48 protein-coding genes (1 of these 48 only partly in view) are annotated in these 53,429 nt (G+C 41.1%); 36 read left to right on the top strand and 12 right to left on the bottom strand.

Annotation, left to right across the window (positions count from 1 at the left end):
- Positions 1-51 precede the first annotated feature (51 nt).
- From L1077_RS15005 to L1077_RS14965, 9 genes are all read left to right on the top strand, one after another.
- Positions 52-558, top strand: a complete 507-nt coding sequence (locus L1077_RS15005) for a hypothetical protein (RefSeq protein ID WP_237137605.1) — start codon at positions 52-54, stop codon at positions 556-558.
- A gap of 199 nt (positions 559-757) precedes the next feature.
- Positions 758-955, top strand: a complete 198-nt coding sequence (locus L1077_RS15000; protein ID WP_237137604.1) for a hypothetical protein — start codon at positions 758-760, stop codon at positions 953-955.
- 474 nt (positions 956-1,429) lie between these two features.
- A complete protein-coding gene (locus tag L1077_RS14995) occupies positions 1,430-2,251 on the top strand; it encodes a hypothetical protein (RefSeq protein ID WP_237137602.1) in 822 nt (273 codons plus the stop codon).
- 269 nt (positions 2,252-2,520) lie between these two features.
- Complete coding sequence (locus L1077_RS14990) at positions 2,521-3,204, top strand: hypothetical protein (protein ID WP_237137600.1); 684 nt, start codon at positions 2,521-2,523, stop codon at positions 3,202-3,204.
- A 56-nt stretch (positions 3,205-3,260) separates the two neighbouring features.
- Complete coding sequence (locus tag L1077_RS14985) at positions 3,261-3,617, top strand: hypothetical protein (protein ID WP_237137598.1); 357 nt, start codon at positions 3,261-3,263, stop codon at positions 3,615-3,617.
- A gap of 197 nt (positions 3,618-3,814) precedes the next feature.
- Positions 3,815-4,345, top strand: a complete 531-nt coding sequence (locus L1077_RS14980) for a CC0125/CC1285 family lipoprotein (protein ID WP_237137595.1) — start codon at positions 3,815-3,817, stop codon at positions 4,343-4,345.
- Positions 4,346-4,475: 130 nt separating this feature from the next.
- A complete protein-coding gene (locus L1077_RS14975; RefSeq protein WP_237137593.1) occupies positions 4,476-5,141 on the top strand; it encodes a hypothetical protein in 666 nt (221 codons plus the stop codon).
- A 483-nt stretch (positions 5,142-5,624) separates the two neighbouring features.
- Positions 5,625-6,212 carry a hypothetical protein gene (locus L1077_RS14970; protein ID WP_237137591.1) on the top strand — a complete coding sequence of 196 codons (588 nt, stop codon included), beginning with the start codon at positions 5,625-5,627 and terminating at the stop codon, positions 6,210-6,212.
- Positions 6,213-6,585: 373 nt separating this feature from the next.
- Entirely contained in the window at positions 6,586-7,896 is a 1,311-nt protein-coding gene (locus L1077_RS14965) for a hypothetical protein (protein ID WP_237137589.1), read from the top strand.
- Positions 7,897-7,959: 63 nt separating this feature from the next.
- Here the strand turns inward: L1077_RS14965 and L1077_RS14960 are convergent, their stop codons facing one another.
- Entirely contained in the window at positions 7,960-8,748 is a 789-nt protein-coding gene (locus tag L1077_RS14960; RefSeq protein ID WP_237137588.1) for a hypothetical protein, read from the bottom strand.
- A gap of 391 nt (positions 8,749-9,139) precedes the next feature.
- The gene (locus tag L1077_RS14955; protein WP_237137586.1) at positions 9,140-9,742 is read right to left on the bottom strand and encodes a FecR family protein; all 603 of its coding nucleotides are present in this window, start codon (positions 9,740-9,742) and stop codon (positions 9,140-9,142) included.
- Positions 9,743-9,888: 146 nt separating this feature from the next.
- On the opposite strand from L1077_RS14955, the gene L1077_RS14950 reads away from it, so the two are divergent.
- On the top strand, positions 9,889-10,695 hold the full coding sequence (locus L1077_RS14950) for an enoyl-CoA hydratase-related protein (RefSeq protein WP_237137584.1): 807 nt from the start codon (positions 9,889-9,891) through the stop codon (positions 10,693-10,695).
- Between the two features lie 80 nt (positions 10,696-10,775).
- Here L1077_RS14950 and L1077_RS14945 read toward each other — a convergent pair whose 3' ends face one another.
- On the bottom strand, positions 10,776-11,609 hold the full coding sequence (locus L1077_RS14945) for an SGNH/GDSL hydrolase family protein (RefSeq protein WP_237137583.1): 834 nt from the start codon (positions 11,607-11,609) through the stop codon (positions 10,776-10,778).
- Between the two features lie 260 nt (positions 11,610-11,869).
- On the opposite strand from L1077_RS14945, the gene L1077_RS14940 reads away from it, so the two are divergent.
- The 19 genes from L1077_RS14940 to L1077_RS14850 all read left to right on the top strand — a co-directional run bounded on the left by L1077_RS14940 (position 11,870) and on the right by L1077_RS14850 (position 39,769).
- Positions 11,870-12,280: a hypothetical protein gene (locus L1077_RS14940; RefSeq protein WP_063363962.1), complete on the top strand. Its 411-nt coding sequence runs from the start codon at positions 11,870-11,872 to the stop codon at positions 12,278-12,280.
- 77 nt (positions 12,281-12,357) lie between these two features.
- Entirely contained in the window at positions 12,358-13,311 is a 954-nt protein-coding gene (locus tag L1077_RS14935) for a hypothetical protein (protein ID WP_237137581.1), read from the top strand.
- Positions 13,304-14,269, top strand: coding sequence for a hypothetical protein (locus L1077_RS14930; protein ID WP_237137579.1), 966 nt, complete (start codon positions 13,304-13,306; stop codon positions 14,267-14,269). The genes L1077_RS14935 and L1077_RS14930 overlap by 8 nt, the downstream gene beginning before the upstream one ends.
- A gap of 18 nt (positions 14,270-14,287) precedes the next feature.
- Complete coding sequence (locus L1077_RS14925) at positions 14,288-15,124, top strand: hypothetical protein (RefSeq protein WP_237137577.1); 837 nt, start codon at positions 14,288-14,290, stop codon at positions 15,122-15,124.
- A 4-nt stretch (positions 15,125-15,128) separates the two neighbouring features.
- Positions 15,129-16,757, top strand: a complete 1,629-nt coding sequence (locus tag L1077_RS14920; RefSeq protein ID WP_237137575.1) for a S1 family peptidase — start codon at positions 15,129-15,131, stop codon at positions 16,755-16,757.
- Between the two features lie 390 nt (positions 16,758-17,147).
- Positions 17,148-18,893, top strand: a complete 1,746-nt coding sequence (locus L1077_RS14915) for a phage tail sheath family protein (RefSeq protein WP_237137574.1) — start codon at positions 17,148-17,150, stop codon at positions 18,891-18,893.
- A gap of 123 nt (positions 18,894-19,016) precedes the next feature.
- Positions 19,017-19,463, top strand: coding sequence for a phage tail protein (locus L1077_RS14910; RefSeq protein WP_039609825.1), 447 nt, complete (start codon positions 19,017-19,019; stop codon positions 19,461-19,463).
- A 48-nt stretch (positions 19,464-19,511) separates the two neighbouring features.
- Entirely contained in the window at positions 19,512-19,973 is a 462-nt protein-coding gene (locus L1077_RS14905; protein WP_039609826.1) for a phage tail protein, read from the top strand.
- Positions 19,974-19,985: 12 nt separating this feature from the next.
- Positions 19,986-20,231, top strand: coding sequence for a hypothetical protein (locus L1077_RS14900; protein WP_237137573.1), 246 nt, complete (start codon positions 19,986-19,988; stop codon positions 20,229-20,231).
- Between the two features lie 2 nt (positions 20,232-20,233).
- Positions 20,234-20,971, top strand: coding sequence for a CIS tube protein (locus tag L1077_RS14895; protein ID WP_063363959.1), 738 nt, complete (start codon positions 20,234-20,236; stop codon positions 20,969-20,971).
- Between the two features lies 1 nt (position 20,972).
- Entirely contained in the window at positions 20,973-22,559 is a 1,587-nt protein-coding gene (locus L1077_RS14890) for a phage baseplate assembly protein V (protein WP_237137571.1), read from the top strand.
- Between the two features lie 13 nt (positions 22,560-22,572).
- Entirely contained in the window at positions 22,573-22,974 is a 402-nt protein-coding gene (locus tag L1077_RS14885) for a GPW/gp25 family protein (protein WP_063363957.1), read from the top strand.
- A 164-nt stretch (positions 22,975-23,138) separates the two neighbouring features.
- On the top strand, positions 23,139-26,351 hold the full coding sequence (locus L1077_RS14880; protein WP_237137569.1) for a hypothetical protein: 3,213 nt from the start codon (positions 23,139-23,141) through the stop codon (positions 26,349-26,351).
- 101 nt (positions 26,352-26,452) lie between these two features.
- Positions 26,453-29,125 carry a hypothetical protein gene (locus tag L1077_RS14875; RefSeq protein WP_237137567.1) on the top strand — a complete coding sequence of 891 codons (2,673 nt, stop codon included), beginning with the start codon at positions 26,453-26,455 and terminating at the stop codon, positions 29,123-29,125.
- Positions 29,122-34,137: a hypothetical protein gene (locus tag L1077_RS14870; RefSeq protein WP_237137565.1), complete on the top strand. Its 5,016-nt coding sequence runs from the start codon at positions 29,122-29,124 to the stop codon at positions 34,135-34,137. The genes L1077_RS14875 and L1077_RS14870 overlap by 4 nt, the downstream gene beginning before the upstream one ends.
- The gene (locus L1077_RS14865) at positions 34,137-37,835 is read left to right on the top strand and encodes a contractile injection system tape measure protein (RefSeq protein ID WP_237137563.1); all 3,699 of its coding nucleotides are present in this window, start codon (positions 34,137-34,139) and stop codon (positions 37,833-37,835) included. The genes L1077_RS14870 and L1077_RS14865 overlap by 1 nt, the downstream gene beginning before the upstream one ends.
- A gap of 146 nt (positions 37,836-37,981) precedes the next feature.
- The gene (locus L1077_RS14860) at positions 37,982-38,560 is read left to right on the top strand and encodes a hypothetical protein (protein WP_237137562.1); all 579 of its coding nucleotides are present in this window, start codon (positions 37,982-37,984) and stop codon (positions 38,558-38,560) included.
- Between the two features lie 80 nt (positions 38,561-38,640).
- Positions 38,641-39,066: a hypothetical protein gene (locus L1077_RS14855; protein WP_237137560.1), complete on the top strand. Its 426-nt coding sequence runs from the start codon at positions 38,641-38,643 to the stop codon at positions 39,064-39,066.
- Between the two features lie 97 nt (positions 39,067-39,163).
- Positions 39,164-39,769 (top strand): hypothetical protein, encoded by a 606-nt coding sequence (locus tag L1077_RS14850; protein ID WP_237137558.1) that lies wholly within the window; start codon positions 39,164-39,166, stop codon positions 39,767-39,769.
- Between the two features lie 28 nt (positions 39,770-39,797).
- Here the strand turns inward: L1077_RS14850 and L1077_RS14845 are convergent, their stop codons facing one another.
- From L1077_RS14845 to L1077_RS14830, 4 genes are all read right to left on the bottom strand, one after another.
- Positions 39,798-40,136 carry a hypothetical protein gene (locus L1077_RS14845; RefSeq protein ID WP_237137556.1) on the bottom strand — a complete coding sequence of 113 codons (339 nt, stop codon included), beginning with the start codon at positions 40,134-40,136 and terminating at the stop codon, positions 39,798-39,800.
- 156 nt (positions 40,137-40,292) lie between these two features.
- On the bottom strand, positions 40,293-41,150 hold the full coding sequence (locus tag L1077_RS14840) for a hypothetical protein (RefSeq protein WP_237137555.1): 858 nt from the start codon (positions 41,148-41,150) through the stop codon (positions 40,293-40,295).
- Between the two features lie 238 nt (positions 41,151-41,388).
- A complete protein-coding gene (locus tag L1077_RS14835; protein WP_237137552.1) occupies positions 41,389-41,658 on the bottom strand; it encodes a hypothetical protein in 270 nt (89 codons plus the stop codon).
- Positions 41,659-41,938: 280 nt separating this feature from the next.
- The gene (locus L1077_RS14830; protein WP_237137550.1) at positions 41,939-42,232 is read right to left on the bottom strand and encodes a hypothetical protein; all 294 of its coding nucleotides are present in this window, start codon (positions 42,230-42,232) and stop codon (positions 41,939-41,941) included.
- A 377-nt stretch (positions 42,233-42,609) separates the two neighbouring features.
- Here L1077_RS14830 and glnS point away from each other — a divergent pair, with 377 nt between their 5' ends.
- The 3 genes from glnS (at position 42,610) to L1077_RS14815 (ending at position 46,603) form a co-directional block, all read left to right on the top strand.
- On the top strand, positions 42,610-44,271 hold the full coding sequence (gene glnS / locus L1077_RS14825; RefSeq protein WP_237137549.1) for a glutamine--tRNA ligase: 1,662 nt from the start codon (positions 42,610-42,612) through the stop codon (positions 44,269-44,271).
- A gap of 96 nt (positions 44,272-44,367) precedes the next feature.
- Positions 44,368-46,179: a protein kinase domain-containing protein gene (locus L1077_RS14820; RefSeq protein ID WP_237137547.1), complete on the top strand. Its 1,812-nt coding sequence runs from the start codon at positions 44,368-44,370 to the stop codon at positions 46,177-46,179.
- Positions 46,180-46,303: 124 nt separating this feature from the next.
- Positions 46,304-46,603 carry a hypothetical protein gene (locus tag L1077_RS14815; RefSeq protein WP_063363943.1) on the top strand — a complete coding sequence of 100 codons (300 nt, stop codon included), beginning with the start codon at positions 46,304-46,306 and terminating at the stop codon, positions 46,601-46,603.
- Between the two features lie 80 nt (positions 46,604-46,683).
- Here the strand turns inward: L1077_RS14815 and fur are convergent, their stop codons facing one another.
- The 5 genes from fur to L1077_RS14790 all read right to left on the bottom strand — a co-directional run bounded on the left by fur (position 46,684) and on the right by L1077_RS14790 (position 49,150).
- Positions 46,684-47,130 carry a ferric iron uptake transcriptional regulator gene (gene fur, locus L1077_RS14810; protein ID WP_063363942.1) on the bottom strand — a complete coding sequence of 149 codons (447 nt, stop codon included), beginning with the start codon at positions 47,128-47,130 and terminating at the stop codon, positions 46,684-46,686.
- Between the two features lie 117 nt (positions 47,131-47,247).
- Positions 47,248-47,775, bottom strand: a complete 528-nt coding sequence (fldA, locus tag L1077_RS14805; protein WP_237137545.1) for a flavodoxin FldA — start codon at positions 47,773-47,775, stop codon at positions 47,248-47,250.
- Between the two features lie 13 nt (positions 47,776-47,788).
- Positions 47,789-48,067, bottom strand: coding sequence for a LexA regulated protein (ybfE, locus tag L1077_RS14800; RefSeq protein WP_023399385.1), 279 nt, complete (start codon positions 48,065-48,067; stop codon positions 47,789-47,791).
- Positions 48,067-48,288: a DUF2788 domain-containing protein gene (locus tag L1077_RS14795; RefSeq protein ID WP_023399386.1), complete on the bottom strand. Its 222-nt coding sequence runs from the start codon at positions 48,286-48,288 to the stop codon at positions 48,067-48,069. Before L1077_RS14795 ends, ybfE begins: the two co-directional genes overlap by 1 nt.
- 88 nt (positions 48,289-48,376) lie before the next feature.
- Complete coding sequence (locus L1077_RS14790) at positions 48,377-49,150, bottom strand: alpha/beta fold hydrolase (RefSeq protein WP_237137543.1); 774 nt, start codon at positions 49,148-49,150, stop codon at positions 48,377-48,379.
- Positions 49,151-49,276: 126 nt separating this feature from the next.
- Between L1077_RS14790 and seqA the strand changes: the two genes are divergently transcribed.
- The 4 genes from seqA to L1077_RS14770 form a co-directional block, all read left to right on the top strand.
- A complete protein-coding gene (seqA, locus tag L1077_RS14785) occupies positions 49,277-49,825 on the top strand; it encodes a replication initiation negative regulator SeqA (RefSeq protein ID WP_237137541.1) in 549 nt (182 codons plus the stop codon).
- 9 nt (positions 49,826-49,834) lie between these two features.
- Complete coding sequence (gene pgm, locus L1077_RS14780; RefSeq protein ID WP_237137539.1) at positions 49,835-51,472, top strand: phosphoglucomutase (alpha-D-glucose-1,6-bisphosphate-dependent); 1,638 nt, start codon at positions 49,835-49,837, stop codon at positions 51,470-51,472.
- A gap of 68 nt (positions 51,473-51,540) precedes the next feature.
- Positions 51,541-52,572 (top strand): succinylglutamate desuccinylase, encoded by a 1,032-nt coding sequence (gene astE / locus L1077_RS14775; protein WP_237137537.1) that lies wholly within the window; start codon positions 51,541-51,543, stop codon positions 52,570-52,572.
- 246 nt (positions 52,573-52,818) lie between these two features.
- Positions 52,819-53,429: the 5' portion of a thiamine pyrophosphate-dependent dehydrogenase E1 component subunit alpha gene (locus L1077_RS14770; protein WP_237137535.1), read on the top strand. It continues 607 nt past the right edge of the window; only the first 611 of its 1,218 coding nucleotides appear in the window; it begins with the start codon at positions 52,819-52,821; its stop codon lies off the right edge, out of view.

Below are 53,429 nucleotides of genomic sequence, written 5' to 3'. Positions count from 1 at the left end.
CTGTGTTTTCAAGTAACAAAGGTGTAAGCAGTGTACTGAGAGGTCAAATATATGCTTAATCCTAAACAGTTGGAAATCTTTTATTGGGTTACCTTAGCATTTAGAGATTACTACATACCTGATGACTGTGAATCTACGCCGATAGGTATGATGCAGTCGGCAATTGATGATTATTTTGAGGGGTTTGATATTCAAGGAGGACGGTTTCGAGTAGCGGATCTAAAGGAGGTATTGCTCTATGCTTTTGAAGCTGATATCGAACTTTGGTGGCGTTTAAATTGTTATGACTTTAATGCAAAGCCGCCATTACATGAAGTTCAAGCTCAGGATCACCTAGGTGTTCAATTTGCATGTGCCATTTTCTGGGTTGAATATTTTGGCTTAGGCAATGAATTTGCAGATGTCTTCGTAGCTGAAGAGTACATTGAAAAGTATCACCCTGAAATGCTGAGGCTGTTGATAAAGTGCTGTGTTTGGGATGTGTTATTTCCGGGAGAAGCATTGCCAGGTTACACAATGCCCACTTCAGCAGATATATCGTCATTTGATTCCCAGTAGTTCAATCGTTGAACAACACTTTAAAAAGCCTGCATATTCGAAGGCTTTTTTCCAATTATTTTTGAAAAATATTTAACATGGAACTTATGGGGCAGGCACAATTATTTTGTTCCTGGAGGGGGACGGTAAACTATCTTAGATGTAACTTAAGTTCCCTTAAGATTGCTCCAGCTTAAGTCATTGTTTGGAGTATTAGCTTATGAATCCAGATTATGAAGAAATAAGAGGAGTTTGCTGCATGCTTGTCCGAGAAAGAGGCAAGTTCTTTGTCAATTATGACAGCGGTGCACATGGTTCAGGCGTAACCGTTAAGGAAATTACGGAACAGGACTTCAATGCAGTAAAAAGCGGCAAGTTAAAAATTGAAAATATAGTAGATAAATATCGATTTCAATAATTCGGTAAGATAATTGGACGACAAGGCAGCTAAAAATTTATTGCTTAAATCAAGTTTTTCTGCTGTTTAAATATTCAGTTTCAGCTGATTTTTAATTTGATTCGTGAAAGCAATGGATACTTAATAGACTCTCCTTTGATGACTTATTATCAATTTAATAAAAATGTGCCTGTCCCTTTGTTTCCTTTCCCTATTTATTACCTTTTTAAATATCATAGTTGTTTATTTTAAAGAGTACTGCTGTGATATTATTCGATATTTAAAGTGTGTCTGTCCCTTTGTTTCCTTTGTTTGGGTTAGGCAAGCAAGCTTTGTATGATGTTGATTGGCTCGAAGTCACGGAACTGGATAATGTTATCTACATTAATGTTTTTTTAAGGACAGGCAAAAATTGATTACTATAAAGCTAATACTTTAAGAATCGTGGATGAGCGCACACGGTATCAAAGTCATTATTAAGGAGTTTTCAGGGGCATGAGTTTAAAGTTGAATATCAATTTTTTACCGGATCAATTTCCCAGAGCTTTATCACTCTGGGAGATGGTAGATATGAGCCGAGCACTTACAGAGATCGAAGGGTTAACTAAACTGGTTAACATTGATACTTGCCGTACGATTAAGGTTGAAAATTATGTAAAAAGTAAAGACAAAGCGCGCACTCGGCCGGGTATATTTTCAATAGGGCACCCGAGCAGGGAGTATGAGGGCACGCACGGTGTGGTATTTATGCCTATGGATGAATTGTGCTTTGATCAACTGCTTATATATGGCTTTGATAAATTAATAGAGCAACGTGAGCAGTGGTGGCAATCAGTATTACAGCATTCAGGTTTTGTCATGGCTAGGTTAATGGATGATGAGTATAATACAAGACAAAGCATGCGACATATTGGATATTATGAGAGTCATGGTTGGCCTCATCATCATTTACCTAAAATAAGCAATGGTAAGCCCCCACCGATAGATCAAATAGATATAGACACCCGTGTAAACCCTGGGCACTGGCGATTTAAACCCGGTTATATTGAAGGCGTGTCAGCCGAAATGTGGCTAGGTAAGCACTTTTTTAAGCATGTAGGGTTAGACAAGCAAGCTTTGTATGATGTTGATTGGCTCGAAGTCACGGAACTGGATAATGTTATTCACATTAAAGCCTATGATAAGCCGTTTGACAGTGATGTGGGCGTTCAAAGAACGCTTCAAATAAAGCTTAGAAAGCTCTTATTTGGTCAGTCACCTCATACAGAAGACCCTGAGTTTAAAATGTTAAGTGAATTTCAGCCGTTAGAACAATAAGCCCATCGGGGCAGTATTACTGTCCCGTTTTCTTTATCCTCCCCTATTTTATTTAATATTACAGCATTGGCACTTAACTTTTTATATAAAAATATTTTTAAAAAGGTGCATGGTATTAGTGGTTAAAAAATTATACTTGTTAGTTTGTTGTAATATATTTATTATGTTGTTTTAAATTATATATTAAGTTTAAGAAGAGTTAATAGCATGTTTTTTAGTCACTATGGTGAAGTGTGCCTATTATTGTGCTTATTACTTAAGGAGGTTATTTGTCAAATAACGCTTATTTAGTTAATTGTGAAAAGAAAACAGCATGTTCTGAAAATGTGTATTCTAGTGACATAAAATATAAACTACTTGCAACGGGTGCAAATAAGGTTCCAGTGCCTTGGTTTTTCTGTTTTCAAGAGCAAGATTTAGTCGATGTAACCAGTGAGTTGGAGAGCAGTTCAGGTGAAAAAGAGGTCTTTACCTATAAAGCGCCAGTACTCGAGGTTGAAAAAGCGATAGAAAACCTTAAAAACAGTAAAGAGCTAATGATAGCTTTTTGTCAAGATGAAGTATTGGGAACTCAATATTGGGAGCGAGCTGTTGCTGACTTCAAATCTTTAACATATCCATATATTTTTCTTGACCCTCTAGAGGTCTTTTATTTAAACGATCCCGAGGAAGAAGCTAAAGAATTTTTAAAATGCTTTTCACGAGATGAAAACGCGTTTAAATCAATCAAGATTTTGACCTTTTATAATGAAAATGTATTGCCTTATGAGGTTGCTGAGCTTTATGGAAATAGTGAGCTTGATGACTTTGCCAGAACCTGTAATTCAGCTTCAATGGATATGGGTTTAGATTTAGATAGTGGTGATGCGTCGTCAAAGGTTGAACAGGAGTCTGAGCAAGTTAAACCTGAAGAAAAAGCACAGAACAAAAAATCGTGGTGGAAGTTTTGGTGATAACCCCTTCCTTATTCAATTAGGCCTAATAGCCAAGCATTAAATGGATGATAAAAATGGCATTTGCATTACATATAACAAAAGAAAACGGGGATATTAGCTTCCCTGATTGGGTTGAGGCGGTATTAAAAACGCAAGGGGCCAACCTTGAAGGGCAGCCAACGGTCGGCAGAAACCCAAAAACAGGCGAAATAATCACAGTGGGTGGTAAGCCACACAATGTATCAGTTCAATTCCCTGAAAATGAAGAATGGCAAACATGTATATTTTTTAATGACGGCGTTGCTTCATTTAATGGAACCAGTTCAATGATCGATGATGAAAAAAACCCTGTTAGATTAGTGGCTAAGAGCATAGCTAATTTTGTTGATGCGAAGATCGTGGGTGATGAAGGTGAGGTTTACGATTGGTAAAACCTAGTGCAGAGTAGGCAATCATTTTTTGGGAGCCAGCGTTAAACACATAGTCAGCGCACGGATCAACTATAACGAGACAATATTTACTGTTAGCTGCTAAGTGAATTTCAGTCGCTAGAAAAATAAACCTCCCGGGACAGTATTACTGCCCCGTTTTTATCACTTAACTAAAATCGGTTCTAACATGGGAAGGAATGATGAAGTCATTAAAAATAATAAGTGTGTCGAGCATTATACTCGCAACAGTTGGGTGTAGTGCAGTTTCTTATCAGCCAATGGGATTTAGAGGTGGGTATTCAGATACTCAATTAAATGACTCTACTTTTAGAGTGCATTATGCTGGTAACGGTGATGTTACTTTAGAAAAAGCAACGGATTTTGCTTTGCTTCGTAGTGCGGTAATAGCACAGCAACACGGCTCACAACTTTTTTCTAGTCAAGAATACTCCTCGAGGGTGTCTAAAGTGTATGCAGGCACGCCTGGTGTTTACGTTTATAAACCCAGTGTTTATGTCAATATTGAGTTGAATAATGAAATAAATGAGTCTGATAAAGTAGCAGAATGTAGCACATTCTACTCAATGTTTTCGACTTTGGTTGCGCTTAAAGGTTCTGCCCCATATACGTTTAATACTCATGCATGTATTCAACAATTACAGCAAAAGTATCAATTAACGAACGAACAGGTTTATGACATTAAATCGAGCAAGGTTGAACGAAGTTAGTTGAGGAATAGGCCGTATTGATTGCGCTCTAATAAAGATAAGCACAACTCTATGGCACATCTCTATGGGACAGGCACAAATTTACTCTGCATAAATTCATTGTTCCAGAGATGGATAGGAGAAAAGGTTAATGTTACTTGATTATCAAAGCATTGATTCAGAAATCATCATAAGTGATCTGAAGAAGATTTATAATGTTTATACACAAGAGCAGTTTATGTCAGGGCTTTTCTTAGGCTCAACTTTACCAGATAATTTAGAAGGATTCAGGTTATATAAAGACCCGATCAATCTGGATTTTCGTATTCAGACGCCTGATTATTGCGATGATGAGCCGGAAAAGTGGAATTTTAAGAATCTTCCACATATTTTGGATGATGAGGGAATAAGAGTTGAAACTGAAGGGGTATATTCTGACTTTAATGATAGATTAGCTGCACGGAAAAAATATAAAAAAATACTTTGGGGCTTTACTGATGATTTCGGCGCTTTTTCCCATGACAGAATGTCTGTTCTTCGAACTAAAGAGCACGACATAGCAATGCAGAAAGCTTTTTCGTTAACTAGTACTAATGTCGAATATATATTTTACCACTTAATTCCTGATGTTATTCATGCCCACTTTGTAATGCTTATGGATGCTGCTATTTATGGAGGCTTAGATAACTCACCCATTTTCAAAAGGGTACTAGATTGCTATCGGCTGGGCGGTATGCCGGGTGGCTGGGTCGGCCCTTTACCTGAAGATGGCGGGACGCCAGAGCAGTGCATGGAGCTTTACCACCTAGGCTCTTAATATAAAACAACAATAAAAACCTAATGAGCACTCAGCAACTGTAACGAGACAGCATCGCTCTTTTCTTTTTTGGGACAGACACAAACTTATCGACACAAACTGACTCTAACGAGGCTGTATATATTGCCTCGCTCTCTTTCTTTCAACGCCTTTTTCCTTTTTTGTTAAGCAAAGCAAAAAGCAGTGAGATTGGTTCTTATTTTACCGGGGAGGAGCGGGTGACACTGTATCAAAACCACTATCAGTAGAAAATGACTAATCAACATTCTCACTTTTCTGTGGTATAAAAAATAGGTGTCGTGTTGATTATCTCGTTCACTAGAGATGTGTTTCTTGGGAGCGGGGAATATAAAAATAAGGAGTATTGGTAAATTGCTTTTTTTTTATTATAAAAAGGATCTGGTGAAGGGGAGTAATACTGTCTGCCCTGCCTGCAAGAGCTCACGTTGTACATATGCGTCAAGTGTGAATTATGTATCGTTTATGATGTTACCTGTTTTTCCAACAGGTTTGTCTCGCTGTTATAGCTGTTCAAATTGCTTAAAAGTGATAGAAACAAGTTCAGTTTCGCAAAAACATTTTCCGAGCGTCAGTAAATTTAGAGTTTTGAACAAGTTTTTGGCTTTACCACTTGCATTGTTGATATTAGTAATGGCTTTGACTTATAGCCAAAATATGGAACATATGCAGCATCAATTTCGCCTACATCCCCAAAAAAATGATATCTTATTTGTTGATAACTTCAAACTGTCTGCCGATCCAACACAAGTACTATACCCTTATCGAATAGCTAAGATAACTAATGTAGATACAAACAACCAAACTCTATCGCTTATTCTGAGTAACTTAAAGTATGGAAATATATCTAGAGCAAATAGAGATTTCGTGGTCCAACGTTATTTGTTTAGTAGTTTTTTTCATAGTAAAGAAGTGCAGGTGCCTATCAATACAATGTTTGATGAGGAAAAAATAATTACAATAAAAAGACCTTTTGATCCGCTAGATGTAGAAGATTTACATAACGATGTTGAATTTGATAAAAATTTCGAAGCGGTGCCTCGTATAAGGTAAAAGAATAGCGAATAACAGAGGTAATGATCCCGTTTTAATCGTACTTACTTAGACGAATTCGTATTAAAGAAAATAGAAAATAACTTTTACTACAAATAATAGTATGTTTGATTAAACTTTACACAGGACCTGCTTTTTAGCAGGTCTTTTTATTTAAATTGGCTTAATATGCAATGAGTATGAATTATTTTTAAAAGCTATTCACAATTAATTGATGTTGCATTAGTGGGGGGGAGCTTTCTAGGGTTAAAAATTGTTCAAAATCGAGTTGTAAAATACATTGTTTAGAATATTCATAGATAAAGCTTTATCTTAATTATCACCACCTTTATTTTTTCGTGTACAATTCGCAAAAAAATTAGTAAAGAATACAATGAAAATAAATCAGTTTTCCCTCACACCAATATTGGCTTCATTTATTATACTGGGCGGATGTGGAGGCTCTTCAGGTGACTCAAAAGAAAATGAGATCACAACACCGACCGTAAACTCGCAACCTACACTGACGGTAAATGTAAAAAAACGCACCAAATGCGGTGTAGTTGATTACTCAGATGCTGCGATATTATTACATGATGAAAATGGTCAAGTGATATCAACACACTCAAGCGACAGCGCTGGTTATTTTAGTCAGCAGATCCCAGAAGGTGCTAAACATGCATCTATTATTGGTATAGAAAGCTTCGACGGACTGGAAAAAACTCAAAAAATTTATACTAAGTTAGATATTTCTGACGGGGCTGATTTTGCTGACATTGAATTTCAAGACCAATCCGCTTATTGCACATGCAAAGATGTAAATGTGGATCTTAGCGCGCTTAAAGTAACCCACAGTGATTATCGTATTATCAGAGAAGGTGATACAGGTGGCGTAACCATCAATGAATACCAAGACTCTGTTAGGGTTTGTGGGAATGACGAAAAGTTATATTACTCTATCAATCAGCCCGGTTATGAGCTTTATACCTTGGCAAAAGTTGACGTACCTGAAGAAGTTAACTCTATCTCCGTAAATGGCGGCGACTTTGTTCATCAGAGCGAAGATATCGAGATTTCTCAACTTGAGCAACAATCTCGTGTCCATGTGAACGGCATTGATGAAAGTGGCAAAACTGTTTTTCGAAACTTTGATTTTTTCAATGGCGCAGCAAAGTTGAAAATGTACCCTACAGGGTTTGATCATCATGAACTTTATTACTACAAAAGCATGTTGTTCGGTTATGAGGGGTTGAGCTTAATCATTTCGAATGGGCTAGCTTTAAAATTTGAGCAAACGGACCAAGTAAGTGATTTGATACTTCCTAATGCGCCTACAGAGTTAGCACAGCAATTATCAGCTGGCATTTCCTCTGTACATCAAGGCGATATCATAAGTTATGATTTTAGTGGGCTAGACACTCGTATTCAAACCGCTGAATGGGAGTTTAGCTTTGATACTAACAAGCTGCCAATAAAGTGGCATGTATCCGGCGCTTTGGTATCAGAATTTCCAATTTTCAGTTTTGGCGATGAGGTAGCGTTGTCTAAAGAGAGTGAACCAGTGCATTCACGCGTATTGCTGTCTGGCTATGATGGAGCGCCAGCGCAACTTTCAGAATATCGACGTTATGTGTATCAGCATCATGATAAACAAGCACTCAATCACAACGTATATATCTATTTATCGACAACGACTGATTATTAGATTTGATATAAATAAAATAGCAGCTCTAGTGAGCTGCTACTATTTGACCGTTTTAATCATTCATTATTTAATGATTAGTTGGTCTTCGTATGTGTAGATGCCGTTTGGATCTGTTAAGTTGAATACTTTAACAGCCATCGTTTTACCAGCCGCGTTTTCACACTGAACGATTTGGTAAAGAACCGGTTGTGCAGTATCGTTTGTATATACTTTATCTTGTGTGAATACATCTGAGTGGAATGTATTTGATGTATCACTACCGTGGAATAAACCTAGAGATAGGCCACGGTTAGCGACTGTATAACAGTATGACTGGCTCTTGTTTTGGTTATTTACGTTTAGCGTGCTCTTAACACGGAACGCTGAGTGGTACCCGAATGAATATGGTTGATTAACAAAGTCACCTGCTGGCTCTACAGTGATGTCCCAATCTACAATTGGTGCGCCAGGTACGTTTACAAGAACGTTATACCATGTGTTGTCTGCATCATAGCAGCTTAAGTGAAGTGTTTTATTGTGAGTAAGCTTGTCTTCTGCAATCGCATTAGTCACACCAATTGTTGCAGCATTCGCGTTAGCAGCATCTGCCTGAATACCAACGTTTACTACGTGGCTGTTATCAACATTTGAATATAGGTTACCGTTATCGCAGCGAGCGCCGTCACGAAGTTCAACATCAGCTGAAAAGTTATGTGCAAATTCACTTGTGATAACCACGCGGCTAACCGGGCCGTATGAGTAAACAGTGTGACGATCATAACCATTTGTATCAGCAATATTAATAGGCGCAGCAACTGCACTTACAGTAGTTAACATAGCAGCAGCGAGAGTACCTACTTTAAACATTTTCATCTTTTTTCCTTTGGTCGTTCTTAGTTCAGTTATTTTTCACTTGTTAGTTTTAGTCAGTTACCACTTGGGCCCAAAGTGTTAACGAGATGAAAAGTAACAAACAAAAAAGGGACGAGCAAATAAGTCGTACTATGAGAGAAGTTTGAAAAATGAATTATTTTATATGCTTAATAATCAGTACCTTAAGTGTGTTTCTGTGTTTTTAATGAGTGTTGTGAAGTGTATTTCTATGCAATTCATAATCATTAATCACCATTAAAAACTTATCCATTGTTTTAAACTAATTAATTATTTGAAATTTATGTAAATTCTCAGGGGGTAATTTGCAATTTATGAATGGTAAAGCCTTTTTTTAGATGAAAGTAGAAAAGTAAATTCGGTAACTTCTTTATTACTGAATTGTTTTTACTGCGTCTGCTAGTTTTTTCTCAGACCATTTTTCAGGTTGTGAAGGGGGCTTGCCTATTTGAAGTGTTGTGCCTGTCCCAGGAGTTGAGATCACAACTCGGCCATATTCATTTTCAATCACGATTGGATGTTCACTGTCCAGTAGAATGACATCGATGGTGTGCGCATGATATAAATTGCCCCCCCAAAAGTCGGTGCCTCTAATGCCAATAGAACCCATAGGTGTTTTAATTTTGAAGTTTGGGTTTGTGACTTTTGTGATTTCTCCTGTGACGACTCGAAATGCTCCTTTGATAAACTCAAAGTGCGCTTCAGATGTTTTTTGATGTTCAAATCGGTTGACGGCAAATTGCGTGCTTTCACCAAGAGTAAGTATGGTTCCCTCAGTAAACCTGAATTGCGCCCTTGCATGTTTACCTGTTTTTAGCGTGTCGGCCTTATAAATTTTAGCTTTGCGCTTTAACTGGCGCTCTTTAATAGATGAAGTTGCTGTAACTTGTTCTTTTGCGATTATGACTGTGGCCACCGGCGTGTTTGCAAAACATGCCCCGGCCACAACTAATAAGCTCAGCAGTACTAATTTCATTATTTTATTCCATGAGTCTTTTTTTAAAAGTAGAGCGATAAGCGCAAAGTGTCGAGTCTAACAACACCGCAAAATGTGGAGAAATATTCACATTACTTGTCGTTCAACGTCGGATTGTTGATTTAACTTTAAAAGGTCAAAAATTCGTGCGAGTGAGAGCAACTTCCTTATATGACAGTGAGCCGTTGGCGATCATGCGAACGGGATCATTGCACTGGGCTACTATGCAGTTAAATAAGGCCCCTTATTTTACAAAGTCGCTGTTGCGTCAGCTAAGTTATTTTTTTTCACCTGAATTTCAAGCTAAAAAAAATACGATAAAAGTGATCAGTAGCGCCAAAACGGGTGTGTTCAGTTTAGGTGGAGACTTAGGCAGTTTAGCGAATGTGGTAACACACAGAGATGAAGTCTGGCTTAAAGATTATGCTTTCACGTATATGACTTTATTACACCGCATTTTAAGTGGTGCGAAATATAACATGACCAGTATCGCTTTGGTGCAAGGTCGAGCTTACGGGATGGGTATGGAGTTGGCACTATGCACTGATTGTGTTGTCGCTGAAAAAGAGTCGGTATTTTTGTATCCACCAGCGGTATTTAACCATGGTCTGGAGCACTTTTTGGTTCGTAAACTTCAACATAAGTCATCGCGTTGTGCGCTAATGGATGTGATGTATTCTAATCGGCGCTTTAGTGCCAAAGAGTTATACGATTTGGGTCTTGTTGATGTTTTGGTTGATGCAGGTGAAGGTGACCAAGCTGTTAGAGACCTAGTTAGCCGTGCGCAAGCTTGCGACCTTGGCCATGCGGAATTACAAAAGTATAGATATCAAAAAAGCATGCATTCACTCAGTCAATTAAATGGTGTTGCTGATACCTGGGTAAAGCGTGCGATTAGAGGGGATGCAAATCAGCAAAAATACTTACGGCGATTGGCACGCATGCAACATTAAATTTAACAATCATGGCGAAGAGGGCCGATTTGTGCGCAAGGAAGGGATAAAGCGGCCTTTATTTTAAATAAAGTGACAAGTTATTTCATGCTTTGTTTGCGATGCGTTTTAATTGCTTTGGCAATCCGCTTTGCAGCGCGTTGCATGGTTTTCCTATTGGGATGCAGTCCGTCGCTCATTGGCTCAAACCCTTTCCAAATATCCAAAAATATGGCGTCGGGCACTTCAGCGTGTAGGCGGTTTAGCCTAAGCTCGGAAAATGTTTCGTAATTTTCTTTACTGATTATCCAGGGCCAGTTGAATCGACTTCGTAATGTTTCCCAATCTATGGCGTCATACTCCGGCGCTTTTGAAAATATGGGGGTGATCCCAGCATCTAATGCACGATTAGCGACACTGACAAATGTATCAATGTACGAGTTCATTTGCTCAATGGTACATTCAGAAGTTTCTGCCATTGGAATACCAAACGCGTCAGGATGATTACAATCGTTACCACGAATAATAACGATATACTCTGCAGATACTTCACCAGAAAATGAAGTAACCCTGCTTAGGGCTTTGGTAAATAATTTTTCATATCCCTCCCAACCAGGTCCCACACACTCAGGCCCAGGAAAACAAGTCAGTCTATCAAAAGTTGTCGCACCAGCTTGGCCTTCATTAATGAGGTGTCCAGATAAGCGAGGTTCTCTGATCAAGGCATTACCAAGAGATAAGTATTTCCCTGAATTAATGGCTATGCCGTTCAGTGGCGTCTCAAGATTATCGAAATAAGGCATTTTTGCATTCGCAAATGAGGCACCAATTAAAAGCAGTGGTGCTTCATCCGATTTTGTTGCAGCGCTTGCATGTGCACAGAGTGATAACCCAAGACCAAATATCAAGGTTTTTAAGGTATTTACAGTAAACATACTATTCCTTTTGTTTGAAAAGTGTTCACTTTTAAACATAGGGTATGTTGCTAAAACAGTAATTAGCACTTTGGTCGGTCATCGTCATGTTTGGCATAAATACACGGTAATTAAATTTCACATAGTTTGCTTATCTACGTTTTTTATTAGGCCACAGTCACATGCTCAGCACTTGAGTATTCGGTACGACGGCTGTCATCGTGGGGGCGTATTAAGTTATTCGGTACGCCAAAGTACATCATACATTGCTGAGTAATATCATGATAAAAATTCTTAACCATAGTACGGTTTTTAATTTGTTACTGGATAAAGGTGTCCTTGTGGTGCCAACAACCGGACCTTTGGAAGTGGCTTCAAAAGGGTTAATTTGCCAAGGAGAAATTGCGGTTCAAGATGACATAGAGCAGTTTTTGGCTAAAAAAGTAAACATGTCGCCATATATCAATGGAGCATATGCGGCGGGTGGGACAGTCACTTTTAGTGCTATCAACGATATTGTGTTATCCGAAGTCACATTTAAAGGCGGGGCGCCAATTGTACTTAAAGGGGACATTGTTTGCGCATTAAGTGTGATCCCAGCACTTAACCCGCAAGGGGTGCCAGATCCTGGGCCTCCAACTGAGCTCACTGTGAAATATGAGCCAACCCAGCCAATTGTTGTCTCGAAATAAAAAGTCATTTAGTCGCACTTTTTTTCATTTTATACACATACTTAAATACCCGGCATAAAGGGATGAAAGGAAATCTCATGAATCATGTTAAGTTGTCTCGTTTTCTCAGCATTATTTTGCTGATGTTTGCACTGCTAGGGTGCTATAAGGAAGGGTTGATCAGAGGCAGTAATGAGCTCTTGATAAATGGTAGCTTGCTAAAAGGCACTATGGCTCATGCATCTATTATTATTTCAGATGCAAAACATGTCACTGTTTGGCAAGGTCAAAGTGATGAATTTGGGGTATTTGACAGCCAGTTTAGTGTGAACGAAAACAGCTTTTTTCATATTGAGGTGAATGTAACAGACAGGACAACCATGAATTGTGATGCTGTTGAATGCTTCGATAGCAATGGAGACTTAATTGCCAACTATCAGGAAGTTATAACAGCACCAGAACTTACTAATTTGCAGTTAACCTATATTGCTTCGTCCAACAATGTACTCAGCTCTGTGCAAATAAATGCCTTAACAAGTCTGGTATATGGTCAAATCAACAATAAATTGAGCGATGGTATCGGTCTAGATGAATTTGATGCCATTGCCGAGCAAGCCAGTCAAGTGGTTTTGACGGCACTGAACCTATCTGAACAACGGCAAAATTTACTGTCAATTGAGTTAACACCTATGGATCAGGTCAGTACCTCACAAGAGCAAACACGGTTGTTATTGAGTTTAGTTAATGCGGCAGTCGCCGAAAATGTTGCACAAATATCACCTTTGACACTGGCAATTAAGCAATTTACTACCCAGCCAGAAGATGCATCAAATCGAGATAAACTATCAGACTTAAAAACGGCACTCATGGCGAGTTCAGTGAAATTAGCACAAAGTGGATTAGTGAGAGACATACCACAAGGCATCAATCGCATATTGCATGAGGCACAAACCCAACCGATCAATTTTGATTTATTGGAAGCCGAGAGTATGCAGCTACAAGTGAATATTCAGGCGGCGAGTGTGACGGGAGCGACGGGTGGGAATGGTTGATAAAAAGTACCAGCAAGGTGTAAAAACAGTGCCCACTTTATCATTCATACTTGCCATGACACTGGTGAGTATGAACTTGAGCGCGCAACCACTTGCCTTGCTTAAAGAAAAACAGGTAACCCGCATGCCTTGGCACAAAAAGGTAAACTACTTTGGCAACATTTCGGCATACCAGCAATCAATATCTTTAAGTAGAGAGCCAACCAACCAAGCAATAAGCCGTGATTCCTTTAAGGGAGATTCGAATACGTTTGAAGGGCGCTTCAGTGCTGGAGGTAAGCTGCTGTCTAAAGGTTCGATTTATACGGAATTAACATTAGATCAAACCGAGCTCAAAGGCCAAATAAGCCGTATTGGTGCAGCACAGTTTATTGACTCAGTGAATTACCGACGGCATAAGACGAGACTCGAGGTATTTTACGAATATGACTTAACCCATGGATATGCCATTGGAGTTGACATTTACGCTGGTGCAGAACAATACAAACATCAACAAAATCGTTTCACTGACAAAGAGTTAGGCGGTGCTGTTTTACTAAGTCATAGCAAGCGCTGGCAAAATGCAAATTTGGACTTTGATTACATTATAAGTTATCGCGAGTTGGACTTTGAGAGCGCGTCATTAGACGACACCAGTCAGGTCTATCATTCTTTTCTTGTTGAGTATGGCTATCAATTTACACATTTTCTGAATTTGTATATAGGTGGCCGGCACTCTGTTTTTCCAAATTATGTTGAGCATAGCTATTGGAGGAGCCAATCACAGCAGGCGTTAATGTCAGAGGCTGAATATCGTCTAGACTCAAGTGCATCGATAGCAGTTAAATTTGAGAAGTTATGGCTGAGTAATGGCGGGCACACGCATACGCTCTTCGTAAAATATGAGTATAGGTTTGGTGGAAAAAATACTAAGCGTCGGAAAAGGAAGTATAAAACGCCCAATCTGTTAATAAGGTAATTAACATTGGAAAGGAAAGTGAATCTTAAAATTGCATTGTTTGGTGGCGCAGGTATTGGTCTTCTATTTGGCGTTATCATGGGCACAAGTGTGACGCCGACAGTGACTATGTTACTTGGCGCTTTGACGGCCATTTTAGCGGCTATTTTGGGGTTAAATGATCGCCACTTTAACGATGCAAAAGCGCTGCGTATTGGGGCTTTTGGTTTTACATGTGTTGTGGGGGCATATATAGGGATCTATGTGCGAGCTCACAATGTTCTTACTCCTTCCTTACTGGAGCTTAAGGCACAATATTTGGCTGCTGGTTACACAGAAAAGCAAGCCCTGCAACTGTTAACGCTCAAAGAGTTTGGCATGACACTAGATCAGACCAGTAGCGATGAAAGCGTCTCTTCCGGCGATTCCTTTCACTTTTCAGAGCAAGCTACCTTGTTGTCTAATCAACATAGCAGCCTGTTATTCAGTGCCAGTGTATCAGTATCAGGGTGTGATGAATTGATGTATACAGATCACAGCCTTGAGCTCGATGAGGTGGTCAATAATTTTAATTTAACTGGCAACGAGTGGGCGAGCTTAAGTGAATCTATTACCCATAACGTTGAGTCCGAGGAGCAAAAGTCGATGTTATTGGCTATACGAGATGCGGTGTGTGATGAATCTAACAATGAAAAACCCTGTATAAATGACATGCAGTTAAAAAGCATTGTAAGGTTTGATGAAGCCCTGCATATAGTGCCACAAGCATGGCATCAAACCTTAAAGCTGATAAATGCTCAGCGCTTATCAGAGGGAAATAAGTTACATGCGCTCAAGCTTACGCATGAAATGGTATGCCCGGTTTTGCAGAGTTGATAGCATGATAAAGTCAACTCTTCTGTGTTTGTTCATACTTTCTTTTATGACTCAACATGCTTATGCCAGTTTAGATCCTGATGCTTTGAGCATGAGTACGGTAAGAGTTGTTGTGAAAAAACCGAATAAAACCATGGGAGTGGCTTCAGGCTTTTTGTGGCAAAAACCAAATTGGGTCGTTACTTCTTTACATGTGATGGATCCACACCCTAGTAGCAAAATTATCATCGATTTTGGAAAAAAAAAGCGTCTTGCCAAAGTGTCACGTATTTTACCAGAGGCCGATTTAGTGTTGCTTGAAGTCGCTAATCCGCCCAAAGGGTGGCTTCCCTTAAATCAAATTAAACTGACTAAACCCCAATATAGAGAGCATGTAACAGCATTGGGGTTTCATCATGGTGCGTTGGCTATGAGTACGCGTGAATTATTGAAAGGGTACGCAAAGCCGGAAGTATTAAAGCAATTTTTACCACCTTATGCTGTAGATACACTGACAAAAACCAACATTCCAGATATTGAGCTTCCTATTTATTATTTGGATGGCAGTTTATTGCCCGGTTTCTCGGGTGCACCTGTTTTCGATGGTCACGGTAGATTAGTGGGGATAGGCAATGGTGGATTAGAAAATGGTGCAGCCAATGTTAGTTGGGTGATCCCTGCGACAAATTTAATCACCTTGATTGATTCTAAGCTAAGTGTATTACCCGAAAAGTTGATAAGCACCTCCGAATTATTCACATTAGATAAAGTTGCAACCGTTCAGAGGCAACCAAAACAGCAACAGCGCAGCATAGTTAATTTACCAAGTTTATCAAGTTGGCTTATGGCCACTGCCCATGCAGGGTCTGACTTAAAAGCTGATATTGAGTTACTGCCACCACTGTATTCTGTTAAATATCAGGACTTCGAATTTGTTAAAGTTAAAACGCGTACCCTAGCTGAATTGATTTTAAGTAGCGCAACACCTAACGAGTTCGAGCATATTGAGCAGCTATTTAAATCAGTATACGGCGATTTCACGTTAGATTTTTCTTCACTCAGCTTTGATATTTACAGTGATGCTTTTTACGGTATTCATATTGCTGTCCCCAGCAACGCAGAGCTCTACGTTGACCCTCAAGGCTATTTATTGGCTAGAAGTGCAACCATGTGCAGGCTTTGTTATTACGAACTGCAATATCATGCCAGGGAATTCAATAAAAAACAGCAAGTAGTACTCAACCAAGACCCTGATACTTTTTTTCAGCAAAAAGTAGTTGAGCATTGGCAAGAGCTTAACGAGGAAGGGGAGTTTGAAGAATATACTGATTATAGGCACTTAACGGCCTACGGAGATAAACGCTTTGTTTTAAACGCTCTTTTTGCGAATTTTAGTGAGCCACTCATTGATAGTTATGAGCTAAATTATGTGTCAATCGCAACCAATAGAGAGAGTTGGTTGCAGACGCAGGCCATCAATAATCGCTTTGACAACTCTTATCTTGAATTACTTGCAAGCCACCCCGAGCTGAATTGTACGCAGGTCAACTTGTCGAGACCGAAAATTGATTTGTGTCAGTCGTTGAGAAGTGCCTATTCGCTTCTGATGAGCGTATATTTGACCGGATTTTCAAATCGATTTTATTCCTTTTAGCACCTCCTTTAATACACATCACCAAAACAGTTTCCTACATCAACGTCTATTTTTTATTTTAAAAGCGGTTTTGCGATCAATTAACTTACAGCTGATCGTGCTAATAAATTTAGAATAATTAATAAATTACAAAAAATTCATTTTAATGTTCACACCCTTCAGACCATGGCGTCATAGCAGTACAAATTAACAAATAAACACACATCAGCTGGGACTGATGTGGCGGAGCCGTGCAAAGGCTCTTCATTTTCGAGGCACAAAGAATAGGGTGGGTTTGTTCCCATTGATTTGCCACCTGACCTGCAATGACCGAGCAGCTTTGTGCCTCTTTTCACCAAATTCTTGCCTAAACGGCTCTTTAGAATGTAATTATCAACGTAAGGAAAAACTATGCCTCAATATAAAACCCCAGACGTCTACGTCCAAGAGAAGTCAACTCTGCCTCCGTCAGTTGCAGAAGTGGCGACCGCGATCCCTGCTTTCATCGGTTATACAACAAAATTAGATGATGCCGGAAATGTTGCTTATCTAAATTCACCAGCACGTATCACCAGCATGGTTGAGTTTGAAGCAGTATTTGGTAGTGCCTACCAAGAAAGCTTTAAAGTTGCGCCTAAGTCGACTGGCGGCTTCAATGTCACTTCAGACGGTTCAATGCTTGCTGACGCATTTTTCTTTTTACACCAAGCAGTGAGTCACTTCTTCGCCAATGGCGGCGGTGCATGTTATGTTGTTAGTATCGGTGCGCCAGACGCGGGACTTCTTTCAGCAGATCCAGTGACAGGTGAAATAAACCTACTGGCTGAACAAGCAGCAAAGTTCACAGCGGCTATCACATTACTAAATAAAGTAGATGAAGTAACGCTTATCTCTTGTCCTGAAGCCATTGGCCTGAGCACGGTTAAGCATTACGAAGTGCAAAATAAGGCGCTTGTTCATGCAGAAAAGAGAATGGATCGCTTTGCACTTGTTGACGTTCAAATGCAAGCAGATGCAGACAGCATTGACCCAATTGCTGATGACTCAAAAGCATTGAGAGCGGGCGCTACATTGGGCCTTAAATATGGTGCAGCTTACTACCCATATTTAACAACAACGATGGCACGTGCATATGACGCGAAGAAAGTAGTTGTTAAAACACCACTCACAGCACAAGCTTGGTGGCCAAAAGCGGCTTCACATGAACTGGTTTGTGTGGGTGACGATGGCGCTTGGGCTGCAATTGGCCAAGATTACTTATATAACCCAGAGGGGGCGAACGACCCAACGGCTGCTGAATATGACCCATCAGGCAATCGTTATTTAGTGCCTGAAACTGTATTTGCAACAGACGGTACTAATTACTATCGCCTTACTGATGGCGAGCAAGTTGACCTAGCGGACGGAGAAGTCACAGCGACACCAGGCGGCTCTGCAATTACTATCTCAGATGATTTCGAATTAACTGACATCATGCTTCCAAAGCTACAACTTGCTGCAATTGGCGACCCAGCTTACCCATTCTCATCAGCAGATGTGTATAACCAAGTCAAAGCAGAACTTGGTAAAAACTACCTTGATTTACCACCTTCACCAGCAATCGCGGGTGTGATGGCTAAAACAGATAAAGACCGTGGTGTTTGGAAAGCGCCAGCAAATGCTGCACTTGCACAAGTATTAATGCCTAAACTGGCGATTGATAATGCAGATCAAGAAAACCTTAACGTAGATGCGACTTCTGGTAAGTCTATCAATGCTATCCGTACATTCGTAGGCAAAGGGACGCTTGTTTGGGGTGCACGTACGCTTGCTGGTAACGACAACGAGTGGCGCTATGTGTCTGTGCGTCGCCTATTCAACATGGTTGAAGAGTCAGTACAAAAAGCAACGCACTTCGCAGTATTTGAGCCGAATACACCATTCACATGGCTAAAACTTAAAACCATGATTGAAAGTTATCTAGAAGGACTTTGGCGCTCAGGTGCTTTCTTTGGTGAAACACCCGAGCAAGCATTTTTCGTCAATGTTGGCCTTGGTCAAACAATGACTGAAGATGACATCAATAATGGCTTAATGAACATTGAAATTGGCCTAGCGGCAGTACGTCCAGCTGAATTCATCGTTCTAACATTCTCTCATAAGAGCCTAGAAGGTTAATTCTTGCGCCTAAAGGCAATTAGCTAATCAAACATTGCTATTTGGCGCTGAGCCTTGGCGTCAAATAGATATTAATTATTACTTACAGCATGACTGTAAATACCGAATTTTTGGAGTTATTACATGGCTACTACTAAAGCAGATATCGCAGCAGAATATCCAATTCCCGTCTATCGATTTGTTGTCAGCTTCGGCGAAGAGAGCATTCCATTTTCAGAAGTATCTGGTCTAGACATCGGCGTTGAAACAATTACTTATAAAGATGGTTATGGCAAAAAACACATGCCTGGGCAACCAACAGACGTTAACATTACATTGAAGCGTGGTCTGGTTAAACAGAAGAGCCAATTCTACGATTGGATCTCGTCTATCAGCTTGAACTTAGTTGATAAAAAAGACATCACGATTTCATTGACGAATGAAGACAGATCTCAGCCACTTGTGACGTGGAAAGTGATCAATGCATTTCCTAAGAAGCTTACAGCACCTAGCATCAACGGTGGCTCTAACGAAGCCAGTGTTGAATCATTAGAGATGATGGCAGACGACATTAAGATTGAGTTCCATTAATTTTTAAATCTCTTTTAGGGCACGCAAGTGCCCGCTTAGGTGGCTAATATGTTTCAAGACCCTAGAACCCCGATGGTCGGGTATCGATTTTTAGTTGGTATTGTGGCCGCAGGTATTCCGAACCCCATTGATATTCTGTTCAAAGAAGTCAGCGGCCTGAAAATGAACCGCAGTATCGACTATACCAATAACCGTGTCAGTATCGCTAACCAAAAACAAGCGAAAACACTCACTTTAAAACGTGGCGTCTTTCAAGGTGGCAGTCCTTTGATGTTGCAAAATCTCGTATTTGGCGATGCTTGGAATACTTACTTGGTTAAAAATCAAATTTTGATCACCACCTTAGATGATAACTATTTACCATCGCAAGCTTGGCTTGTTCAAGATGCATTTTTAGAAAGCTGGGAGTGGGAGGGGATTGATGCGAGCAGAAATGATGTACTTATTGAGTCTCTTAGCTTTAGTTATCGCGATTTGGTGGCAGTGCCTATTCCTGGTGTGCCAGTGTAAGGAGCTAGATAGATGGAAGTTAAGTGTAACAATGTGCGCGTTAAAGCGCGGATCAGTGCTGAGCAACCCTCCAAGACTTCAGCGGCAAATTCGAGTGACATGCCCAACGAGGAAACGCAGCAGGCTCTTGGGTCCGAATATCATAGCAATGCAGTAAGCTGGTCCGAATTACAAGACTTATTACACCAGTTAGAGTCAGATTTAAAACGACACATCGAATTTAGATTTGCACGCCAAGGTAAGGAAAAAAGGCCCTAATTATGAATAAAGCAGACGGCATTAACGCAAGTGGCTTACCACTTTGTAAAGTGACTTTTTATAAAAAAATTGAGCGCGGCGATGGCAATAAGTTGGGGGAGTTGACGCTGCCGTACGATCCTAAATCACTCAATGTCACTCATCAAAATTGTTTAAAAGACTCTAAAGCCATTGGCTCTGAAAGCGGCTCTGCACGTTATCAAAAGTCCCCCCCATCCAGTTTAGCGATCACGTTTTTATTAGATGACACGATTATCGAAACACCCGCTCAATATGCAATGACGCTTAGCGGTGAAACCACCACTGAAGACAGCATTCAGGATATGCTTAAATACGGCCTCGCTGTGCAAGGGGAAACACACTTGCCCGGGTTTGTCACAATTATGCCTTTGAACATGGTACTTAACCATGGTGCCGATGGCGGTTTTCACGGCATGTTCAGTGATATTAATGTGATCACTGAATTGGTTAATTCCAAAGGTAATCGAGTCAAAGCTCAGGTCGTTTGTAATATCTCTGAGTGTTTATCTAGCAAAGAAATTAAGCTCAGAACAGGGAAAAGCTCGCCGGATTTAACGCACGAATTACAGTTTATGGATGGAGATAGCCTAGTGTCAAAGGTGGAGTCTATATACGGTAAAGCTAACTATGTTCACCAAGTTGCAAGCGTAAACAGACTGCCTTCGATCCGCAGTGCCAAGGTGGGTGACTACATTACTTACCCGCCATTGGAGCGATGACATGGATATTCGTTATACGATATTAGTGGATGGCAGTGAAAAGAAACTGGAAGTTGGTGTCCGTGAAGTTATCACGCACCGAGGGCTTAACCAGATCTCAGAACTATCTATCCTATTTGAAGACGGCGATATGGCTGATGAAAGTTTTAAACTTGATTTAAACAAAGACTTTCAGCCAGGTAAGTCCATTGAAGTCAAAGCCGGTTTTGGCGAAGACGCGCAAATCACGCTATTTGTTGGTGTGATAACGGGTGGTAAAGTGGGTTATTGCAGTGAGCCCTACCTTCAAGTGCTCGCTAAGGGTGAAGCCAACAAGTTATGCCAGTCTAAAATCAGTAAGCTTTACAAACCTGACTCCACAGACACAGATATAATCAACGACCTACTCAAGCCTTGCGGCGGTAAAAAGACGGTCGCAGACAGTAAAATTAAACATTATCAGTATCTCATGGTTGAGAAAAAGCCATGGGAAGTGATCATGAATCGCATACTGACCAATGGATTTGCCCTGTATGAAGAAGAAGGGATCAACATTGTTGATTTGACAACACACACGCCTTCTGCAACGGAGTTTAATGTTGCGATGGATGGCTGTACAGGGTTTGAGCTTTGTATGGACAATAGCTCCTACGCGCAAAAAGTCGATCACAGTGCCTGGGATATCAAAACCCAAGCCATGCTACTTGAAAATTATGATTCAGGTGAGAAAAAAGAAGGCGCGACCGCAGATATAGTCATCAAATCACAAGCACCGATAGATAAAGTTGAGTTGGCAGCTAAGGCCAAAGCCGAGCAAGTATATCGTTTACTAGATACCAGCCAAGGCCGTATTCAAGTTGATATGTCTGAAGCGACCGCTTTACATAAATTAAAGCTACTTGATGCAATCAAAGTATCGGGAGCTGGGGAAAACAACAAAGCGGACTATATGGTGACAGAAATTCACCATCATTTAAGTAATCAAGGCTGGTTCTGTGAATTTACACTGGGCTTATCTTTAACTAAAAGTGGCTGGTCTAAATGGGCTGAGCTTTCGGCTACTCCTATGTTGGTTGCCACTGTTGCGCCGTTTAAAGACGATAAAGAAAAACTACACCGCATACCTATCACCTTAAATACATTAACCACGGAACCAATTTGGGCAAGGTTATTAACCACCTATGTAGGTAAGGAAGAGGGATTATTTTTACCTCCAAACCCAGACACAGAAGTGCTGGTGGACTTTATCGGTGGGGATGCCAGACATCCTGTGATTGTTGGTGCCTGTCATAACCCTGTAGCCATTCCTCCTTTGGGTGGTTACAAGAAAGAATATGATGTTCGAGGACTGTTATTTAAGGAGCAAGCCACGGCACTGAAATTCACCTTTAAAAAGCCACATATCATTATGGAAGGCAGCAAGGATCACTCAATCTCTTTAGGAGAAAGCTCTGGTTATGCTTTATCTCAAAAAGATAAAGCCGGTATGACCGCTAAAACAGATGTTGTGATTAAAACACCAGACGATAGCCAGATAAAAATGGATAGCAAAATTACCATTGAAAGCGCAAAAGTCGAGGTGGCCACAGATAAGATGGAAATAGGATAACGAGGAGGCAAATATGGACAATTCATTTCTAGGTCGAGGGTGGAGTTTTCCACCTAAATTTTCTAGCCCAGATGCAGGTCCTGATATGGACGAGGATGAAACACTGGTGAAGCAAGCCATTTCAGTGGCATTAAATACACTCAAAGGCGAACGTCCATATTGGAGTGAGCTGGGGTCGGGCTTATCAAATTTTGTATTTGAAGATGTCAGTGAGTCGGCGCTTGTCACGCTAAAGCAAGAAATTTCTGCGGTATTGCTAAATTACGAACCCAGGATCATCTTAGAAGATATTTCGTTCGATATGTCAGATGCATACGAAGGTGCGCTACTGATTGAACTCACTTACCTGATCCGTAAAACGAACAGTCGCAGCAATATGGTGTTTCCTTTTTATCTCGCTGAGCAATCTGTATAAATCAGTATTTCTTATACTTTGGTTTTTCAGCACTAGTTCATTAGTTCATTTCATCCTCGCTCATCAAGCAAGACGCAGACCCGCACCGCTTCTTCTTTTGTTTAGGTTAATTTAGCCAAGCAGCGTATTGGTATGCTTATAAATAACATTAATAAGGTAATCTCATGACTTTTAAGTCTCGTAGTCAATCACTTATCTCAGGCAATGGGAAGGGGTTAAGTCAAACCGCACGGCAGATCCCCGAGCTTTCCAGTGAGTTTTTCAGTATCGAACCGCGTACAATTGAACTGTGGTTATCATATTTATCAACTGTAGCTGAGCAAACTCAGTTTATTGGTCAAGCCACTTGGAAGCCGGTGCAAAGTTGGTACAAGGTATTGCCTGACGCTGACAAGTTTGCCGCCTTGGCTAAGTTAATCGCTTCAGGGCAGGGTGATGAACTCACCGTGCAAATTGCCAGTCGCCCAGATCTGGCGCTACTACTGACGTTTGTTGATTTGCTACAGCATACTCAGCAGCAATTTAACGATTTTGTACAGCGCCATCTTGATCATTATTATCGCGACGTTTTGGGATTTGAATTATTGGCAGCCACCCCAGACTCAGCCCATGTTCTAATCGAGCTCAATGAGGTTGATTCTTTGACCTTACAGCCGGGCACTCAGTTTGATGGTGGTAAGGATGATGACGGTGTAGATCGTGTGTATCAGTTGGCTGAGCCAAGCGCGATAAATCGAGCTGTGGTGGATACAGTAACGACGGTTAATAAAGCTAACTACAATAGCGGTGTGCAAATTTGTCGTAATGTTTTACTGGATACTGAGCAAGGCATTAAGCTTGAAAATAGCGCGATGACATTTGGAGACCACGCAACGTCACCAGAGCAAGCGCCTGTTCAAATAGGGTTTAAAATAGCGTCACAAGATTTATTTTTAAGTAGTGGTCAGCGCATTATTACGCTGCGTTTTTCTACAGATGAATTTGGTGAAAGCCCAATAGATTTATCCCTTTGGTTAGACAGTTTTGATATCTGGCTCAGTACCGCAGAAGAAGCCGTGCAATTGGACCCAGCGCAGTTAACACTCAATGGTGAAAATGAGTTGGTTATTCATATTGATGAGTTATTTGCGCCGATTGCGCCAGTATCAGACATCATGATTGGCCAAGATAAAACCTTACCTTATATTGCATTTATACTGAAGCAATCCAAATACGATGCCTTATATGCGCTGGATCTTGAAAAGCGCCAAGAAGCATTGGCAAATTTGACCGTTAGTGACATTCAAGAAGTGCGCATGGCGGTGACTGTACTGGGCGCCAGTGGCCTGATAGCCAACAATGGCATTGGCTTTTTAGATACAACCAAACCCTTTGAACCGTTTGGTTATTCACCTCAGTTAGCCGACAAGTTTGAGTTCACTCACTCTGAGCTTTTGTGCAAACGTGTTACCCGAGCCAGCATTGAATTTAATTGGGTCGGCAGGCCGGCGGATTTCGATAGCCACTACCAAACTTACTTGTCATATAAAAATATCACCACACCGCCAGCAGATCCGCTTCAGGCTGCTGATGAGTCTTGGCCAAGAAACCAAGTGATGATTTCACAATCGGATGAAACTTATCCGAGTGATCAACATAAAGTGGTGGCGGATCTGTTTTATAACGACACGGTATGGCAACTGAGTAATGAGGAACTGACGTCGCAAGAGCTGACGTTGGTAGCCAATGACAGTGCCAACACCTTACCTGATGTCGTAAATAATATCGCAACAAACCGCTTGGTGTTTAGTTATGATGATGACAATGGTGAAACAGATTATTTATCTTTGCCATTTAATCTGACACAGGCGAAACATTGGCCTAAATGGTATACGTTAGCGCTTTCAAATCAAGACTTTGGTCATCAGCAGTATATTAAGGTCGCTGAATATTATGCGTTCCAAAATAGTGTTAAACTGGCAAATTGGAACCCTGCAGATGGCGACTTTATGCCAACGCAGGTGCCAGAGCCTTACACACCCTTATTAGATTCCGTTAAATTACATTATCGCACGCAAAGTATTTCACGGGCGCAAAGAGCAGCCATCGGGAACTCAATTTGGATTGAGCATATCTCACCCATTGGTAGACAGCTACAAATATTAGAAAACCAAAACACGGTTCACTTATTGCCGCAAATCGACGATTTAGGGTATTTATACATTGGCCTTGGGGCGCTGCCAACGCCAGGGCAATGCAGTGTGTTGTTTCAACTTGAAGCCGTTGATGGGTTTAACTTTAGTGACTCTCCAGAATTTAAATGGGAATACTACAATCAAGGTCAGTGGCACCACTTCAGCCGAGAAGACTCCCAAGGAAGTGGTGAAGAAGGACGGATCTTACAAGACAATACCTATGATTTATTAGATTCCGGGATCATTATCTTCTCTTTACCGGAATTTGATTTAGACGACCAATTTAACCAAGACGGCAAGGTTTGGATAAGAGCCGTGATTGACTCGGATGTGTTACAAGATAAATATGTCAATCCCATCTATTCAAAGCTAAAAGGTGTGTATGCTCAGGCCGTTCAAGTGACATTAAACTCAACTGAACATGCGCAATCTCATTATTTGAAACCACTCGAAGCGGGCAGTATCAGTAAATTAACGGTCACTGATCCGCTCATCGCGTCGATTGAACAACCTTTTGAAAGCTTTGGTGCCAAGGTAAAAGAAGATGATAGCCGACTGTATCGCAGAGTGAGTGAACGTTTAAGGCATAGAGACAGACTTTTAACAGGCTGGGACTATGAGCACTTTGCCTTACAAGCGTTTCCCGAATTGCACTCTGTGAATGCATACCAAACAGAAGAAGGCGTGAATATCACCGTGATCCCGCTTAATCATGATGTTGACATTTTACAGCCTAAAGTACCGCGTTACTTAATGCGCAAAATACAAGATGAAGTTGAAGCGCGCAGTGCACCTTATCTTAATGTAAAAGTTGAAGATCCAACGTATATCGAAGTACAGCTTGAGGTCATCATTCAAATAGACCCAAGGTTTGATATTCAATCTACGGTTATAGAGCTCAATGATTTGATTGTCGATACTTTAACACCTTGGAATAAACCGGATGCTGAGTTGTCGCAAACCATTTTCCTCGCAGATGTAGCGCAAGCTTTAGAGGCTCATCAAGCTGTGAATATGGTACAGGTCATACGAGGCATGAAAGTCGGTGAGAATATTAAGCACTATGCCCAAATTTCGCCGAATGATAACAGCGAAATTCTGGTACCGACTCGCAATCATAAAATCTCATTGACCAATGTTGACGGTGATGTATTTGAAGGGATCGGTAAGTGGAAAATTCAGCATAACTTTGTTGTGCAGTAAATCAATTCAGTAATTAAAGCAGCGTTAAACCCATAAAGCGTTTCACAGTCTTGAGGGTTTGACGTCATCTCCCATATCGACTTACTTTCCAAAGGAAAATCATGGAAACCAATGCACTGAAAATTGCTTCAGATGCCTTGTTGCACTCTGGACAAAACCTAGACGAGCTGCGAGAACAAGGTATTGCGCAATTACAAAAGCTCGCGCCAGAGACTTGGAGCGATCACAACGTATTTGATCCGGGCATTACCTTACTTGAAGTACTGGCCTTTGTGCTTTCGGACCTCAGTTATAAGCTTAATTATTCCGTTGAAGATTTAACCACGCCAACGCCAGATGAAGCGTCTGCGGTGACACAGTTTTTATCGTCAGAGCAAGTCATGTTCAGCCACTGCGTCACGCTTGCAGATTACCGACGATTATTACTGGATATTCCAAGTGTAAAAAACATCACGATAACGGTGCGTGATGAAGGTCAAAGCGGCGCGATTATGTTTGACTTAGTCGTACAGCCTGTGCCAAATAGCCCCGTATCAGAAGAAAGCCTTCGCCACCAAGTCCATAGCGCGTTTGCTAATGCGCGATGTGTGACACATCAGCTTGGCAACATTGAGTTTTATAAGTCGGTACCTGTGCATTTGGGTATGAACCTTGTGCTCCAAGATGCAGAAGACTTGGTACAAGTCATGGCTGATATTCTGAGTAAAGTGGCGCTTGAAATTTCACCTAATTTACCGCGTTACTCAGGGGAGCAACTGCGAGAAAAGGGCATGTATATTGAAGATGTCTATGTTGGGCCATCGCTAAAACATGGCTTTATTTTGGATAATGACTTAGAAAATACGCCCGTTAAAAAACACTTGTATAGCTCAGATATTTTAGATGCGCTGCGCAACCACCCTAACATTGAGCAAATAGAAGAGTTTCGATTTATTGTAGGCAGTGGCTCGCAACCGGGTTATGACTATTGGCAGGTTGAAATACAAGATTTAGAGCCAGAGTCAGTCAATTTAGCACCTGAGCTTGGCTTTTTGAGTGAGCAATTTTTTGATGCCATTTCAATAGTGATTGAAGACCAGAGTTATGTACTTGATGACCAAGAAGTTGAGCAAATAAAGCAATTGGTCAGTGAATACATTTTGGAGCAATCCACAGATAGCATGACTCAGGTGTTTGCTGAAACTGAAGACTATTTATCACTAAGCCAATATCGCTCTTTGCAGCATGAGCTACCAAAAGTGTATGCCGTTGCAGATCAATCACTAAGCCGAGATATCGACTCAGAGCAAAAAGCACAGCTACTGCAATTTAAAGGGTACTTGCACCTTTTCGATCAAATTTTAGCTGATCAGCACAAGCAAGTGGATGTACTGCCACACATTTTAGCTTTACCCCAGTGCGCACATTTTGAACGCCTAGGCCAAATAATGGATCGCATGCTGGCCAGTGAAGCGCTGTCACAAGCTTTACTTGATGAGTTTTGGCACCGAGTAACGCAGTTGCCACATACCCAGTTGAGTCAAGCTGTTACGGGAATAAGTGGCGTCAATCACTTGGTAAAACAGGCACTAGAGGACTATGAGCAAAGTGGCTTACAGCAACAATTAGAAGCCGATTTTTCTGTTGCTCAACTGACACGTTTAAATGACAGCCTAGCGCATTTGCTGGCGCGATTTGCGGTTAAGCTACCCAATGCCAATTTGCTGAAGTATCGAGAGGTTTTTGGTTTTTATGTTCATGTCATAGGTGCCTGCCACCAAGACCCAAATGATCAAGAAGACCTACTATTGCGCTTGGTGCTGTTACGTCAGTACATTGATAAGTGTCGATTATTGACTGAAGTCGGCTTACTGGGGGAAAACCGTTGTCGTGGTTTCGACTATTTATCCAAGGAACCCAAAACGGATCACCTTGCGAGTTTAAGCCGCTTAATTATGCGTAACCTTGGCTTTTCGCACCAAGGGCAAATGCCACTGGCAACCCATAACAGAGAAAGCTTCTACCTACTTGAAAGCGACTTGCTCACCAGCGCCACAGCAGGGCACTTGTATTGTGTATTGCCGAATTGGACAACTAGACTTCAAAACCCAGCATTTAGGGTGTTAGTTGAAAGTCAGGTTGCTAAGCACAGGCCGCTGCATTTATCCGCTGAGTGTATTTGGCTCACGCGAGAGCAAATGAGTTTATTTGAGCGCTTGTATTTTGGATGGCTTAATTTTTATGGTCAGGCGCAACGTGAACGATTTGCAGATGGGCAAGCGCATATTGCCAGTGTTGCACAAGATATTGGTGGCCTGCTTGAGACTTTGGCGATATCTGATCCACAAGACATGATTAAGCTCATTATCAATTATGTGCTTGCAAAACCTCAGGGAATGGAAGTACTTGAAGCATACCTGATACAGATATTATCTGAATATGCCTGCGAACCACTCCCAGAAGACATCGCAATAGACGAGCAAACATACGCTTTAGTCCATGCTGCCGTTACGCGGATAATTGATGATAACAGTGCGCTTTACCCAGATGGTTTTAGTGCTGACCAAGTACTTTATTTAGCAACACAGCTTTGCATTGACCACATTTGTACACCCAATGCATTTGCACAATCAAACAATACCAGGTTTACGGTTGGGTATTCACCACTGCCGTTTCTTAAACCCATTTTGCCTGTGTCTTTTTCACAAATTAACTCAAACACCGCGGTGGTTTCGAAATTTATCGTGGCAACCAGCGTGCCAAATCGTATAGATCCTGAAGGAAACGAAGAATGAACAAAGTCAGTGACCAAGAAGTGTTAGTCGAATGTGACCAAACATCCATAGTAACTAAGCGCAGCCGCGCTGAATTAATTGAAAAGTTTGACGACCTCAAAACGCCTACTGGGGATGATTTTGAGTCACTCATTCTCTCCGGTTTTAACCAGGTAGATGACCCTATCGCTGTAGTGAAAAATGCAGATATACAGGAAATTGCCATCACGTCACCGTTAACCGTCAGTCCTGACGGTGAGACCGAATGTTTTAGAGTCGATACCGATGCGGTAAAAATTAGTCATGATGTGGTTGTGTCTGCATCAGACAGTGAAAGTGAGGTATTGACTGCAGATGCTCAAAGTGTCTCCATTTATGACAAAGTCGAAGTGTTACCTGAGGCTGAAGAGGTGCTGCGTGTTACAGGCAGTGCTAAGTTAACTCAAGGTATCAAGTCGCAAACTGCGGATATTAATCAGCACTTAAGAGCAGGTGCGTTGTCTGTCAGCAAAGGGACAATAAAGACATTGGAAGCGGGCTTGGATGATGATGACAATCCAAAAGTCACGGCTTATGGTGATGTTGAAGTAAACGCAGATGTTAACGTTGCAGGCAATGTTCAAGCACACTCAATCTCTGTGACAAATGACATTAGCATGAGCGGTAATACCTCAACACAAATGTTATCTGTCGAAGAGCGCACCATGCTACTCGGTGAGCTCAGTGCGCAAAATGCAATTTTTGCAGGGCATGTAGAAGCGCCGATGTTAGGGGTTGGATTAGATGAAAATAGCACCTTGGCGAAACTGCATATCGGCAAGCGCTCATCAGATACCAGCGATTTATTCCGAGTTGATGACCTAAACCAAGACAATACGCCGTTTATTATTAACCCAGAAGGTAAAGTGGGTGTGGGTACCAGTGTGCCTCAAGCGCGCTTCCATGTTGCGGACTCGGTACTAGTTGGACAAGATAAAGATCATCCTCACATTGCATTAAATGAAGATGGGCACGCACATTTCTCTGGCACTGTGCGCATAGAGCAAGCAGCAGACGTTGCAGGCAATTTGAACGTAGAAAGTGATGCGCATATTGACGGGATGTTGTCGATTGGCACTGAAACACCTAATGCGAAGGTGGATATTCAAGCCGGTAGCGGAGACTTACTGAATATTGGCGATGGCAATACGAATTTAGTCAAAGTCACTAATATGCCGCTTGCGGGTGAGCAGTCAATCAATATGTTTGCACATACATATATTGAAAATGACTTAACTGCCACGGGACAAGTGAACGCACAGACAGCACAGATTGCGGATACGTTAACTGCTGGCAGCACGGAACTGAACGATCTAACGATTAATCAAGATGCACAAATTAACGGGCAAACACGCACACGTCAGTTGCAAGTGGGTGAAACACCTAGCACTCCTGTACAAACAGATGTCGGTGCGCTTATCAACACGACGCTTGATGTAAAAGATCATGCTACGTTTAATTCACTCCATGCAAGCGACAATATCATCACTGACACGCAGCTTAGCGCAACCGAGGGTGTCGTAAAGGATAACCTAACGGTGGGTGAGCAAGCGGTTAACTCAGCAGCAACACTCACGGTTAAAAGCACGGCGGTAAATGAGCCATCGTTACTTGTGGCTGACAAGGAAGGAAACCCATTACTGCGTATTGACAATGATCAGGCCGTGATGGGCAGCGCAGCGCAAGACCAAACATTGACTGTAAAAGGCAATATTATAACGCCAGAACTCACGGTATCTGATGAGGCGACTATTCATCAAGCTGATGTCAGTGAACATGTGGTTATTGCATCGAGTGCTTTACAAAGTGATTGGACGACGAGTGCGAAATTGGGCGTACTGGCACATAATGGACAGCCACAAAGTGTCGACATCAGTTATTTTGATGGGCTTAACACCACGTCTGTTATTAATGCAACGGGTAAGCAGATTGGTTTATTCCAATCAAGTCCTCAGCAAAGCCTACATGTTGGCGAAAATGCGCTGTTTGATAAAGATATCACGGCACTCAAAGGCATTTATGTTGCCAATGAAAGCAGTGAGTTTGGTGGATTTAGCGCGTCGTTAATGCATACCCAAGTGGGCAGCGAGCAAAAATCAGCGAATTTTGATGTGTATGGTAATTCGCAGCTATTCGGTGAGTTTTCTATCGTTGAAAACGAACATGTGGCAGTGAACTTTGCGAGTAGCCAGTTAGCATTAACTCAGTTATCTGAAACTCCAGTATTTAAAATTACTAACCCAGCGCAAGATGCAGAAATATTGGCCGCTGCGGGTCAACTTGCTATTAATCAAGCAATTCCAACAGATGGCGTTAACTTCGCAGTCACAGGTCTTGCTGATATCACAGGCCAATTAACCATTAAAGATACAGGCACCGCTTTAACGGTTGATGGTAAATCAAAATTAATGGGCCATGCTGAGCTGAAAAATGGTATGCACGTCAGCGTGACCAATAATTCAGGCGACGTACAACGAGCGGCGTTATTTGTTGCGGGGCAGTCACAATTAGAGGGAGAGCTCCTTGTTTCAGACGATGTACATCTGGACGCTGATCTGATCGTTGATGGCAACAGTGACATTAAATCAAACCTACAGGTGGGGCGCAGTACTCAGCTAGGTGAGAATTTATCTGTTGCAGGTGAACATTATGCTGGTGGCAGTGTAGAAATTGAGGGCACAGAAGGTCGGGATGCACTGACTGTAAATAACGATGCCAGCTTTAGAACAGACGTAAATGTTGCGGGCAACTTGTCTTTAGCTCCTTACCAAGCCACGGCGAGAGTGCACATCTGTGAAACGGATCAACAAGCACTTCGTATTGATGACCCTAGCGGCGCTGCACAACTGGTATTCAGTCATGGAAACCTTGGCCTGGGTGTTGAGCGCCCAGATTATATTCTCGATGTGGGAGAAGATGCCTGCTTTAGAAAAGACCTATCTGTTAATGGACGAGTGGAAGTAGACGACAGTCTGCACGTTAATGAATACGCAAGCTTTAGAAGCAACGTGAACATATACGGCACGTCAGAGCTACAAGGCGAAACAAGAATTGGTTTGGCAATGCATGCCTCTGATGAGGAAGCGTCAACCACGCGCCGCAGTGCACAACTGAGTGTCGATCAAAATCACTTTGAGTACGGCCTAGCGATTTATCACAAAGGCGTTAACCCGATTGTATTCAAAGATGGCAAAGTGGGGATCCGTAATGCACAGCCCGAAGCAGAGCTGGATATTCTAGGGGATATTAAGGTTGAAGGGGATATCGAGCTCAATGGGGTGCTACGCGGTACTGGTCTACTTGAGTGCTTAGATGGTGCGAAAATTTTAGGCGATGTTGAACTGCGCTCAGATTTGACGGTGTATGATGACGCGCTGTTCAAAGACACGGTGACTATCGAAGGCCTGACAACGATTGAGCGTAAATTAAACCTGCTGGCCGATGCTGATTTTGCAAAGAGCTTACACCTAGGTGAAGAGTTGACGGTTCGAGGCAATGCGTTCTTCAAAGAAGCGGTTCATTTTGATAAAGACACGACAGTGCGAGGCAGCTTAGTGGTTGAAGGACTAGATGCAGCAAATCAAGTTGTGTTTAAGCCGCATGTGGATATCCATAGCCACTTAGCAGTGAAAGGGGAAGCAAACTTTGGCAGTGATACCCATGTAAAAGGCAATTCTTTCGTTAGTGGCTCAGTACAAGCAGCCAAATTAGTCACAGAGCACAGCCTCAAAGTTGGTGAATCTCATAATGACAGCGCCATGGTGGCAGTAAACACCAGTGAAGGTGAATCAGCGCTTGATATCGCAGTGCGTGGAAAGTCTGAGCTTGTTGTTGATGGCAATGCGAATGTGGGTATTGGTTGTAAAGCACCTGAGCACAAATTAGATGTACGTGGCGACGTTCGAGTATCGGACACATTGACTGTTGAAGGTGATTTATTGCTTGAAAGCAGGCTTCACTTGCAGCAAGGCGCAGAAATTTTTGGTGATTGTGCTGTACAAGGTCAAATTGCACCTGCGCAATTGCAGCTTCCTGAAGGGCCGCATATTGAGGCCATATCTCCAGATTGTGAGCTTGGCGGTGAAATGGCATCTGACAACGTCCTTGCCACTCAGGCTGCGGTGAAAGCGTATGTCGATGAGCATGCATGGCGCTTTGGTCGTGGCAAAAAAGTGGTCGCAATTCACAACCAAGAAGAGTTTGACGAGATCTTCTCTAGAGACTGTTTGCATAACATGACCATCTTGTTGTTCCCACACAACGGTCATCGTCAGGTTTCAAGAGCCTATAAGCTGAAAAACTCCGTTGAAGTGGGATCAAACCTGAGCATTGTCGGTTTTAATGAGCGAGAAACACGTATTGTAAAAGCCGATGCAGGTTGTCGTTTCCTTATTCGTGGTGATAGAGATGCCATGGTAAAACACGTTGAGATGCATGGTTTCACGTTTGATGGTGCGATCCATGAAGTATCCAGAGAGTTGAGTGCTTATGAAGGTAATGGTGGCGCGTTCAATTTGCGCTATGCAGATCAAATACAACTTAATTGTGTGATTGAAAACCATGCTGTCAGTGGTGATGGTGGTGCAATTTATGGTGAAGATGTAACCAACCTGACTGCCAATAATGTTCGTAACTGCCGCGCTGGTCGCCAAGGTGGTGCTGCTTATGGCTTAAGGTATGCACAGATTAACGCCGAAAATTGTCAAGCTGAGCGCGGCGGTGCGGTTGCTCACTGTGATGACAGTGAAGTGGTTGCGATTAATAACACAGCACAACTACACGGTGGTGGTGCATACAAGTGTCAAAACCTAATCTGTAAAGGGTTCTGGCGACGCAATACCGCACAGCAAGGCGAGGGTGATCACATCTTCAGTGTGGGCTGTTATCACCTAGAAGAGCAAGAAGAGCACCATGGTGACTACCTGTGGCATGCGGTTTATTTGGACAGGCCACTAAATCACTCGCGCTTCTTCTGGCGCAATGACCACATTTAATGATGAGGTTAGCAATTGGTCAAATAGGGGCTGAATTAGAAGCCCCTGCACATCTGGTGAACTCAGGTCAGCATAGTATTGCTGACCTAGAGTCACTGTTTAAAACTTGGTTATCTAAGGAAATAAATCGACTCCAAATTGATTTACCGTCCATAACATTGCCGATGGGTTCTGTGACGCTCAGTGATCTCGAAATTGTGCTGCCTGACATTGATCTAAACAGATTACAAAGCGACCCAGAGAGCTATTTCAGAGCTATTTTTCAGCCGGCTTTTAACGCTGCCTTGGCGCAGAAGTTAAGTGATTATGTGCGCCAATTACCGAAAAATAATTACGCACTGGCTGCGCCGCTGTTTGGTGAGTTAATCGCGCGTAGTAAAACAGCTGTGTCAAAACAGGGCATGTTGGATGTTATCAATGCTTGTGAACTGAGTTTGCAACATCGCCCTGAACAATTTTTAAGTTTGGTAAGTAGCGCAGAATGGCCAAGCTTGCGCAAACATGTCATTAATGCATTTTATAAGGACGAGGCACTTTTAGCAGCGTCTATTGCCGTGATCACTGAAGGGGTTGTTTCTGATCGTTCAATGGCGCTTTTAACTCGATTATCTGAGGCTGAGCATTATCAATTGTGGTTCGATATTGAGTCACTAAGAAGTGCCTACGCATCGAATCTACATACTCGTCAAAGAAGCTTAGCCTTGTTGATGCAAAGCTATCAATTTTACAAAGCGCATACTGCGTTTAACGAAGCGGTTCGAAAAAGTGTCGCTGATTCTATAAAAACAAAGCGGACTACTTTTGGAGCCCTGAGTACCTGGTTTGCAGTGAAAGGCCAAGCGGCAATCACGGCTAAAGATTGTAAATCACTATTAAATGTGCTGAACAAGGTAAGTAGTAAAACAAAGACATTCCCTCATTATAAAACCGATTTGGCGCCATATCAGTCAGGTGCGCTCACACAAGTGTTAGAACATCGCAGTGCGGATCTTTCCTCACCTCAACAGACGGAAGAATTCGTCGAGCAAGGCACACCTTATCTACTTGCACAAATTAGAGGGGCGCTCGGAGGAGGTTGTCGACAAACGATTCGTGCGCTTGAGCGTTTAATTCAACTTTTGACTACTCAAACAAGCTCAGAAGAGTTGCCTCATTTGAACCAAATTCACTGGCGTCAATTTATTGCTAAATACGATGTTGAGCAAACGCTACCCGTGGCACTAAGAGCGCCAGTTCAGCGATTATTGACTGCAATGTTAGCGGCTGAGGGTTCATACGGCGTAAATCTACGAGCAAGCAATAAGGTTATTCAGCTCATTGCACGTGAGCGCAAAGCGATAGAGTGCAATTGGGCACCTAAGCAATCACCTAAATATGCTCGACGTATTTTTGCGCTACTGTGTCAAATCAATAGCTTACCATCGCAATTTATTGTCCAGTTCAACCATTTCTTTGCAAATGTGTTGGGTAGTGAAGAAAGTGACAACACTGAAGCAGAAGTGGTGGTGTATAGCGCTTTGCTTGAACAATTGCATGCATGGCTGAGTAATGAATATAAGCGAATTGAACAGCGGAAATCAGGCTATCAGCTTACGGAGCATAATAATGAGTCTGTAGAAAACGAACAAAAGCAGCAAAACACAGATATCGAGTCAGGTACGAGCACCGCAAATGAGCATACAGCACTGCGTGATTCTGCAGAGCATATACTGAGCGAGGTCAGTTATTTTGAGCCATCTATGCGTGTTGTATTTGATGGCAAGCAGATCGCACAATTAGGGCAAATTGAGCTGCTGCAATTAGAGTTAACACTGTCTGTCTTACTACCGCAAGTGGATGAAACGCATCAGTTAATCGTTCGAAGTGAGATGTTTGGGGCCAGTGCGACAAAATTAAAGCAACTAATTGCAAGCCAAATAAAGCACATAGGGCAAATTGAACACAGCTCATTAACAGAACAATATGCTCAATTGGAGTTGAGTGGCCTGAATGATGAAAAGCAGATATCGGTTGTAAAAAGTCTACTGAGTGCGTTGGCGCCAGTTTGTGAAAAGTTGGGGCAGATAGTCAATCACATCAAAACGATGCAGCAAAGTACTCTGTATTCAATGGCTGAAAACCAAACCAATGACTTGTTGTTTGATGCGCAAAAGCAATCAGCTAAAAACATGAGCAGGAATGAGATTGGTGAGATAACAGACGCGGGTGCTGAAACGGAAGATAAAAAATCAGGTAAGCCACTAGCTCCCTCTGGGCTTGTACTTGCTCGTGAGTTGGTCATGATCACTCAATTGAAGCGCTATATGAGTGCGCTGCAACAAGTGATTTCAGCCAATCAATTGGAAATTCAACTACATGCTTGTCATGAGGTGGTGGTTAATTTGCTATCGTATGTGCACAGTTGGAAAGCTTTATTTCCATCGGATTCAGTATCACCTGCTGGCAAAGACGCGCAGCAGCTTTTAAGTTCAACTATCTCTGCGTTTGATGGCATAAGAAGAAAGTTATATGCGCTCAACCCCTATTTACCAGGGCAGTTACAAAAGTCATCAATGTGGTGGGTGTCTTTGCTTGATGAGCATCAGCTCGACCAAAAAGATACTGGGGTGCAAGATAGCTTAAATGCCGTCATCACAAGAGAGTCTGATAATCAAGCTGAGAGTGATGGTTCTCCAATTTCACTTGAGCAAAATAGCAAAGAGCACCAGAATCATGCTCTGCAGGCAATTGGTCAACTGCGCTCGGCAAAGACACTAGAAGAAGTAAAAAATCAGCTTGTATCTTATGAGTCACATAAAAGCGACGTGAAACACAACTTGGATAGCCATGTAATTGCTCAGTCGGAGGGAGTATTAGAGGGCAATACATTATTATCGAAGCCTAAACAGAAACTCGGAGCAAGGTTATCTAAGTCTCAACAAAAGCTAGGAGTCAGCGTGTTAGATAAACGCTTGCAATTATCTGATATTAGCCATGAGGACATCGAAAACGTATCGCACGTTGCTGATAACGAGGCGCCTTCACTTGTAGCACAAAATATAAACAAAGTGCTTGAAGGGCTGACTCTACAAGCTAAAAAACAACGAAATAGACTCGCCAACTTGAATGCGCAAAAGATAAAGACACACAGTGAAGAAGCTCTTGCAGAGCTTAAATATCTTTATCAGCAGTCTTCTGAGCACTTTATCAGTGCCGATGCGGGCGTTGTTTTACTTTGGCCGTTCTTGGAAATTTTATTTAACAAGTTAGCTTTACTCGACAATACGGATGAATCTGGCGTGTTATTTGAAAACGAAGCTTCGCAACATAAAGCGCATGCGTTGCTTTGCGAACTCGTTGGTATTGATGACGATGAGGCTGATACTTTTGTCATTAATGCGCTACTTGGCTTACCTCTTGAACATAAGTATGAAGAGCAAGCGACAACAAGTGAACAGGAACGTGATGAAATTACCAACATGGTCAATGCAGCAATAAGTCGCTGGGAAGCCTTAAAAGGCATGCCAGCTGATGCGTTTAAATCTATGTTTTTACAAAGAGCCGGCGAAGTCAAACTCACCGCAAATGGTGTTTGCATTGTTATCGATAGTAAACCTCAAGATATATTGCTTATGAAGCTTCCTTGGGGGTTAGGAATTGTTCAACTTCCTTGGTTGAATAATGACTTAATCAATATTGAATGGCAGTACGGCTTTTAAATTGATTCAACTCACAACAAAAAATCCAGAATAAAACTTAAAACGAAGACACATTATATGGCAAGTGATGTGTCTCAAACCCAAGACCAATCATCAAATGGACTCGCGAACGAGTGAGCTGGTCCCAATTAAATATGGAGAAGTGTATGCCTGTAAATAATCATTCGAATCTACGCGCGTTAATTGAGGAACATCAAGTGCGTCAACAGCAGTATCAAGTTGCAGAAAATAAAGTACAAGCCTATTTGGAGTATAATCGCAGGTATTTGCTCCAACATTTGAATAACTTATTTACAAATCGCGTACTACCACACTTGGAGTTAGCTAAATCTTTATTAGTTGAGCAAGGGTATGCTGCTGATATTGAGATAGAGAAGCAAACACTGTTTGAAGAGAGCGAAGCGATAGAGGTGATCACACAAGTGTCATTTGTTTTTTCGGGAAATTCAGATGATCTTGACACCGGATTGACACAAAATAGGCTATTAATATTTACGCGCCCAAATCATGCGTTTATTTATGCTAAATACATTACGGATTTAGTGACAAGCCAAACACAGCCATTGTTTTTTGCTGACGATTATTATTATCAAAATATGCCGTCAGAAAATCAATTTCCACACTTCCCATTCCCCCCTAATTTTGAGGACCATAGTGAATTTAAGTCTATGTTGTCAGACTTTTTGAGTTTGGTATTTTTACAGATCAGAGGGAAGTTAAGTTAATTAAATAAATTACGCCTTGGTTTTTTGTCACATATAAAAAGTTTTTGCGTCAGTGTTTAAAGAACCTAAGGAGAGACTCTGTGGCAAATTATCAAGAAGCGTTTAGATATGTTTTTGAAGAAAACTTTAAATATAACCAAGATACTAATTATCAAACTATGCGTTTGGACAGCTTATATAGCCAAGGTTTTAATGATAAGGAAATCCAAGTTTTACTTAAGCAAGTCTACGGGGGTGAACTTTGGCGACAGTTTAAAGGTGAACGCATAAAGAACCAAAAAACAGCAGAGTTATTGTTGCTGCTTAACGCGCATGGTCTTTTAGCGATGATGCTCCTTGAAATGCAAAAATATTATGGTATTTCACCAAGTAGCCAAATGTGCGAGCAAACGTTGCATCGAATAAACCAAATACCTGCGGATAAATTACATGATTGGATCATTGCAGGTATCAATTATTTTTCTCTTGTTGGCAATATGCAAAAAGAGCATGCCCTGCACCAATAGGGTTGAATTTTACTAAATTTACCCAATATAGAAAATCAATAGAGTAATCATTTGACTGATTAAATCTAGTCAAAATAATATTTTTAGGGAAAGAGGCATGAGTATACAGCAGCCTAGCGTGGGCCAATTTACATTTGAACAAGAAGGACAAGAGGGCGGTCGATACCACAGCCGTGTCTTACATGTGCCATCTCAGTACTCTGGTCTAACTATTGGAAGAGGCTTTGATTTGAAGCATCGCAGTTCGGAGCAAATTATCCAAGCTTTAAAACTTGCTGGGGTGGCTTTTGAAGACGCCCAAGTGCTGGCAAAGGCATCGGGCTTGTATGGCAGTGAGGCAAAAGAGTTTATAGAAAAACATGGATTACAAGGCTTTGAGGTCAGCCCGAAAGAGCAAGTCCTATTATTTGAGCAGACATATGAAGTGATGGCAAAAGATGTCAAACGCATTTGTGATAAAGCCGATTGCGTTAAGGTATACGGGCCGGTAAATTGGGATAATTTACATCCAAAAATTAAAGATATCTTAATCGATTTGCGTTACCGCGGTGATTATACTCCGACTACCCGTAGACGGATCCAACGTTATGTAGTGCAAAATGACCTTGAAGCATTCAGTAAAGAGATGTCTGACAGAGAGTTGTGGCACAAGGTACCAAGCGAGCGCTTTAAACAGCGTTTAGCGTATTTGACCACAACATAATAACAAAGCTGCTTAGGCAGCTTTTTTATTATGTTGTTTTTTTTGTTTCGCTTCGAAGGTGTGTTCCATGACCATCGATTTCTGGTGTTGAGAGCAAATATGCATGGAAAGTAATAATGCCGAGGCCACGACGAGTTCGCTCAGCCCAATATAAGCCAATCAACAATCCCAGTAATAAACAACCTACTATTAAACTTGAAGCAGTAAAGTGGTCAAAATGTAAATATGAAATGGAGCCAAGCAAACCCATCAAGAATGTTGGCACAACCACAATTTGTAAATATAAGAGTAGAAAGACAAAGTATCCTAAAAAATATAAATGCCACTCAAATATTTTTTCAATAAATAATATGATGCTCTTTAGCAATTAATTCCCTTTGTTTTTAATAAAATGTTTATAGTTATTAAGAGTTCATATTAACATGAGGTGAGGAGAGAAAGGAACTCTGCTAAATATTAAGCTCAAGGTTTTATTGGCCAGACCGACTCATTTCATGTATCTGGCCACAACAAGATTATTTAATTAGCCACCAATATCAACAACTGCGGTATCATTAGCCCCTTGCTCCTCTATAAAGTCAATCATCCCCGGGCGTTTATAGTGAAGGGTTTTCGAGTCATATGAAATTGCCCAAATGGTATTATCGCGATCTACTTCAATATTATAAAAGTGTCCAAATTTTTCTAATTCATTGCCAACTAGCTTATAGACTTGCTGTGAACCGCGCGTATTTTTGAAAATATATGCAGTAATATAGACTTCGCCACCACCAACAGCGATATCCTTGAGGGTACAAGTTTGTGGGCAGTTTAAGTTGACTTGATGCCAATGGTCGTTAATCCTTTGGTAGAGTTCGTTATCATCCGTTATGGCCCAGATGTTTCCAATTTCATTCACATCAATTTTGACAATGCGTTTATTGTTAATCCCAAAATTTCCACCAAAGTTACCATTTGCTGTGTTGAGCCTTTTTAACTCACCGACTTGGTTAACGCAATAAGCATGCTTTGGGCTATGTGTTGACACATCTACTGCGTCCCAACAACCAAATACATGTTGCCATGCATCGTTTTGGTACCTAAATATCAAGCCATATTCGCCTATCGCAAAAGTTGCTTCTTCATCATAGGCGTATCCAGGGGCACTCTCACTATGGGGGCGAAAATGAAAATAGCCCCCAGAAGCGGCAACTGTTTTTTGATAATAAGGTAGGGGTGCAGTTTGCCATGTATTAAACTCGTCATCCTTGTGAAGATAGGCGATACCGTTCTGATCAATCAAAACTCGAATAGCTGAGTTTTTAGGCTGATTGGCAAAGGCGGTAGTCGCTATCGTGGAGAGTATTCCCATAATGACTAGGGTGTTTGTGAGGTGTTTCATATTAGTTTTCCTTTACATGTTGTTTACGCTCTAAAAAAGTGTAAGCACATTGAGGGAAAATAAGGTGTACTAAACTATCATTATCTAATATATATGGATGTATTTATGTTTGCTAAATGTTCTGAAAATAGTGAAAAACCACTGCTTCTAAAAAAGGAGAGAAAATATCTTTTGCTAAAATTGAAATATTGAGTGTGCTTTCAACATATGTAATGCTGTAGGTGAAAGCTAATATAAATTATCGATACGTTGTAAATAGGTAAACGTAAATACCAACAGTTATTTTGCTATTGGGCGCTGCAACTGTCCAGCTAGGTGGGCAAACTTGCCAAGGTCGGACAGTCTTTTTTTCCCACGAAGGATATGTTGAATTACTCTTTGCTGAGGTCAGCTTATAATGACACACTTTATAGCTCGCATTAGCTGCTTCTTTGTCTGAGCTTAGGGCTGATGCACTAAAAATAAAGCTAAAAGTAAGCACAAGTGCCAATATATTTTTTATCATCATATTTCCTTTATCACTTTCAGGTCGTTGTACAATTTAACTCAATCCTTTGAGCTTGATTTAGGCCCTATTACTAGAACACATTATGAACGATAAGTGAATAAAAATTACGCCGAAATATGAAATATTTAAAAAGACTCGATTTATAAATTAACTCAATAGTTTAATTGCTCTTATTACTTGTGTAGCTGTAAATAGGGCGTAGCATCAAAAGAATAATTGAATTACAAACCTGCCACATACGCACATGTGGCAGGCAAATATAGATTTAAAAAAATAAATACTATCTATATGTACTGTACTGATAAGCATAGTAGCCAACCGGAACCCAGCTCCAAGAAAACCCTACAGTCCAGCCGCTTGGGCATGATTTGTTTGCTAGTACTTCTTTTGTTTCCCATGCTGGGAATCTATCACTTCCTGGGCCACGTAACGTAAGTTTATAATGGCAAACGCGAACAGAATGTGATGCATTGATCTGTTCGGTTATGGCTTCCGACGCTGCGGATGAGTATGAAGCAACGCTTAATGTGCTAGCTAATGCAGCGGATAAAATTAAAACTTTATGATTCATCATATTTCCTTGATTCTACATATTGATAATTAGATAAAATACAGGTATGCCTAAGTATTGAACAGGCATGTTTAAGTTAATCACTGCTGTTCAAAAAGTAAATAAACTGGTCTTGTGTTATTTTCAAGTTACTATAATGTGAGAAAGATACTTCTCAATTCAGCTTGATTAGTTTGAATAGGCAGGCAAGATCGCTTCTTTAAGGGAGATTATTTTAGTTAGGCACCACCTACCTTGGACTAATTTTGCATGTAATTTACCCAGCCCATAAAAAACATCAAATAAATCGACTTTATGAGGCGATAAGCGCTGTAAGTTACCAAATTAATTTGTAATAATGCGTCAGTTAACAAGCTACAAATTCAGAGGAAAGACCTCCTATGGCGGATACAGAGAATCGCCCAACTAACTTCATCAGAAATATCATTGATGGTGATCTGGCAAGTGGCAAACACGCATCAACACATACGCGTTTCCCGCCAGAGCCAAATGGTTTTTTACACATTGGTCATGCTAAATCTATTTGCCTTAATTTTGGCATAGCGCAAGATTATAAAGGCCTTTGTAATTTACGTTTTGACGATACGAACCCAGAAAAAGAAGACATCGATTACGTAAACTCAATTCAAGAAGATGTTAAGTGGCTAGGTTTTGAATGGGATGGCGAAATTTGCTACTCATCAAACTATTTCGACAAGCTATACGGCTATGCAGTAGAGCTGATTGAAAAAGGCTTAGCTTATGTATGTTTCTTGTCTCCTGAGCAAGCACGTGAATATCGCGGTACATTGACTGAGCCTGGTAAAAATAGTCCACACAGAGATACATCTCCTGAGGAAAACTTAGCGCTTTTCGAAAAAATGAAAAATGGTGAGTTTAAAGAAGGTGAATGTGTACTTAGAGCAAAGATCGATATGGCGAGCTCTTTCATGGTACTTCGTGACCCGATTATTTACCGTATCCGTTTTGTTCATCACCATCAGACTGGTGACAAGTGGTGCATTTATCCAATGTATGACTTCACGCACTGTATTTCAGATGCGCTAGAGGGGATCACGCATTCACTGTGTACGCTTGAATTCCAAGACAACCGTCGTTTATACGATTGGGTACTTGAGAACATCAGCATTGAGTGCCAACCTCAGCAGATCGAGTTTTCTCGTCTAAATCTAGAATATACCGTGATGTCAAAGCGTAAGCTTAACGACTTAGTTGTGAACGGTCAGGTAGAAGGCTGGGATGATCCGCGTATGCCTACAATTGCGGGTCTACGTCGTCGTGGTTACACACCGGCATCTATTCGTGAATTTTGTAAGCGTATTGGTATTACAAAGCAAGATAACATGGTTGAAATGGGTATGCTTGAAGCATGTATCCGTGATGACCTAAATGAAAATGCACCACGTGCGATGGCTGTTTTAGATCCAGTTAAAATTGTTATCGAAAACTATGATGCAGACAAAGTGGAGATGTTATCTGCACCAAACCACCCAACATTAGAAATGGGTGAGCGTGAACTGCCATTGACTCGTGAAATCTTCATTGAGCGTGAGGACTTCCGCGTTGAAGCGAACAAAAAGTTTAAGCGTTTAGTGTTGGGTAAAGAAGTACGTTTACGTAATGCTTATGTGATTAAAGCTGAGCGCATTGAAGAAGATGACGCAGGTAATATCACGACTATTTATTGTACATATGATGCAGATACACTTGGTAAAAACCCTGCTGATGGCCGTAAGGTCAAAGGCGTAATTCATTGGGTTTCAGCGTCACATTGTATCGAAGCGGAAGTACGTCAGTATGACCGTCTATTTAATGTACCTAACCCAGCGGCTGCTGAAGATTTTGCTACTACGCTAAACCCTGAGTCATTAGTCGTTATTGCAAATGCGAAATTAGAGCCATCACTTGAAAAAGCAAGTCCAGAGCAAGGCTTCCAGTTTGAACGACTAGGCTATTATAGTCGCGATAACAAGTCACAAAGCTTAACATTCAACCAAACGGTTGGGCTTCGCGATTCATGGGCGAAAATTGAAAAAGCATAAAGTACGTTAAATACACTTTATTTTTTCCAAAAAAGGTCGACATTTGTCGGCCTTTTTTTCAATATATTCATCAAATTAGTTTTATTAAGTCGCGCCGTGAGCAAACAGTCAATTCACAACTTCTATATTAATGAACAGCAATCGATTTATTTGCTATCTCACCATGATGCAAAAAAACATCGTCAGTGGCTTAATATCTGTAAGAAGCAGTTATCGCTCTTGGGCTATCAAGATGTAGAGTTAATTGGCTCTGGCGCGTTTGGGTTTGTGTTTGCTGGCATAGAAGACAGCGGTGAGGAGTGGGTTTTCAAATTTTCTCGTATTACCTTAGCGCAAAGTGTGAGGGATAGGCTTGAAGACGAAGCTTATATGTTATCCCAGATAAATAATCCAATGGTACCTAAGTTCTTTGCTTTTGAACGAGTTAAAAAGCAAGGGATCTTAATGATGGCCAGAGCGCAAGGAGAAGACCTTGAGCAGGTTTCTTTAAAGCTCGGGCGCCTAAAACCCCATGTTCTGGTTCATTTAGCACTGAAATTACGAAATGTGTTACAAGACTTACGTGAGAGAAAAAACGGTATGTCCTTGCAACCTGTGGTGCATGGTGACATCAAGCCTTCGAATATTGTCTGGGATCAGCACTCAGATGCATTTTCATTGGTTGATTGGGGCAGCTCTGTTTACGCACAAATTGATGTACATGGAGAACCTGTGGCCAGCAATATCATGGATTTAATGTCTTCTGATATTGCGAGCACAAACGCCCGAATGGGGGATGTCTATTTTATTGGTGATGAGCAAATGTCTGGCTCACGGTCTTCACCGCGATTTGATGAGCAGGGAGTCGCTTCGACAATTTACGCATTGGCAAGTGCGCAATCTTGTCGCTTTGGCGCACAGGTGATCCCTGCGACTAGCCTAGGGCTACCTATTGAATTTGCGAAAGTTATCGATGGTATGTTGAGTAAAGATAAAATGACCAGAGATAATGCGGGTGATTATTTTATGCGTAATATGCCTGCCATGGCCAAAGTATATTTACCAGATATAGAATCACCTCAAATAAAAGCGAACATACCGTTTTGGACGACTACGCAAACCGATCTGCCTGATACCGTGGTCTACAGTTCTAGGAAGCAATTTTTGCGTCGTGCTGATCATAACCATCAGCTTTTAGACGTAAATGATGCACAGCTCGACAGGTATTATAAAGAGTTCTTGTTTGATACTGGCGATACGGAAAAAGCATTTTTAGCTTCTATCAGTCGATTAGCTAAATACCCTGTTGTAGGCGGGTTGAGTTTCCACTGGCAGCAAGAGTCGTTATATGTAGAGTCGAGCTTGATGTTGCATGATGAAAGCTTGCAAAGTGCTTTTACGGATGCGGTAAATGCCACGGTTATGCTGGCACAGGGAATAGAGCAGAAGGGCTTATTCAAATGCTGCCTATTTGACGCAAGGCAGACTATTCAGCTAGAGCGAGACGAAACCGGTGCTTATATTTTTGAGCAGCTACCCGAGTTACAGTATACAGTGAGTCATGTGGCGGCGTCAGAAGTAACTAGGCCACATTCCTATTTTGAAGATGGTAAAGACCCTGATGAGCAGCTGCAGCTGCCGAAGCAAATTATTCAATGTGTTTTTGAGCTGAATAAAATTCATCACACAGGTTGTATCATTTTCGAATCACTGAGTGATAGATTAAAAATTCACTACTACTATCGGCTGTTAGATGCAGAGCAAGAAGGTGCTTTTGCGGCGTTGCTCAAAGAAATTATTCAGTATACTGTGAGCATTCAAGACTATGGTGTAGCAGGGTTTATGAAGCTTCCCTACAAAAATACCCGAGAATTTGAGTTGCGTCCAAAACAGCCTGATAACTACTATCCAAAAAATCCAAAGTCATAAAATTATACTATTGTCAGTAGTCTAAATCTGCCAATGAGTAGTAAAATTTGGACTAGCATATGACGAATTGTCAATTGAAATCTGGCTGGCTCTGTAGCAGTCTCTTATGGGAGAGGAGGGAGCTATGGATAAACGAAAAAGACAGGAGATCTTAACCTTGAGTTGGGGGATCCACGATGAAGTTGAACAAGCAATAGTACATCACACTGCCGTTGAAGGGGACGATGACTGGTCCGAAAAGCAACGCTTATTGATAGCTGATATGTCTTTGCATTTGCTGCAAACAGCGCTTAAGCCTGAGCCCATGTGCAATGAAAAGCTCAAAAATAATCTCAATGCTATTTTAACTTTATCGAATGATTTTGTGAGTGAAGTTGATCTGAAGCAGGTGGCTGATGCGTTATATCGGCTTGAAAAAGCCTAATCGATTTATTATCCAAATATCATATAGTTAAAAAGCCAGCATAAAGCTGGCTTTTAATTTAAATTGCATATGCAATCGAATTAAGAATCATCAGATTCTGTAAATCTTCTGCACTCTTCTTCATCGACACACTCACCATACAAGTAAAGAGAGTGGTTTGTTAGTTTGATACCGTTAGTTGTTGCAATTTCGACCTGACGAGTTTCGATAACTTCGTCTTCGAATTCAATAACTTTACCACACTTTAAACAAACCAAGTGGTCATGGTGTGTGCTGCCAGACAATTCAAAAACTGACTTGCCGCCTTCAAAGTGGTGACGTGTCACAATACCTGCATCATCAAACTGGTTCAGTACACGGTAAACAGTTGCTAAACCAATTTCTTCGCCCTTATCGAGTAAAATTTTGTAAACATCTTCAGCGCTGATGTGCTGATTTTCTGGAGATTGTAAAATCTCTAGAATTTTAATTCGCGGTAAGGTGACTTTTAAGCCCGCCTTTTTAAGCTCTAAGTTGTGATCAGTCATTTAATCTGTCTCAATCTATTATCTTTTTACTTCAATTCTTAAGAATAAGCACGACCATTTTCTTAAGAATAACGTGCACGGGCAACAAGTCAAAGCTTGTTTTATTAATTCAATGAATTAATCTTCTAATTCACTTAAACACATTTCATCATAAACCTGTGCACACCAAGCTTTAATTCGTTGCTCAGTAAGCTCAGGTTGACGGTCTTCATCGATACCTAGACCAACAAAATTATTGTCATCTACAAGTGCTTTTGACGCTTCAAACTCATAGCCGTCAGTTGACCAATGACCAACAACAATTGCACCACGCTCAGTAACGATGTCATTTACCATGCCCATCGCGTCTAAAAAGTATTCAGCGTAATCTTCTTGGTCACCACAACCGAAAATAGCAACTAGTTTGCCTTCAAAGTTAATCTCTTCTAGCTCTGGGAAGAAGTCATCCCAGTCACATTGTGCTTCACCGTAGTACCAAGTAGGGATACCAAATAGAATTAAGTCAAACTCTTCGATGTCAGCCTTGCTGCTTTTCGCAATATCTTTAACATCAATTAGCTTTTTACCTAGTTCTTTTTGGATTTGCTTAGCAACGTGCTCGGTGTTACCCGTGTCACTGCCGAAAAAAATACCTACGCTTGCCATTAATTACTTACCTTTATCTATTAATCGCTAATTTCTCTTGCAAGATGGTCTCAATGAGTGCGCTACGGCTAATATTTTGCTCTTCAGCCATATCACTCAACGCTTGGTAAAGTTCAGAAGATACTTTGAACTCTACTCGCTTTAAACCTCTTGCTCTATCTCTTTTAATTTGATTACGCTTGTTGATCTTAAGCTGCATTTCCCTTGGTAAGGGATTTGTTTTGGGCCGACCAGGGCGTTTTTCATTTTCAAATAAGTCGATAGTTGTTCTATCTAATTCAGACTTGGCCATTAACCAACACCCGCACCTTGCCAAAACACTTGTATTACACCTTTGGCTATAAAACCTGAACAACCTAAAAACAACACCAGCCAAACGATGTATCGACCAAATTTAGGCACGTCACCTTTCTTTAGAACGTCTTGAATAGCCATTCCAATAAGAAAAAATATACATGCGAGCGCAAAGTAAAAACCAAGAGTTTCAAACTCATTTATGTATTGACTGATCATCTTTGCACTACTAAAACCTTAAACGGCGGGTACTATAGCATACCTAACTACAATAAATTAAGTTTAGCCACATAAAAATCTCCGACAATTATTGAATAAAATCAATAATTGAACGATTGACAGCTTCTGGTTTTTCAGCGTGCAGCCAGTGACCAGCCCCTTGAATGATTTTTGCGCGCGCTTTAGAAAACGCACTTACAATGTCATTTTTGTGTTCTGGTAGTATATAGTCGGAGTTATTACCTTTGACGAATAGCGTATCACACAAACAGGTACGAGGTGTATCTATGTTATCGATAATCTTAGAATAATTTTTTTCTATTATGGGTAAATTGAAACGCCATTCCAATTCACCATCCTCATTTTTTGCCAAGCTTTTTAATAAAAACTGTCTGACGCCAAGCTCTTCTATATTATCTGACATGATTTTGTCAGCATCACTTCGACTTTTTGGTGTGCGGCTTGTCACTTTATTTAGCGCAGCTATGATGGCGTCATGTCTAGGGTGATATTGCACAGGTGCGATATCAAGTACTACCAGCTTGCTTACCTTCTGTTCATCAAGCATTGCCACTTGCATCGCGACTTTGCCGCCCATTGAGTGCCCAACAAGAATCACTTGTTCAAGTTTTAGGTGATCAATCAGAGATAATATGTCTTGGGCCATGACCTGATAGTTCATATCGTCACTTTTGAATGAACGGCCATGATTTCGCAAGTCTACATTGACGACATTGAATTGTGGCTCTAGTGCTCGAGCTATGATGTTTAGGTTTTCTAATGAGCCAAATAAGCCATGTATTAATATGACAGTTTTGGCGCTACTTTGCTCTAGTCCGCTTTGCTTAAAATTAAGTAACATACTACCTCCAAATTTGTGTCGCTATTTTGCCAGCCTTAAATCAAAAATCAAAGCCGTAGAGGAAGAAGAAAAATTTAGATATAATCCCTCCCAAATGCGGTATATGTATAAAATGACAGGACAAGCATGAAAACAATAGAAATAGATGACGAGCTTTATCAATACATTGCAAGCAATACGCAAAGTATTGGTGAGAGCGCCTCACAGATCCTGCGTCGTTTACTAGAGTTAGAGCCAGTTCAGGGTGCTTCGGTAGCAGTGCAAACCGAGGTGTCACAAGTAGAGCCAGTTCCAGTGGAAAGTAAAACGGAAGTTAAACCTGAGCCAGTAAAAGAGTCTGCGAATGTATTTAATATTCTAAATAAAGAAGAGCTTGCTATGCAAAAAGGCGTAGTAGGGCGTTTTTTATTTATTCTTGCAGCATTTCACCGTACGCACAAAGCTCAGTTTAATAAAGTACTGGAAATAAAAGGGCGAGATAGAATTTACTTTGCAATGAGTAAAGAAGCGTTGCTTGAAAGCGGGAGCAGTATGAACCCAAAAAATATCACAGACAGTGAATATTGGGTCATGACAAATTCAAACACCACGCGTAAAAAGATGATGTTGCACGAAGTGGCCCTAATTTTAGGCTACACTGAGCAGCAGGCAGAAACAGTTCGAGATTACCTATAAGGAAATGTGATGGCAAACCATCCTAACGCAGGCAAAAAAGCTCCCAAGTCACAGCTCGCAAATATTCCAAAGCTGGTGTCAGCTTATTATTTGAATGAGCCAGATCTTGAAACAAACCCAGAACAGTGCGTAGCATTTGGTACTTCTGGTCATCGTGGCTGTTCTTATAATGTAAAGTTTAATGAGTCACATATTCTTGCAATCACACAGGCGATTTGTGATTACAGAAAGGCAAATAATATATTTGGCCCTCTCTTTTTAGGTAAAGATACTCATGCATTGTCTGAGGCAGCGTTTAATTCAGCAATTGAAGTACTCGTTGCTAATGAAGTGCAGGTAATTACTCAAGAAAATGATGACTTTACTCCGACGCCAGTAGTAAGTCACGCGATCGTTTGCCACAACAGAACACATCCACATGAATTGGCTGATGGTATTGTTGTAACGCCTTCACACAACCCGCCTGAAGATGGTGGGTTTAAGTACAATCCACCAAACGGCGGTCCTGCTGATACAGATGTAACGAATTGGATTGAGCAAAGAGCTAACCAGTTACTACGTGAAGATTTGGTGGAAGTTCAGCTATTTCCTTATGCTAAGGCAAAGCGCTCTGGGTTTATCAAATATGAAGACTTGGTCACGCCATATGTTGAAGACTTAGAAAATGTGATTGACTTAGAAGCGATAGCAAAAGCGGATGTGAGCATCGGTATAGACCCTCTTGGCGGCTCAGGCATTAATTTTTGGCCTGTTATCGCTGAAAAGTTTGGGCTAAATATGACGGTCGTAAACGATGAAGTAGATCCTCGATTTGCATTTATGCCACTAGATAAAGATGGCAAAATTAGAATGGATTGCTCTTCACCGTTTGCTATGGCAAACCTCATTGAAATCAAAGACGATTTTGATATTGGTATCGGTAATGACCCTGATTATGATCGTCACGGTATTGTGACAAAAGATGGGTTGATGAATCCTAACCATTTCTTGGCGGTAGCGATAGATTACTTGCTAAAACACAGAGGCTGGGCAAAAGACATCAAAGTCGGTAAAACACTGGTTTCAAGTGGCATGATTGACAAAGTTGTGCAAAGCCATGGTAATGAAGTGTATGAAGTACCAGTTGGCTTTAAATGGTTTGTTGAAGGCTTAAGTGATAAGTGGCTTGCTTTTGGTGGTGAAGAAAGTGCAGGTGCTTCATTTTTAAGAAAAAATGGTGATGTTTGGAACACAGACAAAGACGGATTTATTCTTGGCTTACTCGCAGCTGAGATTTTAGCGGTCACAGGCAAAACACCTTCTGAAAGATACAAAGAGCTTGAACAAGAGTTTGGTGCGCCAAGTTATAAACGAATCGATGCACCAGCAAATGATGCGCAAAAAGCCAGACTAAAAGCGCTCAGTGTTGATGACGTGAAAGCCACAGCGCTTGCAGGTGATGAAATTACCAATATTCTGACCCATGCACCAGGTAATGGCGCAGCTATTGGCGGCTTAAAAGTAGTGACTGCTTCTGGCTGGTTTGCTGCTAGGCCTTCTGGTACAGAAGACATTTACAAAATTTATTTAGAATCTTTTAAAGGCGAAGCACATCTTGCTGAGCTTGAAAGAGAAGCAAAAGCACTGGTTGACAGTGTAATTTGCTAAATTATCTGATATTAAAGGCCATTTTTGAATGGCCTTTTTCTTTTTTACATCTCTCATAAGGTGACAGTATGTACCTTGATACATTAAAATCAACTGGCGATTTTTTAACCATTACTCGTGAAAATGAGTTCGAATTAGCACCTAGCCAATTTACTTTGGATAACGGTACCGAGGTTAAAGTAATTGACACTGGTGTTATTCAATTTACTCCTGCATGCGAAACTCAAAAAGACTTTGTTTTTTCAAGTGCCGTGCATGGCAATGAAACCGCACCAATCGAAATTTGTGATGAGCTTATCCAGCACATTATCACTGGTAAACTAGAACTGAAACAACGCGTTTTGTTTATTTACGGTAATCCGAAATCGATTAATATAGGTCAGCGTTTTGTTGACGAAAACTTAAACCGGTTATTCAATGGCGCACACGAAAATAAAACTGATAACCCAGAACAGGTTCGTGCAGCAAATTTAGAAAACTATGTGCGTGAGTTTTTCACTAGCGTAGAAGCGGGCCGTTATCGTGCGCATTATGATCTGCACACAGCTATTCGTGGTTCTAAAAACGAAAAGTTTGCCGTGTATCCTTTTTTGCATGGCAAACCTTGGAAAAAGTCGCAACTACAATTTTTATTGTCATGCGGTGTAAACACAGTACTGATGATGCGCGCAGCCGCCACGACTTTCAGTTATTTTTCTTCAAAGCAATTTGATGCAGATGCATTCACAGTAGAGTTGGGTCAGGTAAAGCCATTTGGTGAAAATAACATGGCAAGCTTTGAAGCAACTAAGAAGACGCTCAGTGCATTAATTAGCCAAAATGAAGTTGAATATAAAGAATTCGATGCAAAAGATTTTGAGCTATTCAAAGTGCATAGAACGATTAACCGAACTTGTGAAGCCTTTTCATTTCCATTCCCTGATTCTGCGGTGAACTTTACAGGATTCGCTAAAGGTGAGTTACTTGCAACAGATGGAGACACTGAGATTTTTGCTGAAGTAGAAGGTGAAGCAATTATCTTCCCAAATGCTAAAGTTGCCCTCGGCCAACGTGCATTATTAACCGTGATCCCCATGGAAGTAAACGAGAACTTTGTTTAACCCACTGAAATAAAAGTTTTTTTGTAGCCGTATCGAAATCTTTCCAGAATAAAAATGCAAATTATCGGTTATTCATCTAGGATTAGTTGAATAACCGTTTACGTTAACGTAAAGTGGCAAAAGCTTTAATTTAAGTAATTTGCATTTACCGCACTAATTATTCAAAACTCAACACGCGGGCTTTTATGTCAATGCTATTGACTGCAAGTATTGCAAATTGGCGATGACAACAAGAGAAGGTAGGTTATGACTAACCCCAATAACATATCGTTAAACATAAGCCATGCACTCGAATTTATCGATGGCCATGCGCTTAACATCCCAACATTGAAAATTTTAAGTGAGCAAGGCGAGATCTTAGATGGCGCGACGTCACCTGAGCTTGATAAAGAAACTGCGCTTAAAATTTATAGCACGATGAGATTTATCCGTTTGTTGGATGAACGTATGCAAGCCGCTCAGCGCCAAGGCCGTATTAGTTTTTATATGCAGTGTCTAGGTGAAGAGGCTGCAATTACAGCAAGTGCTGCAGCGTTAAAGCAAGATGATATGATCATGGCTCAGTATCGTGAGCAAGCTGCATTGCATTATCGTGGCTTTACACTAGAACAATTCATGAACCAGCTTTTCTCAAATGAAAAAGACTTGGGTAAGGGTCGTCAAATGCCGGTGCATTATGGCTCTAACGAATTACATTATCTGACAATTTCTTCACCACTTGGCACGCAGATCCCGCAAGCTACAGGCTATGCTTATGGCCAAAAGCTTAAGCATATTGATAAAGAGTCTGGTGAATTAAGCTCTGAAATCGATAACGTGACTATCTGTTACTTTGGCGAAGGCGCTGCATCAGAAGG

Origin of the sequence: Pseudoalteromonas luteoviolacea (assembly GCF_021654285.1) — a bacterium.
Lineage (GTDB): Bacteria > Pseudomonadota > Gammaproteobacteria > Enterobacterales > Alteromonadaceae > Pseudoalteromonas > Pseudoalteromonas luteoviolacea_J.
The sequence above is the reverse complement of the archived record's forward strand: the minus strand, read 5'-3'. Positions and strand labels throughout refer to the sequence as shown.

Excerpts from the sequence above, each read along its gene's own strand:
- L1077_RS15005 (WP_237137605.1), top strand. The coding sequence starts at position 52 with ATGCTTAATCCTAAACAGTTGGAAATCTTTTATTGGGTTACCTTAGCA.
- L1077_RS15000 (WP_237137604.1), top strand. The coding sequence starts at position 758 with ATGAATCCAGATTATGAAGAAATAAGAGGAGTTTGCTGCATGCTTGTC.
- L1077_RS14995 (WP_237137602.1), top strand. The coding sequence starts at position 1,430 with ATGAGTTTAAAGTTGAATATCAATTTTTTACCGGATCAATTTCCCAGA.
- L1077_RS14985 (WP_237137598.1), top strand. The coding sequence starts at position 3,261 with ATGGCATTTGCATTACATATAACAAAAGAAAACGGGGATATTAGCTTC.
- L1077_RS14980 (WP_237137595.1), top strand. The coding sequence starts at position 3,815 with ATGATGAAGTCATTAAAAATAATAAGTGTGTCGAGCATTATACTCGCA.
- L1077_RS14975 (WP_237137593.1), top strand. The coding sequence starts at position 4,476 with ATGTTACTTGATTATCAAAGCATTGATTCAGAAATCATCATAAGTGAT.
- L1077_RS14970 (WP_237137591.1), top strand. The coding sequence starts at position 5,625 with ATGATGTTACCTGTTTTTCCAACAGGTTTGTCTCGCTGTTATAGCTGT.
- L1077_RS14965 (WP_237137589.1), top strand. The coding sequence starts at position 6,586 with ATGAAAATAAATCAGTTTTCCCTCACACCAATATTGGCTTCATTTATT.
- L1077_RS14960 (WP_237137588.1), bottom strand. The coding sequence starts at position 8,748 with ATGAAAATGTTTAAAGTAGGTACTCTCGCTGCTGCTATGTTAACTACT.
- L1077_RS14955 (WP_237137586.1), bottom strand. The coding sequence starts at position 9,742 with ATGAAATTAGTACTGCTGAGCTTATTAGTTGTGGCCGGGGCATGTTTT.
- L1077_RS14945 (WP_237137583.1), bottom strand. The coding sequence starts at position 11,609 with ATGTTTACTGTAAATACCTTAAAAACCTTGATATTTGGTCTTGGGTTA.
- L1077_RS14940 (WP_063363962.1), top strand. The coding sequence starts at position 11,870 with ATGATAAAAATTCTTAACCATAGTACGGTTTTTAATTTGTTACTGGAT.
- L1077_RS14935 (WP_237137581.1), top strand. The coding sequence starts at position 12,358 with ATGAATCATGTTAAGTTGTCTCGTTTTCTCAGCATTATTTTGCTGATG.
- L1077_RS14930 (WP_237137579.1), top strand. The coding sequence starts at position 13,304 with ATGGTTGATAAAAAGTACCAGCAAGGTGTAAAAACAGTGCCCACTTTA.
- L1077_RS14920 (WP_237137575.1), top strand. The coding sequence starts at position 15,129 with ATGATAAAGTCAACTCTTCTGTGTTTGTTCATACTTTCTTTTATGACT.
- L1077_RS14915 (WP_237137574.1), top strand. The coding sequence starts at position 17,148 with ATGCCTCAATATAAAACCCCAGACGTCTACGTCCAAGAGAAGTCAACT.
- L1077_RS14910 (WP_039609825.1), top strand. The coding sequence starts at position 19,017 with ATGGCTACTACTAAAGCAGATATCGCAGCAGAATATCCAATTCCCGTC.
- L1077_RS14905 (WP_039609826.1), top strand. The coding sequence starts at position 19,512 with ATGTTTCAAGACCCTAGAACCCCGATGGTCGGGTATCGATTTTTAGTT.
- L1077_RS14900 (WP_237137573.1), top strand. The coding sequence starts at position 19,986 with ATGGAAGTTAAGTGTAACAATGTGCGCGTTAAAGCGCGGATCAGTGCT.
- L1077_RS14895 (WP_063363959.1), top strand. The coding sequence starts at position 20,234 with ATGAATAAAGCAGACGGCATTAACGCAAGTGGCTTACCACTTTGTAAA.
- L1077_RS14890 (WP_237137571.1), top strand. The coding sequence starts at position 20,973 with ATGGATATTCGTTATACGATATTAGTGGATGGCAGTGAAAAGAAACTG.
- L1077_RS14885 (WP_063363957.1), top strand. The coding sequence starts at position 22,573 with ATGGACAATTCATTTCTAGGTCGAGGGTGGAGTTTTCCACCTAAATTT.
- L1077_RS14880 (WP_237137569.1), top strand. The coding sequence starts at position 23,139 with ATGACTTTTAAGTCTCGTAGTCAATCACTTATCTCAGGCAATGGGAAG.
- L1077_RS14875 (WP_237137567.1), top strand. The coding sequence starts at position 26,453 with ATGGAAACCAATGCACTGAAAATTGCTTCAGATGCCTTGTTGCACTCT.
- L1077_RS14870 (WP_237137565.1), top strand. The coding sequence starts at position 29,122 with ATGAACAAAGTCAGTGACCAAGAAGTGTTAGTCGAATGTGACCAAACA.
- L1077_RS14865 (WP_237137563.1), top strand. The coding sequence starts at position 34,137 with ATGATGAGGTTAGCAATTGGTCAAATAGGGGCTGAATTAGAAGCCCCT.
- L1077_RS14860 (WP_237137562.1), top strand. The coding sequence starts at position 37,982 with ATGCCTGTAAATAATCATTCGAATCTACGCGCGTTAATTGAGGAACAT.
- L1077_RS14850 (WP_237137558.1), top strand. The coding sequence starts at position 39,164 with ATGAGTATACAGCAGCCTAGCGTGGGCCAATTTACATTTGAACAAGAA.
- L1077_RS14840 (WP_237137555.1), bottom strand. The coding sequence starts at position 41,150 with ATGAAACACCTCACAAACACCCTAGTCATTATGGGAATACTCTCCACG.
- L1077_RS14835 (WP_237137552.1), bottom strand. The coding sequence starts at position 41,658 with ATGATGATAAAAAATATATTGGCACTTGTGCTTACTTTTAGCTTTATT.
- L1077_RS14830 (WP_237137550.1), bottom strand. The coding sequence starts at position 42,232 with ATGATGAATCATAAAGTTTTAATTTTATCCGCTGCATTAGCTAGCACA.
- glnS (WP_237137549.1), top strand. The coding sequence starts at position 42,610 with ATGGCGGATACAGAGAATCGCCCAACTAACTTCATCAGAAATATCATT.
- L1077_RS14815 (WP_063363943.1), top strand. The coding sequence starts at position 46,304 with ATGGATAAACGAAAAAGACAGGAGATCTTAACCTTGAGTTGGGGGATC.
- fur (WP_063363942.1), bottom strand. The coding sequence starts at position 47,130 with ATGACTGATCACAACTTAGAGCTTAAAAAGGCGGGCTTAAAAGTCACC.
- fldA (WP_237137545.1), bottom strand. The coding sequence starts at position 47,775 with ATGGCAAGCGTAGGTATTTTTTTCGGCAGTGACACGGGTAACACCGAG.
- ybfE (WP_023399385.1), bottom strand. The coding sequence starts at position 48,067 with ATGGCCAAGTCTGAATTAGATAGAACAACTATCGACTTATTTGAAAAT.
- L1077_RS14795 (WP_023399386.1), bottom strand. The coding sequence starts at position 48,288 with ATGATCAGTCAATACATAAATGAGTTTGAAACTCTTGGTTTTTACTTT.
- L1077_RS14790 (WP_237137543.1), bottom strand. The coding sequence starts at position 49,150 with ATGTTACTTAATTTTAAGCAAAGCGGACTAGAGCAAAGTAGCGCCAAA.
- seqA (WP_237137541.1), top strand. The coding sequence starts at position 49,277 with ATGAAAACAATAGAAATAGATGACGAGCTTTATCAATACATTGCAAGC.
- pgm (WP_237137539.1), top strand. The coding sequence starts at position 49,835 with ATGGCAAACCATCCTAACGCAGGCAAAAAAGCTCCCAAGTCACAGCTC.
- astE (WP_237137537.1), top strand. The coding sequence starts at position 51,541 with ATGTACCTTGATACATTAAAATCAACTGGCGATTTTTTAACCATTACT.